This window comes from Pseudomonas sp. NPDC089395 (genome assembly GCF_044749525.1).
Lineage (GTDB): Bacteria > Pseudomonadota > Gammaproteobacteria > Pseudomonadales > Pseudomonadaceae > Aquipseudomonas.
The window spans coordinates 111,144-168,814 of record NZ_JBIVID010000001.1 but is presented as its reverse complement, the minus strand read 5'-3'; the positions used below and the strand labels follow the sequence as shown (position 1 = coordinate 168,814).

The window sequence follows — 57,671 nt, the reverse complement described above, 5'->3', positions numbered from 1 at the left end:
GAGCCCCCCTGCGCCAACAAAGCCCAGCACACTGGCCATGCGAATGTTGTTTTCCCAGCGGTACAAGCTGTAGGCCAGCAACTGCGGCCACAAATTGGGCAAGGTGCCGAAGCAGAACGCCGCGACCTGCCCGCCCCCCTGCAAGCGTATCGCCGCTGCAGGCTCCACCGGCGCATTCTCCAGCGCTTCGGCGAACAACCGCCCCAACACCCCTGCCGTGTGCAGGGCCAGGGCCAGCGTACCGGCATTGGGACCCAACCCGGCTGCCAGCACCGTCAGTGCCGCCCACACCAGCTCAGGGATGGCGCGCAAGGCATTGAGCAGCAACCGCGCCACCGATTGCAGCGGCCAGCCGAAACGCCCCGCCGCCGGCAAGGCCAGGAGCATGCCCAGCACCATCGCCAGCAGCGTACCCAGCCCCGACATCGCCAGGGTTTCCAGGGCGCCATGACCCACCGCGCGCAGATGCTCTGTGGATAAGTCCGGATGCAGGAAGCGACCCGCATATTCGCCCATCTGCCCCAACCCGCCATCGCCAACCAGCGCGTGCAGGTCCAGTTGCAGATAGCCAAACGACGCCACCACCGCCGCGACAATGGCGCTGATGACCAGCAGGTTGACCAGCCGGTTCATCCCAGCCTCCCGCGCAGGAAGCGGCTCAGCAGGTCAGCCAGAAGCACCAGGCCGAAAAAGGCCAGCAACATGCTCGCCACCTCACCGCCGGCGAACATGCGCATGGACAGGTCGATCTGCTGCCCCAACCCGCCAGCGCCGACAAAGCCCATCACCACCGACGCACGCACTGCGCACTCCCAGCGATAGACGGTGTAGGACACCAGCTCCGCCACGGCACTCGGCAAGATGCCATAGCCGAATGCCGCCAGCCGGCCACTGCCGCCCTGCATCAAGGCATGCGCGGGACGCTGGTCGACCGACTCGAAGATTTCCGCATAGACCTTGCCGAGCATGCCGCTGTAAGTGATGGCAATGGCCAGCACACCGGCAGTTGGCCCCAGGCCCACGGCGCGAACGAACAGCAGTGCCCAGACGATTTCCGGCACGCTGCGCAGAAAAATCAGCAAACCCCGCACCGGCATGCGCACCAGGCGCGACCACCCGCCCGCTCGGCCGCCCCGGGACGCCGCGCGCAGCGACAGGGCGCGACTGGCCAGAAGACTGGTGGGGATCGCCAGCAGCAGCGCCAAGGCCATCCCGGCGGTGGCAACGGCCAGGGTCTGCAAGGTCGAGGTGTACAGCAGTTCGAGGAACTCGGCATCGTGCGCCGGGGGCCAGAAGGCGCGGGTGAAGCTGGCGATCTGCTGACGGTTTTCCGCCTGCAGCAACACCCCAGGGTTCAGCTCGCTCAACTGCAACGCTGGCCACAACACGGCCAGGGCAAGCAACGTGAACAACAACCGCGGCAATAGCGCCGGGTCGCGGGCGTCAACCTTCAGCATCGGGGAATCTGCACAGTCAGGGTCGGCCCCTGAACAACCGGCGAGGCCAGCTGTTCGTTGGCGTAAAGGGTATCGAGCAGCTGCTCGCTCACGGCGTGCGCCGCACAGTCGAATACCACCCGCCCCTCACGAATGCCGATCACCCGTGGGAAATGCGCCAGCGCAAGTTCGACCGCATGCAGGCTGGCCACCAGCGTGACGCCGTTAGCCTGGGCATGGCGGTTGAGCAGTGCCAGGCTATGCTCGGCCAGCACCGGGTCCATTGCCGACACCGGTTCATCGGTCAGCAGCACTTCAGGGCGCTGATACAGGGCCCGGGCGATACCGACTCGCTGCAACTGGCCACCGGACAATTGCCCGCACTGGACGAACAGCTTGTCGGCCAGGCCCAGTTCCGCCAGGACCTGTCGCGCGCCCGGCACATCGGTGGGGTATATCAGGTTGAGCAGGCCGCGCAGGGTTCCCCACTGCCCCAGCCGGCCAGCCAGCACAGCGGTAACCACCCGCTGGCGCGGCGGCAGGGGCGGCGCCTGATGCACCAGGCCGATTCTGGCTCGCAAGCGCTGACGGGCGCCGGCTGACAGCGCCCAAGGCTGTTCGCCGAACAACTCCAGGTGACCACTGCTGGGCTGCAGGGCCGTGGCCATCAGGTGCAGCAGGCTGGACTTGCCAGCCCCCGAAGGGCCGATGATCGCCACCCGTTCACCCTTGTCGATATGCAGGCTCACCGCCTCGAGCGCGCGGACCTGGCCGTGGCTCAGGACGGCGCCGTTTACATGAATAGTCACTTGAGCAGGCCGGCCTCGCGTGCGGCTTGCTCGGTGCCCTGGTAGTTCTCGGGCTTGGTCTCGATGAAGCGGCTGGCCGCCTGCAGGTCGAGGATTTTCTTGTGCTCCGGGTTGGCCGGATCGAGGTCGAGGAAGGCCTTCTTGATCTTCTCTTTCAGCGCCGGCTCCATGTTGCCGCGCACCGTCCAGTTGTAGTCGTAATAGGCGGGCGTGGTGGCGAATACCTTGACCTTGCTGGTATCGACCTTGCCGGCATCGACCAGTTTCTGCCAGACGCTGGCGTTGAGCACGCCGCCATCGACCTTGCCGGCCTGCACCCAGGCTACGGTTGCGTCGTGGGCGCCGGAATAGGCCACGCGGCTGAAGTAGCTCTCGGGCTTGATGTTGTCTTCCTTGAGCATGAAGAAGCGCGGCATCAGGCTGCCCGAGGTGGACGAGATCGAACCGAAGGCGAACGACTTGCCCTTGAGGTCGGCCAGGCTCTTCACGCTGGGGTTGGCGGTGATGAACTTGGAGGTGAACTGGGCGTCCTGCTCACGCTGCACCAGCGGCGTGGCGGTCGGGTCTTTGAGGTGCACCTGAACGAACGTGAAACCGCCCAGCCAGGCCAGGTCCAGGCGGTCGCTGGCCAGCGATTCGACTACCGCCGGGTAGTCGGCCACTGGTACGAACTTCACGTCCATGCCCAGTTGCGCGGACAGGTACTTGCCCAGTGGCTCGAACTTGCGCAGCAGTTCGGTCGGCGCCTCGTCAGGAATGGCACTGACTCGCAAGGTGTCAGCAGCCTGGGCGACAACGGCACAGCAGGACAGCACGAGGCCGGCGGCGAGCGCCAGTGGGCGTTTGAGCATGGGAGTTCTCCGGTTCAATAGCGGGGAAAATGCGGCAACCTGCCGACCGTGGGAAGTATAAGAGCCACAGGCGCAAAGACCAGCTTTGCTACAATCGCGCAACAATTTGATCTTGAGGTGCGTATGAGCGAGCCGATTCGCCTGACCCAGTACAGCCACGGTGCCGGCTGTGGATGCAAGATTTCCCCCAAGGTGCTGGATGTAATCCTGGCCGAAAGCGGCGCCCAGGCCCTGGACCCGAAACTCTGGGTCGGCAATGCCTCGCGTGATGACGCCGCCGTCTACGCCCTGGATGACGAGCGTGGCGTGGTCTCCACCACCGATTTCTTCATGCCCATCGTCGACGACCCGTATGACTTCGGTCGTATCGCCGCGACCAACGCCATCAGCGACATCTACGCCATGGGGGGTGACCCGCTGATGGCCATCGCCATCCTTGGCTGGCCGGTCAACGTACTGCCACCGGAAGTTGCCCGCGAGGTGATCCGCGGCGGCCGCGCGGTCTGCGCCGAGGCCGGCATTCCCTTGGCCGGCGGCCACTCCATCGACGCGCCCGAGCCGATCTTCGGCCTGGCGGTGACCGGCGTGGTCAGCAAACGCCACCTCAAGCGCAACGACACCGCCACCGTCGGCTGCCGTCTGTACCTGACCAAGCCACTGGGCATCGGCATCCTTACCACCGCCGAGAAAAAGGCCAAGCTGCGTGAACAGGACCAAGGCCTGGCACGTGACTGGATGTGCACCCTCAATACCCCGGGCAGCCGTTTCGGCAAGCTCGACGGCGTCAAGGCGATGACCGACGTGACCGGTTTCGGCCTGCTCGGCCACCTGGTCGAACTGGCCGAGGGCAGCGGCCTGACCGCGCACCTGGACTACGCCGCCGTGCCACGCCTGCCCAGCGTCGAGCATTACCTGGCCGAAGGCTGCATCCCGGGTGGCACCCTGCGCAACTTCGACAGCTACGGGCACAAGCTCGGCCCGCTGAGCGACGAGCAGAAGCACTTGCTGTGCGACCCGCAGACCAGCGGGGGTCTACTGGTAGCCGTCAGCCCTGAAGGCGAAGCCGAATTCCTTGCGCTGGCAGCCGAAATGGGCCTGCAACTGTCGCCCATCGGCAAGCTGGTCGAGCGACAGAGCCACGCAGTCGAGGTGAACTGATGCGCCCCGACTGCACCGACTTCCGCCAGCTGTTCCTCAATGACACGCCCATGATGGACATGCGCGCGCCCATCGAATTCGCCAAGGGCGCCTTCCCAGGCGCCGTCAACCTGCCGCTGATGACCGACCAGGAGCGGCAGAAGGTCGGCACCTGCTACAAGCAGCAAGGCCAGGCCGCCGCCATCACCCTCGGCCATCAACTGGTCAGCGGCGCTATCAAGCGAGAGCGTCTGCATGCCTGGGCCAGCTTCGCCAAGGCGCACCCCGATGGTTACTTGTACTGCTTCCGTGGCGGCCTGCGTTCGCTGATCGTCCAGCAATGGCTGCGCGATGAGGCCGGCATCGCCTACCCCCGGATCAAGGGTGGCTACAAGGCCCTGCGTACCTTCCTGCTGGAGACCACCCAGCACGCTGTCGAGCAGTGCGATTTCGTGCTGGTTGGCGGCCTTACCGGCACCGGCAAGACCGATGTGCTGCACCAGCTGAACAATGTGCTCGACCTCGAAGGCCACGCCAACCACCGTGGCTCCAGCTTCGGCAAGCGCGCTACCGCGCAGCCGGCGCAGATCGACTTCGAGAACAAGCTGGCGATTGATGTGCTGAAAAAGCGCGCCCGCGGCATCGATCAGTTCGTGCTGGAGGACGAGGGCCGTATCGTCGGCAGTTGCACGGTGCCACTGGCGCTGTACCAGGGCATGCAGCAGTACCCGATGGTGTGGCTGGAAGACAGCTTCGAAAACCGTGTGGAACGTATTCTGCGCGATTATGTGATCAACCTCTGCGCCGAGTTCGTCGCGCTGCATGGCGAGGAAGATGGTCGCCGGCTGTTCGCCGAGCGCTTGCTGCAGAGCATGGCCAATATCCACAAGCGTTTGGGCGGAGAGCGCTTCCAGCGCTTGCACGAGATCCTGGGCCAGGCACTGGAAGAGCAAGCGCGTAGCGGTGCGGTGGACTTGCACCGGGGCTGGATCGAGGGGTTGCTGAAGGAATATTACGACCCGATGTATGCCTACCAGCGCGAGGCCAAGGCTGATCGTATCGAGTTTGCGGGGGATGCCGTGGAAGTGCGCGAGTATCTCAAGGCCCGTAAACGCTGAGGGCCGCTGCGCGCCCCAATCGCCGGCAAGCCGGCTCCCACAGGTACATGTGGGAGCCGGCTTGCCGGCGATTGGGGCGCGCAGAACACATCACTGCCCCGGGCTGAGCACCCGCTCCAGCTCCGCCGCCCGCTCCCGGGTCATGTCCAGCACACACATCCCACCTTCAAGCTGAGCCAGGGTGCCGCCACTGGCCTGCACATGAAATCTGCAGTTGGCGTCACGATAGCCAATCCATTGCCGCTGCACTTCGCGCAAGCGCTTCTGCTGCCCGGCATCCAATCTGCCCATCAACTGCTTGTAGACGCGGTTCAGGCGCTCATCCTGCAGCTTGGTCTCGACCTGGATGCAACTGCTCATGGCTACCGTGCTGGACGCCTTGTCCATGCACTGGGTGTACACCGGCGAGTTGTCGCCAGCCATCGCCAGCGGCATGCAACCGGCCAGGGCCATCCCCATCAGATACTGCTTGTTCATCGCAATCCCTCAAAATGCCTGCAACTGTTCCGGCGGCATCAGCACCTTGCCCGGCTCGAAGCGCAGCGACGGCATCTGCGTGGCGGCATACAGGGTGAGCGCCAGCGCTGCAATCAACGTCACATCAAGCCAATGCCAGCCCGGCATGTCGGCACTGCTGTGCGCCTTCCAGCAATGCCAGGCCTGCCCTGCACAGAACACGGCAATAGACGCCAACCACAGGTAGAAACCTGCACCGAAGCCGGTACGCTCCTGGAACGCATAGCTGATGTTATCCGGCAGCCGTTCGATGCCGAAGCTGCTGGCCGCCAGGTACAACGCACCCAATCCGGCCACCAATGCCAATCGGCGATAACGCCGATGGGCAAGGATGGCCACGGCCAGCAGCGGGTTGGCAAACCATTGAAACAGCCCGAACGGCACACCCCATGGCCCATACAGCAACATCTGCAAGGCTGGCATGTGCCTGCCAGCGCTCATCAGCGCGCCGTCGAAGCACAGGGCAAGCAGGTAAAGGGCAAGGCTGCAGGTCAGGTAGAAAGCCGTCATGCCACAGGCGGCTCGAGCAGCAAGCCGTAGATGCCGGAATCGGACAGCTCGCCCGCCACGCACCAGCGCGCGCGCAAGGTGCCTTCGAGGACAAAGCCCTGGCGTTCGAGGGTACGCGCCGAACCCTGGTTACGCGGGTCGATCTCGCCTTCCAGGCGGCGCATGTGCAGGGTGTGGGCGAGGTAGTCGATGAAACAGGTCAGCGCTTCGTCCATATAGCCCCTGCCCTGCACCGCACTGGCCAAGCAATAGCCAATCTCGCCACGGCGCGAGACATCGTCGATGTTGAACAGCTGAACCATACCGATCAGTTCGCCATTGTCGCGGCGGTACATGCCCAGCTTGAGCTGGTCACCATTGGCATAGGCCTCACGGTCGGCAGCGAGGGCGCTTTCGGCCTCGGCCAGGTTCTGCCAGGGCGCATGATGCCAATAGCGCATGACCTCGGGGTCGGCCATGATCGCCAGCCATTGCGCGGCATCGGCATGGCGCATGGGCCGTAGCTGAAGGCGCGGGCTGTCGAGACACAGGTCGCTGGGGAAACTGCGGGGTGGGGTCACGCCGGATCTCCTGTCCATTGCTGGGGAACGGACAGTCTAACGTCTTGTGCCCGGTTCGAGCATCCCGGGGCTGCTTTGCAGCCTTATCGCCATCGCCGGCAAGCCGGCGATAGGGCCCGAACAGACTATCGATGCACGATCAGGCCACCTCGGCCCCATCATCCGGCCAATGCGGCTCGTTGGCCCCCGGCGGTGTCAGCGGCGGCAGCCCATAGGCCGCCCGCGCATCGTCACAGCTGGAGTTATGCACCCCACCCTCCCACGACGCGTCGAACTCGCGGCATGGGCTGGAACGGTTGGCGTAGATGGTGCAAGCCACCTCTTTGCCGATCTCGCCCTGAAGGCTCACGCAGCGGCAAGGTTTGGCATCGGTGCCGATCATCGCGACCCGGGTCGGGTTGATCTGCACCACCAGGTCGTCAGGCACGAGGCCGCCGGCAGACTGGCATTCGCCCCAGAAGAAGGACACACGGAAGTACCCGCAGCAGGCGCCGCAGTCAAGGCAAGGGTTATATTCGGACATGATGGCACGGAGGGAAGGTTGTTGTTATGGGGGCGAGGCCCGCGGCGCCATTTGTAATCGAAGCCGGTGCTGCTGAGAAGGGGCTGATGCAAAAAAACATGGCCACTGATCCGACGGCTGCAGCAGCGCATTGTGCCACCGCTGAAAAAGCGACCACCTCAGCGATGGCCGCCTGTGAGAGTCAGCGCAGGGCCTTGAAACTGTCGGCATCCCGACACAGCTGGCTGAGGCCGTCGCTCGGCACGAAATGATCGCCACGCACCCCGCTGAAATGGGTCTGGGTTTGGCCATGGTGAACAAAGCGATCGTCCTTGTTGCCCTCAGTGATCACGGTGTAGGACTGGCTGCGCATCGCCTGATACGTGTTGTCATCAGCACCGATGGCGGTGAGATGATCGTTCAGTTGGCTATCACTAAGCCCCAGACATTTGTCCAGTTCCACACCCCAGCGCGTCAGGCAGACTTCTGCAAAATGCCGCACGATGAGCCCCGGTTCGACTAGTACCTTGCCACCGCCGGCGCCATCGAGCGAAGCATTGCCCACCAGCGTGGCATGGCGCCCTGGCATCGGGTATATGCACATGCGTGTGCTGCTTTGAGCGGAGGGGATGACGCAGGCGAAGCCTTTGGGCCGTTCATCACGCGAGAAGAACCCGACGTACTCTTTGACATTGCCAGCCAATTTGATTCGATGCGATTGCAAATTGCCGACCCCGGGTACCGGGTCGATGGCGAAAATGTTGACGGGAACATGCTTGAGTTGAGGATCTGCCGCCATCGCATTGGCAAGCATATGGCAACTGATACCACCACGGCTCCAGCCTACCAGGTTGACCTGGGTTGGAATGACCGGCTTGCGGAATTGGGCAATGATCTGCTCCTGAAGCGCCTGCGGGGTTGGTTGGCGCTGGCCATAGCTGTAGGTACGCCAGAACCAGGAGCTTGTGGAAGTGGCTTCGGGAATGGGCACACCGGCTGCCTTCAACTTCTCGTATTCGTCTTCGGAGAGTTCGGTGCGCTGCCAGTCGCTCTTGCCCTTGATGACTTGCAGCGCATGGGAGACGTTCTCTTCCCAACCTCGCCCGAACAACGTGCCTGACCAGTTGAAATAGCTGCCGGGTTCGACGAACAGATTGTCATCCTGCTGGTTGCCACTGCCGGGGCCGTCGACCGCAATCCAGTGCGCGAACTCGCGGCTTTGGTCATTGCTGGCCAACGTCGATACCAACTCGCCGTTCCAGAAATTGGGGTTCGAATCATCGAACCGATGGGACCCGGTACCGCAGAAATAAGCCGTGAAAACACTCATTTGCACACCTCGTCTATCGAATGAAGTGCGCAAAGCTATTGATTGTTCTCACTCGCGAGCAGCCGGAAAACTTGCCGGTCACCAGAAAAAAGCCGCGAGAGGCTGAACCTGCTCGCGGCTTTTTGGCCAAGCGCCTGATGCCTACTTGCGGATCAGGCCATCGGCTCGGAACATCTGCCGTATGCCACGAATGGCCTGGCGAATGCGGTCCTGGTTCTCGATCAGCGCAAAGCGCACATGGTCGTCGCCGTAGTCACCGAAACCGATCCCCGGTGAAACGCAAACCTTGGCCTCGGCCAGCAGCTTCTTGGAAAACTCCAGCGACCCGAGATGGGCATATTGCTCCGGGATCTTGGCCCAGACGTACATCGAAGCCTTGGGGTTCTCGACCATCCAGCCCAGCTCGTGCAGGCCCTTGACCAGCAGGTTGCGGCGCTGGCGGTATTGCTCGGCGATGTCACGCACGCATTGCTGGTCCCCTTCAAGCGCAGCAATTGCCGCAACCTGCAGCGGGGTGAACGTGCCGTAGTCGTGGTAGCTCTTGATCCGCGCCAGGGCACTCACCAGCTCGGGATTGCCGACCATGAAGCCGATCCGCCAGCCTGCCATGTTGTAGCTCTTGGACAGGGTGAAGAACTCCACCGCAATGTCCTTGGCGCCCGGCACCTGCATGATCGACGGTGCCTTCCAGCCGTCGTAGACGATATCGGCATAGGCCAGGTCATGCACCACCAGCACATCGTATTGCTTTGCCAGAGCCACCACACGCTCGAAGAAGTCCAGCTCGACGCACTGGGCGGTGGGGTTGGACGGGAAGCCAAGGATCATCATCTTCGGCTTGGGGATCGACTCGCGGATCGCGCGCTCAAGCTCGTTGAAGAAGTCCACGCCCGGCACCAGCGGCACCGAACGCACCTGAGCACCGGCGATGACCGCGCCGTAGATGTGGATCGGGTAGCTCGGGTTGGGCACCAGCACGGTGTCGCCATGGTCGAGGGTGCCAAGCATCAGGTGCGCCAGGCCCTCTTTGGAGCCGATGGTGACGATGGCTTCGCTTTCCGGGTCGATGGCGACGTCGTAGCGCTCCTTGTACCAGTTGGAGATGGCACGGCGCAGGCGTGGGATACCGCGAGACGTAGAGTAACCGTGGGTGTCATCCCGCTGGGCGACTTGCACCAGCTTCTCGACGATGTGCGGTGGCGTGGCGCCATCGGGGTTGCCCATGCTCAAGTCGATGATGTCCTCGCCACGGCGACGAGCTGCCATCTTGAGTTCGGCGGTGATGTTGAAGACGTAGGGCGGGAGACGATCAATGCGCGCAAAGCGGCGCGGCGAACCTGGGTTGGCCATGGCTTCCTCTGGAGACGTAAGCGCCCGGAACCGTCCGAGCGACGTTGGCCGCTGCGGCGGCCGAATCAGAAGATAATGCCGCTAGATGCCAAATGTAAAGGACAATCACCTGTTTTGTTAGATCTTTTCAAACTGATGTTTTGAATATTTCAGATTTTCAGTAGCTACACTGGCCTCATCGCCGGCAAGCCGGCGATAGGGCCGCAGCAGGCATAAAAAAACCCCGGCACCAAGGCCGGGGTTTTCGTGTAACAGGCGACTGTATCAGCGCGCGTACGTCATCAGCACGTCCGCGGCAGTCTGGCTGTCCACCGACATCATCACGCTAAGCGCAGTGACAGTGAGGATGGAGAAGCCAAATACCTTGCGCGCCCACTTGCTGTCGTCCTCGGCCTTGTAGCCACCCCAAGCCATGTACAGCCAGTACAGGCCCATGGCTGCTGCCACGGCCAGGTAGCCGAGGCCGGCGTAACCGCCGAGGGTGAGCATCAGGGTCGCGAGCACGAAGGCCAGCACGTACAGCACGATCTGCTTCTTCGCCGCGAGGATGCCGCGCGCCACCGGCAGGACCGGAATGTTGGCAGCGCTGTAATCCTTGAAGCGGAAGATCGCGATGGCAAAGCTGTGCGGCATCTGCCACAGGCTGAACATCACCAGCAGGGTTACCGCAGCCAGGTCGAAGCTGTTGCTCACGGCGCAGTAGCCGATCACCGGAGGCATGGCACCGGACAGGCTGCCGACCAAGGTGCCGTGCACCGATTTGCGCTTCAGCCAGAGGCTGTAGAAACCGACGTAGACGATGAAGCCTACAGCTGCGCAGAACGCCGACAGTGGGTTGGCCTGGACATACAGCAGGCTGAAACCCGCCACCCCGAGCAGGGTGGCGTAGATCAGCGCGAGGGGCAGCGACATGCCACCCTGCACCATGACGCGGTTCTTGGTGCGCTCCATCTTGTGGTCGATGTCACGGTCGATGCAGTTGTTGAACACGCATCCGGACGCGACCACCAGCGAAGTACCGATCACCACCGCCAGGAACAAGGCGAAGTCCACATGGCCCTTCGAGGCAAGGAAGAAACCGCCTGCCACGGAAAGCACGTTACCGAAAATGATCCCCGGTTTGGTGATTTGGATAAAGTGCTTAACGGACATGCAGTCTTACCTCACTTGGCCAACATTTCGAAGTGGATGCTGAACATGATCCACAGCGACAGGCCGACCAGCAGTGCAATTACCATGGCGGTGAACAGGAACGTCGACACGTTGGAACGCTGCTCTTTCGAGCGGTCCATGTGCAGGAAGTACACGAGGTGCACTACCACCTGGATGACGGCCATGGCCACCACGACCAGGACGGTCAGGTTCTTCGGCAGGCTTGGGAACATCACCAGGCCGAACGGGATCGCAGTCAGGATGATCGACAGTACGAAGCCGACCATGTAGGACTTGACGCTACCGTGATTACCTTCGTGATGAGTGTCGTGTGCGTTAGCCATTACAGAACCCCCAGCAGGTAAACGACGGTGAATACGCAGATCCAGACCACGTCCAGGAAGTGCCAGAACAGGCTCAGGCAGCTCATGCGGGTCTTGGCGGTCGGCGTGATGCCGTGCTTGTTGATCTGGTACATCATGATTGCCATCCAGATCAGGCCGGCGGTCACGTGCAGACCGTGGGTGCCTACCAGGGCGAAGAAGCCCGACAGGAAGCCACTGCGCTGAGGACCGAAGCCCTCGGCGATCAGGTGATGGAACTCATAGATTTCCATCGCGATGAAGCCTGCACCGAACAGGAAGGTCACTGCCAACCAGCCCAGCACGCCTGCTTTCTTGCCGTCGAACATCTTCAGCATGGCGAAGCCGAAGGTGATCGAGGACAGCAGCAGGAACGCGGTTTCAACCAGCACGAAGTCGAGCTGGAAGATGTCGTGACCCGACGGGCCGCCGGCAAAACTGCCGGACAGCACCGCGTAGGTGGCGAAGAGCGACGCAAACAGGATGCAGTCGGTCATCAGGTACAGCCAGAAACCGAGTACGGTCATCTGGCCCGAGTCGTGGTGGTGGTCGTCATGCCCATGGTCGTGACCATGAGCAGCGCCGTGCATTACTTGACTGGACATTGATTACACCCGCTCAAACGATTCGACACGTGCGCCGGCAGGCAGAGCACCTGCTTTGGCCAGCGCTTTCATGCGCTCGCCTTCGATGCGCGCCACTTCTTCGGCCGGAACCATGTAGCCCTGGTCGTCACGCGCAGCGTGGCGAACGAAGACAGCGATGGTTGCAACCAGGCTTGCGCCAACCAGCCACCAGATGTGCCAGATGAAGGCAAAGCCGAAGACGGTCAGGAACAGGCCCATGAACAAACCGGTGGAGGTGTTGCTCGGCATGTGGATCGCGTCGAACTTCTTCGCTGGCTTGTAGGCGTTGCCGGTTTGCTTGGTTTCGTGCCAGGCATCCAGGCCAACCTGCTCAGGCATGTGGGCGAAGTTGTAGAACGGAGGTGGCGACGAAGTCGACCATTCCAGAGTACGACCGCCCCATGGGTCGCCGGTCACGTCCAGGTTCTGGTTGCGGTCGCGGACCGAAACGTAGAGCTGGATCAGCTGGCAAGCGATACCGAACAGGATCAGCACGGCGCCGACGACGGCAACGTACAGGTAGGGTTCCCACAGTGGGTTGTCGGAGTGGTTCAGACGACGGGTCATGCCCATGAAGCCCAGGGCGTACAGCGGCATGAACGCAACGTAGAAGCCCGAGATCCAGAACCAGAAGGCAGCTTTGCCCCACTTCTCGTTCAGGGTGAAACCGAAGGCTTTCGGGAACCAGAAGGCGAAGCCGGCGATGTAGCCGAACACCGCACCACCGATGATCACGTTGTGGAAGTGAGCGATAACGAACAGGCTGTTGTGCAGCACGAAGTCAGCACCTGGAACAGCCAGCAGAACGCCGGTCATGCCACCGATGGAGAAGGTGATCATGAAGCCCAGGGTCCACAGCATCGGTGCGGTGAAGCGCACACGGCCCTGGTACATGGTGAACAGCCAGTTGAACAGCTTCACACCAGTCGGAATGGAGATCAGCATCGTCGCCAGGCCGAAGAAGGTGTTGACGCTGGCGCCGGCACCCATGGTGAAGAAGTGGTGCAGCCATACAGCGAAGCCCAGGATGGCGATTGCGCCCGATGCGTAGATCATCGAGTGGTGGCCAAACAGACGCTTGCCGGAGAAGGTCGAAGTCACTTCCGAGAACACGCCGAAGGCCGGCAGGATCAGGATGTAAACCTCAGGGTGACCCCACGCCCAGAACAGGTTGACGTACATCATCGGGTTCCCACCAAGCTCGTTGGTGAAAATGTGGAAGTCCAGATAACGGTCAACAGTCAGCAGAGCAAGTGCGGCGGTCAGGATCGGGAACGAAGCGACGATCAGAACGTTGGCCCAGGTGCAGGTCCAGGTGAAGATCGGCATGTCCATCAGTTTCATGCCAGGTGCGCGCATCTTCATCACGGTGACGAGGAAGTTCACACCGGTAAGCGTCGTACCCAAGCCTGAGAGCTGTAGCGCCCAGATGTAGTAGTCGACACCCACCCCAGGGCTGTACTGAATGCCCGCGAGCGGCGGATAGGCAACCCAGCCGGTCTTGGCGAATTCACCAACGCCCAGCGAGATGTTGACCAGCAGCACGCCTGCCAGCAGCAGGTAGAAGCTCAGGGAGTTCAGGAACGGGAAGGCAACGTCACGTGCACCGATCTGCAGAGGAACCGCCAGGTTCATCAGGCCGGTGAAGAACGGCATCGCCATGAAGATGATCATGATCACACCGTGGGCGGTGAAGATCTGGTCATAGTGTTCAGGCGGCAGGTAGCCTTCGGAGCCGCCGGTAGCAGCAGCCAGCTGTGTACGCATCATGATGGCGTCGGCGAAGCCGCGCAGCAGCATGATCATCGCGACGATGATGTACATCACCCCGATTTTCTTGTGGTCGACCGTGGTCAGCCACTCGGTCCACAAGTAGGTCCACTTGCGGAAATAGGTGATTAGACCGACGACAGCGATACCGCCGAGCGCGATCATGGCAAGCGTCACCATGACTATCGGCTCGTGATAGGGTATCGCCTCCAGGCTTAATTTACCGAACATCTCTTACTCCTCTGCCCCGGCAGCTGGTTGCATACTCGATTCCACACCCTTGGTAGTGGCCAGATCTTTGCTGCCTGCTTCTTCGTGGACCGGCTTGCCGCGGTTCATGCCTTCGTACTTGTCAACGATCGACTGGAACAGCTCTGCTGGTGCCTCGCTGTACAGCGCGACTGGGTTGTATTCGCTAGGTTTGGCCAGAGCTTCGTACTCTGCCTCGCCCAGTTTCAACGGCGACTGCTTGACCTCGGCGACCCACTTGTCGAAGTCTTCCTGGGAAGTTGCAGTAGCCTTGAATTTCATGCCGGTGAAGCCAGCGCCGCTGTAGTTGGCGCTGATACCGTCGAACTCGCCGTTTTCGTTGGCGATCAGGTGCAGCTTGGTGGTCATGCCGGCCATGGCGTAGATCTGGCCACCCAGGCCCGGGATGAAGAACGAGTTCATCACGGCGTCGGAAGTGACGCGGAAATTGACCGGGGTGTTAGCCGGGAAGTTGATCTTGTTGACCGTCGCGATGCCCTGCTCCGGGTAGATGAACAGCCACTTCCAGTCCAGTGCGACCACGTCGATCTGAATCGGCTTCACGTCCGAATCCAGTGGACGGTATGGGTCCAGCTTGTGGGTGGAGTGGTAGGTGACATAACCCAGGGCGATGATGATGATGATCGGGATGATCCACACCGCAGCCTCGATCTTGGTCGAGTGCGACCAGTCGGGGGTGTAGGTGGCCGCCTTGTTGGAAGCACGGTACTTCCAGGCGAACGCCACGGTCATGATGATGACCGGGATCACCACCAGCAGCATCAGGCCGGTAGCGATGAGGATGAGGTTCTTTTGCTCAATGCCGACCTGACCTTTCGGGTCGAGCAGGGTCCAGTTGCACCCACTGAGTAAAAGCATGCCTAAAAAGGGCAATATGCCAAACAGTCTGGGGTAACGCTTTTTACTCATCTCACGACCTCTAGATCAGCTTGCTTCAATGCAATTTGTGTTTTGGTAGCCAGCACTTCGTCCTGCCAAGTGAGGCAATTCACGCCCGTACTCGCTCCTGCCTGGGGTCCGACTGCAGGACCTTGGCTCAAGCGGGTTAGCGGTGCTTATGGTTTCGTAGGCAAAAGGCCTGTACTTCAGACCAAATCCATTTGGTGCGGGAAAACGCGGAGGGGTGTCCGCTCGGTATCGCCGCTGGGCGAAACTTGACGAAGTCAGCAAAAGAAAGCGCTGGGCTTCCTTCAATCCTGCGACTCGCAAGCAGTGCCGAACGGAAATTGGGGGCGATTGTAGTGAGGTCGCCAACCCTTGACTATGACTTATTGAGCAACAGTCTTTTACAGAATCCGTAACAATAGGCACCCGAAATTCAACTTCGCGACAGTTTGTCGCACCCCGCTTGATAGACCTCAAAGCCGCATGCGGCAAGGGTTTGTGATTGATCTGGATCAAGCGGGAGAGGAATTTTCCCTCTTCTCTGTGGGTGCAAAAGACCTCACTGAATTCGGGACTAATGTCTAACGATGGCGCCGATTGCGGTAGATGCCGAGCGGAACCAGGATGGCCGTGAGCACGAATGCCACCAGTGCCCATTGCGCCAGCGACAGGCCGAGGATCGGCGGGTATGGCGTGCTGCAGAAGCCGTCTACCTGAAACGCCAATGGCCAGAGCTTGGCCAGGGGCAAGCCGTCGACGATCGGCTGGAGGGTGTCGATACCGCAGCTGACCATGGGGTTGGCGAGTATATACACATGGTTGCCGGCCGCAACGATTCCGCCAATCGCGCTGAGTACGACAAGGCACTCGAAGAAGGTCAGGCTGCGCCGTCCAGGCATCGCCGCGGCAATGAACGCGAAGATCGCGATGAACAGCAGTGCATAGCGCTGCAGGATGCACAGTGGGCAAGGCGCTTCGCCCAGCACGACCTGCATGTACAACGCGCCGCCGATCAGGGACAGACAGATCAGCCCCAGCAGCACCAGAAAGCGCCGTTCCCGATTCAGGCGCAGTGTCAGTTCGTTCATTGCCGGTTCCTTCGATGGATAGAGGGCAGCGTCATGTGCCTGCCTGGCGCAAGTCTACACGCAGGCAGGGCCTTGTAGCGTGTCGAGGAAGCGCGAGACAGCACTGCGCAGGACTATCCGGAGATGGCTTCAGACCGGCTGCGGCAACGTCGGTTCAACGTCGGCCGGTGAAAAGCGGCAGATCAGGTGCCGCGCAGGGGCAAGCCCCTCGACACCCGGGAGTGAAGGATACAGTGATTAAAGGAGGATTAAAGGTGAACGATGGCCGTTGCGGCTGATGCTTCCTTATATATAGAGAAGAAGAGGATGGGGCTGCTGCGCAGCCCTTTCGCGACACAAGGCCGCTCCTACAGGGATCGCGCAGTCCTGTAGGAGCGGCCTTGTGTCGCGAAAGGGCCGCAAAGCGGCCCCTGCCAACATCACTCCAAGGCAGCCGCCGGCCCGAAGAACTCGTAACGGCTCTGCCCTTCCGGCACGCCCAGCCCCTTCAGGTGACGCTTGATCACCGCCATGAAGCCCTTGGGCCCAAGGAAATAGGCATCCACATCACGCTCGCGCGGCAACCACTCGGCCAGCAGTTCCTGGCTCAGCAGGCCAACGGCATTGGCATCACGCGAACCATCGTCCTCGGCATAGCAATAGAAACGCTTGAGTTGCGGATGGCGCTCGGCCAACCCGTCGATCACGTCACGGAAGGCATGCACCGCGCCATTGCGCGCGCAGTGAATGAAATGCACCGCACGCTGGGTCTTGAGCGCAGACTCGAGCATGGCAAGGGTGGGCGTGATACCCACGCCGCCGCTGATCAGCACCAGCGGCTTGTCGCTGGCAGCCAGGGTGAAGTCGCCGGACGGCGGGAACAGTTGCAGGGTTTCGCCGACCACCAGCTGGTCATGCAGGTAGTTGGAAACCTTGCCACCCGCTTCGCGCTTGACGCTGATGCGGTACTGCTGGCCATCGCACAGGGCCGACAACGAATAGTTGCGACGCTGCTCGGCACCGTCGATGAACAGCTGCAAGCCGATGTACTGGCCTGGCTCGGCCTTGAGCACCGGCTTGCCGTCGACCGGAGCGAAATAGAAGGAGACGATTTCGCTGCTTTCCTGTTCACGGCGTACCAGTTGGAACTCGCGGGTGCCGCGCCAGCCACCCGCGGCCTCTTCCTTCTGTTTATACAAGCCTTCTTCGGCGCCGATCAGAATGTCGGCCAGCTGGCCGTAGGCAGCGCCCCAGGCAGCGATCACCTCAGGGGTGGCGATTTCCTTGCCCAGCACTTCCTCGATGGCGCGCAGCAGGCAGCTACCGACGATCGGGTAATGCTCCGGCAGAATCTGCAAGGCCACATGCTTGTTGATGATCTGGCCAACCAGGCCGCCCAGCTGCTCCAGTTGGTCGATGTGGCGCGCGTACATCAGTACACCATTGGCCAAGGCACGCGGCTGATCGCCGCTGGCCTGGTGGGCCTGGTTGAACAGAGGGCGCACTTCGGGGTACTCGCTGAGCATCATCTTGTAGAAGTGGGTGGTCAGCGCTTCGCCGCCGGTTTCCAGCAGGGGCACGGTAGCTTTGATGATTGCACGTTGTTCGGCATTGAGCATTTGCAACGACTCCTGAGCACGGGGCTTGAATAGGTTGCTTTGACCATTACAGCAATCGTGCCAACTTTTGGCGCCAGCAAAATCAGGGGATTGACGCCGATCATGTCAAAACGACCTACCCCGGCGTATAGTCATAACGACCAATAGGAGTCTTTATGACCGCAAAGCCCTTGCTCACCGCCCTGCTCCCTCTGGTCAGCGACCTTTCCCGCGACCTGCCGGACCAGGAACGCTACCGGCGCCTGCTCCAGGCCATGCGTGGCCTGCTGCCATGCGACGCCGCCGCGCTGTTGCGCCTGGACGGCGAATGGCTGGTGCCCTTGGCCGTCGATGGCCTTAGCGCCGACACCCTGGGGCGGCGCTTCAAGGTCAGCGAACATCCTCGCTTTCAGATCCTCCTCAGCCGCGCCGAACCCACCCGCTTTGCCAGCGACTCCGAGCTGCCCGACCCCTACGATGGCCTGGTCAACGCCCACGACGCCGCCCTGGAAGTGCACGACTGCATGGGTTGCCCGCTGATGGTCGATGAACGGCCCTGGGGCCTGGTGACCCTCGACGCCCTCACCCCCGGGCAGTTCCAGAGCCTGGAGCTGGACGCCCTGCAGGCCTTCGCCAGCCTCGCGGCCGCCACCGTGACCGTGGCCGAACGCATCGAACACCTGGCCCTGCGCGCCGAAGACGAACACCACCGCGCAGAGATCTACCGCCAGGCCAGCGGCCAGGACCGGGAGCTGATCGGCCAGAGCAAGGCCCATAAACAACTGGTGGAAGAAATCCGCCTGGTCGGCGGCAGCGACCTGACCGTGCTGATCACGGGCGAAACTGGCGTGGGCAAGGAACTGGTGGCGCAAGCCCTGCACCAGGCCAGCAGCCGCGCCGACAAGCCGCTGGTCAGTCTCAACTGCGCCGCCCTGCCCGATACCCTGGTGGAGAGCGAGTTGTTCGGCCATGTGCGTGGCGCCTTCACCGGAGCCCATGGCGAGCGCCGGGGCAAGTTCGAGCTGGCCAATGGCGGCACGCTGTTTCTCGACGAAGTCGGCGAGCTGTCGCTGGCCGTGCAGGCCAAGCTGCTGCGGGTGCTGCAGAGCGGGCAACTGCAGCGCCTGGGTTCGGACCGCGATCACCGGGTCGATGTGCGCCTGATCGCCGCCACCAACCGCGACCTGGCGGCGGAGGTACGCAACGGCAATTACCGCGCCGACTTCTATCACCGCTTGAGCGTCTACCCGCTGCAGGTGCCACCTCTACGCGAGCGTGGCCGCGACGTGTTGCTATTGGCCGGTTACTTCCTCGAACAGAACCGATCGCGCCTGGGCCTCAACAGCCTGCGCCTGAGCAGCGAAGCCCAAGCCGCGCTGCTGGCTTATGATTGGCCCGGCAATGTGCGTGAGCTGGAACATCTGATCGGCCGCTCGTCGCTCAAGGCTATGGGCCAACATCCAGAGCGCCCTCGCATTCTCACCCTTGACGCCAGCGACCTCGACCTGCGCGCCGCCCCCGGCACGGCGGCGGCGCCCTCTCCTGCCCTGCTGCCTGCGCCTTCGCTGCCCGAGGGTGGCCTGCGCGACGCCATCGACGCCTACCAGCGCCAGGTGATCGACGCCTGCCTGCAGCGCCATCAGGACAACTGGGCCGCCGCCGCCCGCGAGCTGGGCCTGGACCGTGCCAATCTGAGCCGCCTGGCCAAGCGCTTAGGCCTGCGCTAGACGCATTCTTACCAAAGGATTAACCCAGAAAGCCTCTGGTTGCTTCCTGCTGGACTGCTATATCTCCCTAACCACCGGTCACAGGGCCGTTATACGGCCCCGTTGCGCGCAACAGGTCCGCTCGCGGGGGGAGGTTGCGCGAGGCAAGGGTCGCAGAAGCCGACCCGTACCGCACACCAGCAGGGAGCAACCATGGACAACATCGTCGTCGCCGACAAGCAATCTGCCGTCGCCACCCAGAGTGCCTGGGGCAATATCACGCTCAACAGCCCGGGTGTCGTGCAGATGCCGGTGGCCCCCGACCAGGTGGCGACCGTCACCCGCCGTGGCCAGGACCTGATCGTCACTCTCAAATCGGGGGAAAAGGTCACCGTCGGCAACTTCTTCGCCGTGGACCAGGCCGGCGTCGGCAGTGACATGGTGTTCGTCGGCGAAGACGGTACCCTGTGGCACGCCAACTATGACGCCGCCGCCTTTACCGGTTTCACCTTCGACCAAGTGGCCTCGCTCGATGAGCTGGTGGCCGGCATCGGGGTAGCCGGCAGTGCCACGCCGACCTGGGCGATTGCCGGCCTCAGCCTGCTGGGTGTCGGCGGCGCAGCCGCCGCCGCAGACCACCACAGCAGTGGTGGCAGCAGTGGCGGTTCCTCACCTGGCGACACCACGCCACCCGCCAGTGCCATCGATCTGCTGGTATCGCCCGATGGCCTGCACCTGACCGGCCGTGGCGAAGCGGGCACCACGATCACCGTGCGCGATGCCGCCGGCAATGTGATCGGCAGCGGCACAGTGGGCGCCGACGGCACCTTCGACGTCTCGCTGAGTTCGCCTCAGCTCGACGGTGGCAACCTGGATGTCACCCTGACCGATGGCGCGGGCAACAGCTCGCAGGCAGGCACCGTCGGCACACCGGACATGACTGCGCCGCCGGTCCCTGGCGAACTGGCGATCAACGGGCAAGGCACGACCCTGAGCGGGCGCACCGAGCCCGGCGCCACTGTGCAAGTGCGCGGTGCCGACGGCACGCTGCTGGGCACCGCGGTGGCAGGCGCCGACGGCGCGTTCAGCATTACCTTGCAACCTCCCCAGACCGATGGCCAGGCATTGCAAGTCACGGCCCAGGACGCCGCTGGCAACACCTCCGCCGCCGGCACCATCAGCGCCCCGGACGATGGCCTGGGCAACCCGCCGGACAGCACGCCACCCGATGCGCCCAGCGGCCTGCTGATCGATCCGACCGGCCGGCAACTCAGTGGCCGTGGCGAGGCCGGCAGCACGGTGCAGGTGCGTGATGCCCAGGGGAACCTGATCGGCAGCGGCCTGGTCGGGGCCGATGGCAATTTCAGCATCACCCTCACCCCGCCGCAGGTCGATGGCGAACAGTTGCAGGTAACGGCCACCGATGCCGCCGGCAACACCTCCACGGCTGCCGTGGTCACTGCGCCGGACATCGACCCCGGTGGCGCAGACACGACCCCTCCAGCACCGGCCAACGGTCTGCAGATCAGCGCCGACGGGCGCACCGTCTCAGGCCATGGTGAGGTGGGTGCCACGGTCAAGGTCCTGAACGACCAGGGCCAGGAGGTAGGCACGGCCATCGTCCAGGCCGATGGCAGCTTCAGCGTCACCCTTGACCCCGTTCAAGCCAATGGCGAACAGCTGACCATCACGCTAATCGATGCTGCGGGCAACAGCTCACTGCCGACCCCAGTCACGGCACCGGACATCACCCCGCCCAACCAAGCCAGCGACCTGCAACTCAGTGCCGATGGCATCACGCTCACCGGACGCGGCGAACCGGGTGCCAGCGTGCAGGTCAGCGATGCCCAGGGCACGGTGCTAGGGACGGCCGTGGTCGACGCCAATGGCCAGTTCACCCTCACCCTGGCACCGGCCCAGACCGATGGCCAGGTGCTGGACGTGGTGTTGCGTGACGCAACGGGCAACAGCTCGACTGCGCCCCTCGTCGCCCCTGACCTGGATGGCCCGCAGCAACCCTCGGCGCTGGCCATCGACAGCGCCGGCCTGCACCTCACCGGCCTTGGCCAGGCGGGCTCGATCATCACCGTGCGCGGCACCGATGGCAGCGTGCTGGGCACGGCGCAGGTGGGCGCCGACGGGCGCTTCGACGTGACCCTCAGCCAACCCCAACGCAACGGTGAAAGCCTGAGCGTGGACGCCACCGACAGCCTCGGCAACAGCGCCGGCCCGGTCAGCTTCACGGCGCCAGACAGCACACCGCCGCAAGCTGTCGTCAACCCGAGCATCGATGCCAGCGGTAGCACCGTCACCGGCACCGGCGAACCGAACGCCACGGTCACCGTGCGCGGCCCGGATGGCAGCGTGCTGGGCACAGCAGTAGTGGCGGGCGACGGTCGCTTCGAGATCACCCTCACGCCGGCGCAGACCAATGGCCAGGCATTGACCGTTGAACAACAAGACCCGACCGGCAACGTCTCTGCAGCGGCCGACCTGACCGCGCCGGACAGTGTGGCACCCGGTACGCCCGGAGGGCTGAGCTTGTCCGCCGACGGCACGGTTGTCTCGGGCACAGGTGAACCCGGCGCCACGGTGCAGGTCACCGGAACCGGCGGCGCGGTACTGGGCACCGCCGTGGTGGCAGCCGACGGCAGCTTCCACGTGACCCTCGACCCAGCGCAGCTGAACGGCCAAACCTTGTCGGTCACTCAGGCGGACGCGGCAGGCAATACCTCCGGCGCCGAGACCCTGACCGCCAGCGATCTTGAAGCACCGGGCATCGCCCAAGGCCTGACATTGAGCGCTGGCGGGACACTGCTCGGTGGTCAGGGCGAAGCCGGTGCTACGGTGACCGTGCGCGACGCGGCCGGGCAAGTGCTGGGCAGTGGCACAGTCGCCCAGGATGGCTCCTTCAGCATCACGCTGAGCCCGGCCCAGGCCAACGGCCAGGTGCTGTCGGTGGTGCTGGAAGACACGGCTGGCAACCTCTCGCCATCAGCGTCCATCACCGCCGCCGACACGACCGCTCCAGCCACACCGACCGGTCTGCAGGTGAGCGCCGACGGTACCCTGTTGCACGGCACCGGCGAAGTCGGTTCGACCGTGCAAGTGCGCAATGCCAACGGTGACTTGCTGGGCACCGTGGTGGTCCCCGCAGGTGGCAACTTCACGGTGGCGCTGTCCCCTGCACAGCTGGATGGCCAGCAACTGCAGATCACCCTGACCGATGCGGCCAACAATGTCTCCAGCGCAGGCCAGGCCACTGCACCCGATCACACACCGCCCACACTGGTCGATGTCACCTTCAGCGCGGACGGTACCGCCATCACTGGCCATGCTCCAGGTGCAAGCAACGTCACCATCACCGGCCCCGGCGGCACGGTGACCAGCGCGACAGTGAACCCTGACGGCAGCTTCACCGTGACCCTCACCCCACCACTGGCCAATGGCGAAACCGTGAGCGTGGTCGTCACCGACGGGGTCAACGCCTCCGCACCGTCGAACATCACCGCCCCGGATATCACCCCACCCGCGGCGGCCACCGACCTGACCGTGAGCGCCGATGGCACCACTGTCGGCGGTAACGCCGAGCCTGGCAGCACCATCACCGTGCGGGATGGCACCACAATTCTGGGCACCGCCACTGCCGGGCCTGACGGCGCCTTCGTGATCACGGTGAACCCGCCGCTGGCCAGCGGCGATGTCGTGCAAGTGGTGGTGGACGATGGGGCCGGTCATGAAACCCCCACCAATCTCAACGGCCCTGATGGCATTGAAGTAGCCACCCCTAGCGACTTGCAGATCAGCAGCGACGGCTTCCTGCTCATCGGCGAAGGCACCGTGGGCTCGCTAATTACCGTGACCTCCGGCGGCATCACCCTGGGCACCGCCACGGTTGGCAGTGACGGCATGTTCCGGGTGTTCTTCAGCGATGCCCAGCTCAATGCGCAAACGCTGCAGGTCAGCGCCTCGCTGGACGGCAAGCTTTCGGTGCCGGCGACCATCGTGGCCGCGGACAGCACCGCGCCGGAGGCGCCGAGCCAGTTCAACCTCGACCGCAGCGGCACCACCCTCACCGGCCACGGTGAAGTGGGCGCGACCGTGCGCGTGGTGGATGCGCAAGGGACCGTGCTGGGTACCGCGACCGTGGGCAGCAATGGGCTGTTCAGCGTCAGTCTGGTGCCGCCCCAGGCCAACGGCCAGACCCTCACCATTACCCAGGCCGACGCTGCCGGCAACACCTCGCTCGCCGCCACCCTGCAGGCGTTTGACCTGCAGGCGCCGAACGCGGCCACCGGCCTGAGCCTGAACAGCGCCGCCACCGTGGTCAGTGGCCAGGGCGAAGCGGGCGCAACGGTCACCGTGCGCGATGCCAGTGGCGTGATCCTGGCCACCGGCACGGTCAACCAGAGCGGCCAGTTCCAGATCAGCCTGCCCAGTGCGCAAACCACCGGCAGTCCCTTGCAAGTCACCCTCAGCGATGCCGCCGGCAACGTGTCCGGGCCCGCCAGCCTGGCGACCCCCGACCGCACGCCTCCGGCAGTGGTCAGCGACGTAGCACTCAGCGCCGATGGCAAGCAGTTGTCCGGCAGCGGCGAAGTCGGCGCCACCGTGCAGGTGCGCGATGCCGCCGGCAACGTGGTCGGCAGCGCCAGCGTAGGGGCCGATGGCCGCTTCACGGTGACCTTCGATACGCCACAGGCCAGCGGCAAGGCGATCGGCGTGAGCCAGGTGGATGCCGCAGGCAACGCCTCGCCTGCAGTTTCCCTGAGCACCCCGGACCTGACGCCACCGGCCGCATTGAGCAACGTGGTGCTCAACAACAATGGCCTGACCCTGACCGGCCTTGGCGAAGCCGGTGCCACCGTGACCGTGCGCGGCCCCGACGGCACCGTCATCGGCAGCGGCCTGGTGGCCGCCAACGGCAGCTTCACCCTCACCCTCGATAGCGCCCAGCTCAATGCCCAGCATTTGAGCGTGACCCAGACCGACGCCGGCAACAACACCTCGGTCGCCGTCACCGTCACCGCGCCGGACTTCACCCCACCGCCAGCGCCCAGCGCCTTGGCCCTGGCCGGCAGCGGCCTGCAACTGAGCGGCAACGCCGAAGCGGGCAGCACGGTCAGCGTGCGCGATGCCGCGGGCAATCTGCTCGGCACTGCCGTGGCCAACGCCAACGGCACCTTCCAGGTCACCCTGAACAGTCCCCAGACCAACGGCCAGACCTTGCAGGCCAGCGCCACCGATGCCGCAGGCAACGTCTCGGCCAGCACGCCGTACACCGCTGCCGACACCACCCCACCCGCCGCCGTCGCCAACCTGGCCGTCTCGGCGGATGGCGCCACCCTGACCGGCACGGGTGAAGCGGGTGCCACGGTCACCGTGCGCGCCCCAGACGGCAGCGCCCTCGGTACGACCACGGTCGGCAGCGATGGCCGCTTCAGCGTCAGCCTCGCCCCGGCGGCGTCTGCCGGTGAAAGCCTCAGCGTCACCCAGACCGATGCCGCACAGAACGTATCGCCGCCACAGACGGTCAACGCGTCGGGCAACCTGGCACCCGATACCCCCGACAACCTGGTGCTGTCTGCCGATGGCCTGGTGCTCACCGGTAGCACCACCCCGGGCAGCACGGTCAATGTCTACGGTCCCGGCGGCACGCTGCTGGGCACGGCCCTGGTCGGCAACGACGGCACCTTCAGCGTCAACCTCGGCAGCGCCCAGGCCAATGGCGAAGTGCTGCAGGTCAGCGCCGTGGGCACGGATGGCAGCGCCTCGCTGCCGGCCACTTTGCAGGCACCGGACAGCACCGCCCCGCAACCGCTGACCAACCTGGTACTGGCCAACGACGGCCTGACCCTCAGCGGCCGCGGGGAGCCGGGCGCCACCGTCACCGTGATCGGTGAAGGCGGGATCGACCTGGGCCGTGGCGTGGTCGATGCCAACGGCAATTTCAGCATTGGTTTGAGCAGCGCACAGATCAACGGCGAACACCTCAGCGCCAGCCAGACCGACGCCGCCGGCAACGAGTCGAACAGTGTCAGCCTGACCGCGCCCGACCGCGTGGCCCCCGATGCCGCCGCCAACCTTGCCTTCAGCGCAGGTGGCAGCTTGCTCAACGGTACCGGTGAGGCCGGCACCACGGTGAAAGTGCTGGCCGCCGATGGCAGCGTGCTGGGCACCGCGGTGGTCCGTGGCGACGGCACCTTCCAGGTCAGCCTCAGTGCGCCCCAAGCCAATGGCCAGCCCGTGCAAGTGGTGTTGACCGACGCCGCCGGCAACCAGTCGACTCCAAGCCCGATCACCGCACCAGACACCACCCCACCCGCCGCGCCGACCGAGCTGGCGATCTCCAGCGATGGCATTACCCTGACCGGCCGTGGCGAGGCGGGGGCGCTGGTCAGCGTGCGCAACCCGGCCGGTGTCGAGATTGGCACGGCGCAGGTCGATGCCAGCGGCCATTTCACCCTCACCCTCACTCCGGCGCTGGGCAATGCCGAGCTGCTGAGCGTCATCCAGACCGACGCCGCCGGCAACGTGTCAGCCATCGCCACCTTGCAAACCCCTGACTTCACGCCGCCTGCCGCCCTCACCGATGTGCTGATCAACGCCGACGGCAGCGTCGTCACCGGTCGCGGCGAAGTGGGGGCGACCGTGACCGTGACCAACGCCGCCGGCGTGGTCCTGGGCACCACCCTGGTGCTCGCCGATGGCAGCTTCAGCGTCCAGCTGACGCCACCACAGATCAACCAGCAGGTGCTGTCGGTGCAGCAGGCCGATCCACCCGGCAACATCAGTGCGCCGGTCACGGTCGATGCACCGGACCTGACGCCGCCCGCAGCGGCAGTGGAGCTGCACCTGAACGCCAGCGGCGACCAGCTCAGCGGCACCGGCGAAGCCGGCACCACCGTGCGCGTGTTCGTCGGCGCCCTGGAGATCGGCACCGCCACGGTCGCCGCCAACGGCACGTTCGTGGTCAACCTCAATACACCGCAACTCAATGGCGAACAGCTGCAAGTGAGCCTGGTGGACGCCAGCGGCAACGTCTCGCCGATCGGCACGATCACGGCGGTCGATATCACGCCACCGGCGGGCGTGATTGCCGCGCTCAATGCCAGTGGCACGCAGCTCATCGGCACAGGCGAGGCGGGCACTCGCGTCACCGTGATGAACAACCAAGGCGACCTGGTCGGCCAAGGTGTGGTCGATGCCGACGGCACCTTCGTGCTCAACCTCACCGCGGCACAGATCAATGGCCAGGTACTGACCGTCATTGCCCAGGATGCCACCGGCAACCCGTCCCCACCGCTGCAACTGACCGCGCCCGACCTGACCCCGCCGGTACCGCCCGGCAACCTCACCCTGACCGGCAATGGCACATTGCTCAGCGGTTCGGGTGAAGCGGGCACCACCATCACCGTACGCGATCCCTCCGGTACGGTGGTCGGTACCGTCACGGTGCCGGCAGGCGGCGAGTTCACCGTCACCCTGAGCCCGACACAGAACAACGGCCACCTGCTGACGGTGATTTCCACCGACCCAGCTGGCAACACCTCGCTGCCGGCCGAGTACCAGACCGTCGACACCGCCCCGCCCGGCACCGTGACCAACCTCGCCGTCAACAACACCTATGACATCCTCACCGGGCGTGGCGAAGTGGGTGCGACCGTGACGGTCAGCTTCGGCGGCGTGGTAATCGGCACCGGTCAGGTCGACAGCGGCGGCAATTTTTCGATCAACCTGCAACCGGCACCCGGTTCAGGCGCGTCCTTGGCCGTTACCCAGACCGATGCTGCCAACAACACCTCGGCGGTAGCGACTTATTCCACACCACTGGTACCACCACCAGAACCACCCACCAATGTAGCGCTGGCCGCCGACGGCCTGACCCTGTCGGGTACCGCCGCCACCGGCGCGTCGATCCGCGTCTACGACGCCGCCGGCAACCTGATCGGCAGCGGTGTGGCGAACATCCTTGACGGTGGCTTCACCCTGACCCTGAACACCGCCCAGCTCAACGGGCAACACTTGACCGTGACCGCGGTGTCGCTGCTCGGTGGCGAGTCGCAGCCGGTGTTCGTCACGGCGGCCGACAGCACGCCTCCGGCCAACCCGCTGGTCACCGCACTGTCGGCCAACGGTCTGGTGCTAAGCGGTACCGGTGAAACCGGCGCGACTGTCACCGTGCGGGACGCGGCCGGCAACGTGCTCGGCACTGGCCTGGTCAACGGTGCGGGGGTATTCAGCATCAACCTCGGCAGCCCCCAGCTCAACGGCCAGGTACTGAGCCTGAGCCAGGCCGATGCCGCGCAGAACGTGTCCGGCAGCACCAGCTTCACCGCGCCGGACACCCAGGCGCCGCTGGCGCCGAGCAACCTGTCGATCAATGCCGGTGGTACCGTGCTCACCGGTAACGGCGAGCCGGGTGCCACCGTGACCGTGCAAGGCCCCGGTGGCCAGCTGGGCACGGCCATCGTGCAAAGCGACGGCACCTTCAGCGTCACCCTGACCACCCCCCAAAACGACGGCCAGGCCTTGGTGGTTCGCCAGTCGGACGCCGCCGGCAACGCGTCCACCAGCACGGCCATCACCGCACCAGACACGACTCCGCCAGCCGCGCCGGTGGCCAACATCAACGCAAGCGGCACCACGGTGACCGGTTCTGGCCAGATCGGCAGCACGGTCATCGTGCGCAACAGTTCCGGCACCGTGCTCGGCACCGCCATTGTGGGCAGCAACGGTCTGTTCGTGGTCAGCCTGGCCGCGGCGCAGATCGACAACCAGGCCCTGAGCGTTACCCTCAGCGATGCGGCGGGCAATGTCTCGACCGGTACCGCGCTGACCGCACCGGACCTCACCCCGCCTGCAGTCGCCAGCAACCTGGTGATCAGTGCCGATGGCAGCACCCTCACCGGCAGCGGCGAACCCGGGGCCACCGTCACCGTGCGCAGTGCCAGCGGCACCGTGCTGCAGACCGCGACCGTACAACCCGACGGCACCTTCACCGTCACCCTGAGCCCTGCCCAGGACAACGGCCAGGTGCTGTCCATAACCCTCACCGACCCACGCAACAACACCTCCGGCAACGTCAGCATCACCGCCCCAGACATCGATGCCAATGCGCCGGTGATCGCCAGCGACAACCTGGCCACGGCCACCGTCAACCTGGCGCCGGTGGTCAGCCACCAGACCTACAACGACAGCTTCACCACCTTGCTGTCCGGCTTCAGCAAGACCTTCACCTGGACGGTCGGCGCCGGCGCCACGGTGGACCCGACCCTGACCCTGACCACCAACAGCGCCCTGGCCCTGCTCAACAACGCCACCTTCACCCTGCAGGTGAAGGACGCCTCCGGCGCCTGGGTGACCTTGGCCACCGGCACCAGCCAAGGCCTGCTGGACCTGATCCTGCTGCCGCTGGGCCAAGGCATCCGCGTCGACATCGGCGTGCTGCAGGCCGGCGAATACCGCCTGACCGTCGGCAGTGGCGGCATTGGCCTGATCACCAATGTCACCACCACCCTGGACATCGATACCACCAACCTGACCCAGTTCACCGGCACCGGCACACCGGTGTCCGGCAACGTCATCAGCGACCCCGGTGTCGATGGCAGCACCGATGCCCGGGGCCCGGACAGCGCCGCCGTGCTGCAGGTGCTGAAAAACGGCAGCTACGTCAGCGCCGGCAGCGCCACCGAAGTGCAAGGCTTGTACGGCACCCTGGTGATCCGCGCCGACGGCACCTACACCTATACACCGAACGGCACGCCGTCCAGCGTCGGCAAGGTGGATGTGTTCAGCTACCAGCTGGTGCACAGCAACGGCCTGACCGATGTCGCCAACCTCTATGTGCGCATCGACAGCCCGCAAGCCTCGGAGATCTGGAACGACAGCAACCTCAGCGCACCGGCCACGGTGGTGGATGCGGTCAACGATGTCGACAGCACCCACATCACCCTGGCCAACCGGGTCGACAGCAGCAGCGCCACCCTGGGTACGCTGAGCCTGCCGGTGATCGGCTCACGCCAGGCCATCTACACCACCACGGTCGCCGCCGACACCAGCGCCGACCTGCAAGTAGTGATCAACTCGACCAACCTGCTGACCCTGCTCGGCAACACCACCATCGCCTTGTACAAGCTCAATACCAGCACCGGCCAATACGTCCTGGTGCAGTCGGTACCGGGCAGCTCGCTGCTGACCCTGCTGGGCGGTGGCGCCGCCTATACCTTCACCGGCCAGGGTGCCGGCAGCTACCAGGTCCGCGTCGGCTCCAGCGGTATCGGCCTGCTCAGTTCGATCACCACCAGCCTCAACACCACTACCACGCATCTCACCGAGTTCGTGGTCGGCAGCTACACCGCCGTGAACGGCAACCTGATCACCGACCCCACCGGGGCCGACAACCTGGGTTCCTCACTCACCGTGCTGAGCGTGCTGGTCGCGGGCAATACCTACGCCGTCCCTGGCTACAACGGCATCACCGTGGCCGGCACCTATGGTTCGCTGTTGGTGCATGCGGACGGCAGCTACACCTACACCCTCAACAATGGGCTCACGTCGGCGGTGATCGGCCAGCATGACACCTTCACCTACGAGCTGACCCACCCCAACGGCACCAGCGACACCGCCACCCTCACCATCAACCTGGACGGTGCCAGCGGCTTCACTGCCACCTCCTCGATGCTGGCCGACAGCGGCGACGACGGCACGGCACTGGTCGCGGCGGCAGCCTCCAGCGAAGTCCTCGTCGGCACCGACGGCAACGATCACCTCGACGGCAGCCAGGGTGGCCACATCACCCTGCAAGGCGGCGCGGGGGACGACACCCTGGTGGTGGTCGACCAGCAGTTCGCCAGCATCGACGGCGGCACCGGCACCGACACCCTGTTGTGGGGCGGTGGCGATGCCAGCATCGACCTGGGCAACCTGGTCGGGCGCGTCCACGACATCGAAGTCATCGACCTCAACGACACCAGTTCGGTAGCGCTGACCCTCAACCTGGCGGACGTGGTGGCAATCACCGAAACCGGCAAGGACACCCTGATCATCAAAGGGGATGAAAAAGACTCAGTTCACCTCACCGACAGTTGGACCCTGACCGGCAACCAGAGCGCAGACGGCGTCGACTACAACCAGTACACGGCCCAGGAGGACCCGAGCCACCACCTGTGGGTACAGAACGGCATTCATGTCGTCTGAAGGCGCAGCAACCCGCCGGGCATCACGCCCGGCGGCATGGACGAACAGCAGTAAGGGCATTTCGTGAAGCGACGCAGTCCGCTATCAGCGCTGTTGCTGGGAGCCCTCGGGCTCCTGCTGGTCACTACCCACCCGGTTGTCCTGGCAGCCGATGACATAGATCCCACGCTGCGCACCATCGGGCCATCGCTGCTGCGCGATGCCCCCGACGCCATCCCCGCCCGTCCCCCCTCCGGCCAGGCCGCCTACCGGGGCGACCGGCTGGGGCTGGCCGAGGCCGTGCTGGCCGCCGCGCAGTGGCACCCGAGCATCGCCGAGGCCATCGGCAACCTGTACAAGCAAGGCGAAGGCATCAACGTTGCCCGCGCCGGGTACTACCCGCAGATTTCCGGGGGTATCCGCACCGGTTACGACAGCGGCTACGGCGGCGACCGCAACAGCCAGGCCCTGAACCTGTCGCTCAAGCAGATGCTCTACGATTTCGGCAAGGTCGACAGCGCCGTCGATGCAGCCCACGCCGCCGCCACCCGCGCCCAGGCCAATATCCTGCTGGTGCTCGATGACCTGGCCCGTGACACCGCCTACGCCTGGATCGAAACCCGCCGCTACGAGCAGCTGATGATCATCGCCCGCGAGCAGATCCGCGGGGTCGATGACATCGCCGGCATGGCACGCCAGCGCAGCGACATGGGCGCCAGCACCCGCTCCGATGTGGTCCAGGCCGAGTCGCGGGTAGAAGGCGCACGCGCCACCCTCGAGGAATACCAGGCGCAGTACCAGCGCTGGCGCTCGACCCTGGCCGCCCTGCTTGGTCGTGTGTCGCCACCGGCACTGGCCGAAGAATCGCCCCCGGAACTGAACCAGGCCTGCAAGCGCCCGGCCCAGGGCGACGACCGCCTGCCCGCCGTGCTCATGGCCCTGGCCCTGCGCGCGCAGTCCAAGGCGGAGCTGGCCCAGGCCAAGGCCGAAGCCTACCCGACCCTGTCGCTGCAACCGCAGGTCAACCATTACCTGGACAACGACTACAACCGCGACAACCACAGCCTCGACCGGACCCAGGCCGGCATCTACCTGAACCTCGAGGTGCCGATCTACCAGGGCGGCGCCATCAGCGCCCGCACCCGCGCCGCCGGCCATGCCCTGAGCGCCGCCGATTCCGCCGAGGATGCCGCGCGCCTGCAGGCCCGTCGTGGCCTCGCCGAAGCCATGGCGCAGACCGCCGGGCTGGGCCGCCGGCTCAGTTCGCTGGAAGCCCGCCAGGTCAGCATCCAGGAGGCGCGCATGCTCTATGGCCGGCAGTATCTGGACCTGGGCACACGGCCGCTGCTCGACCTGCTCAACGCCGAGCAGGAAATCTATCAGTCACGTTTCGACCTCGCCGGCACGCGCTCCGACCTGCTGCGCCTGGATGTCGACTGCCTGTACAACACCGGCGCCCTGCGCAGCGCGCTGGGTCTGGAAGGCCGCAACCTGCAAGGGGTGGAGATCGAGCCATGAACCCAACCGTCAATCCGAGCCAGGCCAATCCACAGCACAACGCCGAACAGGCAGTGACCGAACGCCCCGACCTCGGGCCTTGGCTTGAGGTGATGCTTCAGGTCGCCCACCACTACCGCCTGGACGTCTCGCCCCAGCGCATCCGCCTGGCGGCGGTGGAGGATGCCCGGCCGCTGGACGAGATCCTCCGCCACATGGCGCGCCAGGCGGGCCTTGCGCTGCGCTTCGTGCGTTTCGACGCCAAGGCCCTCAAGCAGTGGCGCACACCGTTGGTGCTGGAGCTCGATGATGGCCAGCTGGCGGTGGTCGAAGCGGTGACCGAGGACAACGAGCTGGCAGTGGTGTTCGCCGGCGACCAGCGGCTGACCTCGCGCCTGCCGCGCGCCGCGCTCGAAGGGCGCATCAACCGGGTCGCGCTGATGCGCCCGGCGCGGCCCCTGCGCGATGTGCGCACCGACGACTACACCGCGCCCTACGACCGCCACTGGTTCGCCCGCATCGTGCTGCGCGACCTGCGCCCCTACGGGCAAGTGATGGTCGCGTCCCTGGTGGCCAACGTGCTGGCCCTGGCCGGCGTACTGTTTTCCATGCAGGTGTACGACCGGGTGATCCCCGCCGAATCGTTGCCGACCCTGTACGTGTTGTTCGGCGGCGTGGTGCTGGCGCTGGTGTTCGATTTCAGCATGCGCCTGCTGCGTCTGAAGGTGACCGACCTGCTCGGCAAGCGCGCCGACCTGCGCGTGTCGGACCTCGTTTATGGCCATGCCCTGCGCCTGCGCAACTCGGCACGGCCCAAGTCCACCGGCTCGTTCATCTCGCAATTGCGCGAGCTGGAGTCGATCCGCGACCTGATTACGTCGAGCACTGCCACGGCGCTGGCCGACCTGCCGTTCTTTTTGCTGTTCCTGTTCGTGTTCTGGCTGATTGGCGGGGTGCTGGTGCTCATTCCGCTGGTGGCGCTGCTGGCCATGGTGCTGCCGGGCCTGCTCGCGCAGCGGCGGCTGGCGCGCCTGGCCAACGCCTCGATGCGCGAGTCGTCGCTGCGCAATGCCATGCTGGTGGAAAGCATCCAGGGCCTGGACGAGATCAAGGCCCTGCAGGCCGAGGCGCGGTTCGAGCGGCAATGGAACCAGTACAACGCCGCCTGCGCCCACACCAACCTGCGCCTGCGTACCCTGACCAACGGCCTGGTGACCTGGACGCAGAACGTGCAGGGCGCGGTGTTTGCGGTGGTCATCGTCATCGGTGCGCCCATGGTGATTGCCGGCGACCTCACCACCGGGAGCCTGGTGGCCGCATCGATGCTGTCGTCGCGAATGATGGCGCCACTGGCCCAGCTCACTCATGTGCTGACCCGCTGGCAGCAGGCCAAGGTGGCCCTGCAAGGCCTGGACAAGCTGATGCAGTCGCCGGTCGACCACCCCGAGGGCGAAGCCCGGGTGCACCTGCCCGCCATCCGCGGCGAGTACACGCTGCGCCAGGCCAACTTCCGCTATGAGGCCGAAGCGCCCCCGGTGCTGAACATCGGCCAGCTGGACATCCAGCCGGGCGAACGCATCGCCGTGCTGGGGCGCAATGGCGCGGGCAAGTCGACCTTGCTGCAGGCCCTGGGCGGGGCCATGGACCTGGCCCAGGGCGAGGTCAGCCTGGACGGCATCGCCCTGGCCCACCTCGACCCGGCCGACCTGCGCCGCGACGTCGGCCTGCTGCCCCAGTACGCCAAGCTGTTCCACGGCACCCTGCGGGAAAACCTCACCCTCGGCGCCGGCCAGGCCAGCGATCAGGAGCTGGTCGCCGCGCTGGCCGCCACCGGCGCCCTGGACTTCGTCCGGCGCCTGCCCAAGGGCATGGACCACTTGATTCTCGAAGGCGGGCTGGGCCTGTCGGGTGGCCAGCGCCAGGCCTTGGTGCTGTCTCGCCTGCTGGTGCGCCAGCCGCAGGTGCTGCTGCTGGACGAGCCCACCGCCTCGCTGGACGACATGACCGAGCGCAAGCTGCTCGATAACCTCGACCGCTTCTGCCAGGGCCGCACGCTGGTGATCGCCACCCACCGCTTGAGCGTGCTGCAGCGGGTCGAGCGGATCATCGTGCTCGATGGCGGGCGCATCGTCATCGACGACAGCCGCGAGGCGGCCCTGGCGAAACTGCAAGGAGGCCAGGCATGAGCAACCATGAACTCCCCGCGTCCTACCTGGATGGCCAGGACGACCAGGCCGTGCTGCGCGCCGGGCGCGTCATCATCCTGTGTGCGCTGATGCTCGCCGCGTTCCTCGGCTGGGCCGCCTGGTTCGAGGTGACCGAAGTGTCGACCGGCACCGGCAAGGTGATCCCCAGCTCGCGGGAACAGGTGATCCAGTCGTTCGAAGGCGGCATCGTCGCCGAGATGAACGTGGCCGAGGGCGACCTGGTCGAGCGCGGTCAGGTGCTGGCCCAGCTCGACCCGACCAAGACCGCTTCCAGCGTCGGCGAAAGCGAGGCCAAGTACCGGGCGGCCAAGGCCAGTGTGGCGCGCCTGCGCGCCGAGGTGACCGGCAAGCCGTTGAGCTTCCCCGACAGCCTGCGTGATTCGCCCGAGCTGATCGAGGCCGAAACCGCCCTGTACGAAACCCGCCGTCGCGGCCTGGAGCAGACCCTGGCGGGCATCGAGGACTCGCTGCGGCTGGTGCGCAGCGAGCTGAAGATCACCGAAAACCTGGCCAAGATGGGCGCCTCCAGCCGGGTCGAGGTGATCCGCCTGAACCGCCAGCGTTCGGAGCTGGAGCTCAAGGCCAACGAAGCGCGTTCCGACTACCTGGTGCGCGCCCGGGAAGAGCTGGCCAAGGCCAGCGCCGAGGCCGACAGCCTGTCGGAAGTGATCCGCGGGCGCAGCGATTCGCTGTCGCGCCTGACCCTGCGCTCGCCGGTGCGCGGCATCGTCAAGGACATCGAGGTCAACACCTTGGGCGGTGTGGTGCAGCCGGGCGGGCAGGTGATGAAGATCGTGCCGATGGACGAGCGGCTGCTGATCGAAACCCGCATCGCGCCACGGGACATCGCCTTCATCCATCCCGACCAGGCGGCGAAGGTGAAGATCAGTGCCTATGACTACTCGGTGTATGGCGGGCTGGATGGCAAGGTGGTGGGGATTTCACCGGATACCCTGCAAGATGAGGTGAAGCCGGAAATCTACTATTACCGGGTGTTCATCCGTACCGAGCAGGACAGCCTGCAGAACAAGGCCGGCAAGCGCTTTGCCATCGTGCCGGGGATGATTGCCACGGTGGATATCCGTACCGGTGAAAAGACCATTCTCGATTACCTGATCAAGCCGCTGAACCGGGCCAAGGAGGCCTTGCGCGAGCGGTAGTGCCTGGCGTGGGTAGTGTGGCGTGGTTGAGATCGAGCGCCGCCCGCGCGGCGCTCGATCTCGACCACTCCAATAACCTCAACCCTTGCGCCCAAAATACCCACACAACCTAAAGCCCCACGCAATCAGGCCGATAACCCGTTACCCCTGTCTCCCACCACGAAGGTCCCCATGGCCACGCAAAACGCCCGCGCGGACTCGCTATCCCTGCTGCTGTTCACCCTGCGCAGCGGCAAGCTGATGGCAATCAACCTGCTCAAGGTCAGCGAGATCATTCCCTGCCCATCGCTGACCAAGCTGCCCGAATCGCACCCGCATGTGAAAGGCGTAGCGACCCTGCGCGGCAACTCGCTGTCGGTCATCGACCTGTCCCGGGCCATCGGCGAACGTCCGCTGGCTGACCCCGACGGCGGCTGCCTGATCGTCACCGAGGTCAGCCGCTCGCGCCAGGGCCTGCATGTGCAGGCCGTGAGCCGCATCGTTCATTGCCTGAGCACCGACATCAAGCCGCCGCCCTATGGCTCGGGCAACCGTTCGTACATCACCGGCGTCACCCGGGTCGACGACCACCTGGTGCAGGTGCTGGACATCGAAAAGGTCATCCACGCCATCACCCCGCCCGAACCCGTGGCGCACCCGGGTGCACTCAGCGAAGAAGACGCCAGCCTGCTGGCCGCCGCCAACATCCTGGTGGTGGACGACAGTCAGGTAGCGCTGCAGCAGTCGGTTCACACCTTGCGCAACCTCGGCATCGACTGCCACACCGCACGCAGCGCCAAGGATGCGATCAACGTGCTGCTGGAACTGCAGGGCACCGCGCAGGAGATCAACATCATCGTGTCCGACATCGAAATGTCGGAAATGGACGGCTACGCGTTCACCCGCACCCTGCGCGAGACACCGGACTTCCAGCACCTCTACGTGCTGCTGCACACCTCGCTGGACAGCGTGATGAGCGCCGAAAAAGCCAGGCTGGCAGGGGCCAATGCCATCCTCACCAAGTTCTCTTCGCCCGAGCTGACCGACTGCCTGGTGGTGGCCGCTCGTAGCGTGGTGTTTGCCGAGCGCTGAAGGTCCGTGCTGTCATATTCGGCGACAAACTCCCCGGCCCGCTGCCGGGGATGACTGGGCATAATTCGCGCCCCTCGGATCATTCGTCGGAACCGCGCCATGAAGTTTTTCAGCTCTCTCATGATCGCTTGCGCCCTCTTCAGCGTTAACGCCCAGGCCTCCAGCAGCCAGGCCTGGAACGGGCAGCGCCAGCAGATGCTCAAGGCTTGCCTGGCGGCCAGCCAGTTCAAGGATGCCCACGCCCGCGGCAAACCTGCGGAGTTCGATGACCAGGTGGGGTTCAGTGCCCTGCTGATCGAAGGGGTTTATCCACAGAAGCACATGCAGGGGCGTACGGGCACGGAGTTGTGCCTGTATGACCGCAAGCAGCAGCATGCCTTTGTCAGTGAGTGGGATCCTGAGGCCAAGTGAGCAGGTCAGGCCTCATCGCCGGCAAGCCGGCTCCCACAGGAATCGCAGGCGCTGCTTGACCCTGTGGGAGCCGGCTTGCCGGCGATGAGGCACTGGGAAAACGCCGAAACTGTCAGCGCTGTCAGCCAGCGGTCACGCTGCCGACCCGGTCAGGGGGCTATAAGATTGAGTACAGACAATCCTTCCCCCTACCCTTGGCCAAGGTGCCCGCACCGATGCGACGTCCTTCCCGCTCTCTCCTCCTGGCCGCCGCCGCACTGCTCGCCCTGGCGTTCCTGGGTATCTGGTACGCCCAGCAGCAGCAGGCGCCGGTAGCCCGCGCACAGCCGGCCATCCCGGTGCGCGTGGTCAGCGTCACCCAGCAGGACGTGCCCCGCTACGCCAGCGCCATCGGCTCGGTGCTGTCGCTGCACAGCGTCGAAGTGCGGCCCCAGGTCGAGGGCGTGCTGACCCAGGTGCTGGTCAAGGAAGGCCAATGGGTCAAGGAAGGCGACCTGCTCGCCACCCTCGACGACCGCAGCATCCGCGCCTCGCTCGACCAGGCCCGCGCCCAGCTCGGCCAGAGCCAGGCCCAGATCCAGGTGGCCGGTGTCGACCTCAAGCGCTATCGGCTGCTCAGCACCGATGATGGGGTGTCCAAGCAGACCCTCGACCAGCAACAGGCGCTGGTCAACCAGCTGCAGGCCACGGTCAAGGGCAACCAGGCGGCAATCGCCAATGCCGAAGTGCAGCTGTCGTACACACAGATCCGCTCGCCGGTCACCGGACGGGTCGGCATCCGCAATATCGACCCCGGCAACCTGGTGCGCACCAGCGAAACCCAGAGCCTGTTCAGCGTGACCCAGATCGACCCGATCGCCGTGGAATTTTCCCTGCCGCAGCAGATGCTGCCGACGCTGCAGAACCTGCTCAAGGCGCCCACACCGGCGCTGGTGCAGGCCTACATGGATGCCGATGGCGAGCGCAGCCTGCTCGGCGAAGGCCACCTGGCACTGATCGACAACCAGATCTCCGCCAACACCGGTACCGTGCGGGTGAAAGCCGAGTTCGACAACAAGGACGGCCGCCTGTGGCCAGGCCAGCTAGTGACCGTGCACCTGCGCACAGCGATAGACGAAGAAGCCCTGGTGGTGCCGCCGCCAGTGGTGCAACGCAGCATCGATGGCCATTTCGTCTACCGTGTGGACGGTGACAAAGTCACCAGTGTGCCGGTCAAGGTGCTGTACCAGGACAGCACGCTGAACATCGTCGCCGGGGTCAAGGCCGGTGACCGCCTGGTGCTCGACGGCCAGTCGCGCCTCAAGCCCGGCGCCCGAGTCGAGATCACCCCGGACGCGCCGGCACCGGCCGAGATGGCCGAACGCAGGAGCCAGCCATGAACACCCGCAATGGCGTTTCTGCCTGGTGCATCGACCACCCCATCGCCACCCTGCTGCTGACCTTCGCCCTGGTGCTGCTCGGTGCCATCGCCTTCCCCCGCCTGCCCGTGGCGCCCTTGCCTGAGGCCGACTTCCCGACCATCCAGGTCACCGCCCAGTTGCCCGGCGCCAGCCCCGAAACCATGGCCTCGTCGGTCGCCACGCCCCTGGAGGTGCAGTTCAGCGCCATCCCCGGCATGACCCAGATGACCAGCAGCAGCGCCCTGGGCTCGACCACACTGATCCTGCAGTTCACCCTCGACAAGAACATCGACACCGCCGCCCAGGAGGTCCAGGCGGCGATCAATACCGCCACCGCGCGCCTGCCCCAGGACCTGCCCAGCCCGCCGACCTGGCGCAAGGTCAACCCGGCCGACAGCCCGGTGGTGATCCTCACCGTCAGCTCCGCGCAGATGCCGGGCAACGAACTCAGCGACTACGCCGAGACCCTGCTTGCCCGTCAGCTCAGCCAGATCGAAGGCGTCGGCCTGATCAACATCACCGGGCAGCTGCGCCCGGCGATCCGGGTGCAGGCGCAGCCCGAGAAGCTGGCCGCCATCGGCCTGACCCTGGCCGACATGCGCCAGGCCATCCAGCAGACCAGCCTCAACCTGGCCAAGGGTGCGCTGTATGGCGAGCACAGCGTGTCGACCATCGCCGCCAACGATCAGCTGTTCCACCCCGAGGACTACGCCAAGCTGATCGTCAGTTACCGCAACGGCGCGCCGGTGCACCTGGCCGACGTGGCCAAGGTGATCAACGGTGCCGAGAACGCCTACGTCAAGGCCTGGTCGGGCGACCAGCCAGGGCTGAACCTGGTGATCTTCCGCCAGCCTGGGGCCAATATCGTCGATACCGTCGACCGGGTGCTCGACGCCCTGCCCCGCCTGCAGGAAATGCTGCCGGCATCGGTGCACGTGTCGATATTGCAGGACCGCACCCAGACCATCCGCGCCTCGCTGCACGAAGTGGAGCTGACGCTGATGATCGCCGTGGCGCTGGTGATCGGGGTGATGGCGCTGTTCCTGCGCCAGTGGTCGGCCACCTTCATCGTTTCCAGTGTGCTGGGGGTGTCGCTGATCGCCACTTGCGCGCTGATGTACGTGTTCGGTTTCAGCCTCAACAACCTGACGCTGGTGGCCATCGTCATCGCCGTGGGCTTCGTGGTGGACGATGCCATCGTGGTGGTGGAGAACATCCATCGCCACCTGGAAGCCGGCGACGACGGCCGCACCGCCGCGCTCAAGGGCGCCGGCGAAATCGGCTTCACCGTGGTCTCGATCAGTTTCTCGCTGATCGCCGCCTTCATTCCGTTGCTGTTCATGGGCGGCGTGGTCGGGCGGTTGTTCAAGGAATTCGCCCTGACCGCCACGGCGACCATCCTGATCTCGGTGGTGGTGTCGCTGACCCTGGCCCCGACCCTCGCGGCCCTGTTCATGCGCCGCCCACCCGCCGAGCATGCCGGCGGTTTCGGCCCGCGCCTGCTGCACTGGTACGAAAAAGGCCTGGACCGTGCCCTGGCCCATCGGCGCCTGACCCTGGGGGTGTTCGGCATTACCCTGGCGCTGGCAGTGGCCGGTTACGTGGGCATCCCCAAGGGCTTCTTCCCACTGCAGGACACCGGCTTCATCCTCGGCACCACCGAAGCAGCAGCGGACGTTTCCTACCCCTCGATGATCGAAAAGCACCTGGCGGTGGCGAAGATCATCGGCGATGACCCGGCGGTGCGCGCCTACTCGCACTCGGTCGGGGTCACCGGCAGCAACCAGACCATCGCCAACGGCCGCTTCTGGATCGCCCTCAAGCCGCGCGGCGATCGCGATGTGTCGGCCAGCGAATGGATCGACCGGATGCGCCCGAAGCTGGCCCAGGTGCCCGGCATCGTCCTGTACCTGCGTGCCGGCCAGGACATCAACCTCAGTTCCGGCCCTTCGCGCACCCAGTACCAGTACGTGCTCAAGAGCAATGACGGCGTCGCCCTCAACCTGTGGACGCAGCGCCTGACCGAGCGCCTGCGTGAAAACCCGGCGTTCCGCGATCTGTCCAACGACCTGCAACTGGGCGCCAGCGTCACGCGCATCGACATCGACCGCCAGGCCGCGGCGCGCTTCGGCCTGACCACCACCGACGTCGACCAGGCGCTGTACGACGCCTTCGGTCAGCGGCAGATCAGCGAATTCCAGACCGAGACCAACCAGTACAAAGTGATCCTCGAACTGGACGCCCGCCAGCGCGGCAAGGCCGAAAGCCTCAACTTCTTCTACCTGCGCTCGCCGCTGACCAACGAAATGGTGCCGTTGTCGGCCCTGGCGCATGTGGCCGCGCCTAGCACCGGGCCACTGTCGATCAGCCATGACGGCCTGTTCCCGGCCGCCAACCTGTCGTTCAACCTGGCGCCCGGCGTGGCGTTGGGCGATGCGGTGCAGATCCTCGAACGCACCCAGCGCGAGCTGGGCATGCCCGATTCCATCGCCGGCAATTTCCAGGGCGCCGCCCAGGCGTTCCAGAGCTCCCTGTCGAGCCAGCCCTACCTGATCCTCGCCGCCCTGGTGGCGGTGTACATCATCCTCGGTGTGCTCTACGAGAGCCTGGTCCACCCGCTGACCATCATCTCCACGCTGCCCTCGGCAGGCCTGGGTGCGATCATCCTGCTGTGGGGCAGCGGCCAGGACTTCAGCATCATGGGGCTGATCGGCGTGGTGTTGCTGATCGGCATCGTCAAGAAAAACGGCATCCTGCTCATCGACTTCGCCCTGGAAGCCCAGCGCCACCAGGGCATGACACCCGAGCAGGCGATCCGCCAGGCGTGCCTGGTGCGCTTCCGGCCGATCATCATGACCACCCTGGCCGCACTGCTGGGCGCGGTGCCACTGATGTTCGGCTTCGGCACCGGCGCCGAGCTGCGCCAGCCGCTGGGTATCGCCGTGGTCGGCGGCCTGTTGGTGAGCCAGGCGCTGACGCTGTTCACCACCCCGGTCATATACTTGGCCCTGGAACGCCTGTTCCACCGCCGTCAGGCGGCCCGCGCGGCCGCGCCAAGTACCAGCTGAGACAAGACCATGCGTGTGCTGATCATCGAAGACGAAGAGAAAACCGCCGATTACCTGCATCGCGGCCTTAGCGAGCAAGGCTTCAACGTCGACCTTGCGCGTGACGGCATCGACGGCCTGCACCTGGCCCTTGAAGGCGACTACGCCGTGATCGTGCTCGATGTGATGCTGCCGGGCCTGGATGGCTACGGGGTGTTGCGTGCCCTGCGCGCGCGCAAGCAGACGCCGGTGATCATGCTCACCGCCCGCGAGCGCGTCGAAGACCGCATCCATGGCCTGCGCGAAGGCGCCGACGACTACCTCGGCAAGCCGTTTTCCTTCCTCGAACTGGTCGCCCGCCTTCAGGCCCTGACCCGCCGCAGCAGCAGCCATGAGCCGCTGCAGATCCAGGTCGGCGACCTGTGGATCGACCTGATGGCGCGCAAGGCCAGCCGCGCCGGCACCCGCCTGGAGCTGACCGCCAAGGAATTCTCGCTGCTCAGCGTGCTGGCCCGGCGCCAGGGCGAAATCCTCTCCAAGACCGCCATCGCCGAGCTGGTCTGGGACATCAACTTCGACAGCGATGCGAATGTCGTCGAGGTGGCGATCAAACGCCTGCGCGCCAAGCTGGATGGGCCGTTCGACAACAAGCTGCTGCATACCATCCGAGGCATGGGCTATGTCCTGGAAAACCGTGCCGGTTAACTCCATCGCGCTGCGCCTGTCGGCGCTGTTCATCCTGGTGGCGCTGGGGGTGTTCGTGCTGATCGGCTCGGCGCTGTACCGTCAGGTCGACCGCAGCCTCGACCTGTTGCCCCAGGCCGAGCTGGACGCCCGCTACAGCGTGCTCGAATCCACCCTCAACCGCTTCGGCACACCCGAGCACTGGGCCAAGATCAACAACAAGCTCAACCTCCTCAGTGAAGAAGACAAGCGTATCCGCTTCTGGGTAGTGAGCAGCAACCCGGCCTTCGAGTACGGCCACCCCAGCGAGCTGGTGCGGGCCTTCGCCGAGGGCCCGCCAGGCATGCGCGACCTGCGCCTGCCCGACCGCCCCTATCCGTACAAGGTGCTGGTCAGCGAACTGCCGGCCCTGGGCGACCGACCGCCGCTGCGCTTTCTGATCGGCATCGACACCGAAACCTTCTGGCAGGCGCAGCACAGCCTGCTGGTGGCCATCGTCGGCCTCGCGGTGCTGGGTGTGCTGCTGGCCTCGGTGCTGGGTTACTGGGTGGCGCGTATCGGCCTGCGCCCACTGCTGGCACTGTCCAACGAAGCCCAGGCGTTGGCGCCGCCGCGCCTGGATGGCCGCCTGCAAACCAGCGACCTGGCACCGGAACTGGCGCAGTTCGCCGACGCCTTCAATGCCGCCCTCGACCGGGTCAGCCAGGCCTATTCCCGGCTGGAAGCCTTCAACGCCGACGTCGCCCACGAACTGCGCTCACCGCTGACCAACCTGATCGGCCAGACCCAGGTCGCCCTCACCCGTGGCCGCAGTGCCGAGCATTACTTCGAAGTGCTGCAATCGAACCTGGAGGAGCTCGAGCGCCTGCGCAGCATCATCAACGACATGCTGTTCCTCGCCAGCGCCGACCAGGGCAGCAAGGCCACGGCACTGACCCAGGCGTCGCTGGCCGAAGAGGTAGCCACCACCCTCGATTACCTGGACTACATCCTCGAAGACGCCCAGGTCAGCGTCAGTGTCGACGGCGATGCCCAGGCCCCGATCGAAAAGGCCCAACTGCGCCGGGCACTGATCAACCTGCTGAACAACGCGGTGCAACACACCGCGCCGAACCAGATCATCCGCGTGCATATCGATGCCGGGCCGCAACAGGTCAGCATTGCCGTGAGCAACCCGGGGCCGGCGATCGACGCTGCCCACCTGCCACTGCTGTTCGAGCGGTTCTATCGCGTGGATGCGGCCCGCAGCAACAGTGGCGGGGGCAACCATGGGTTGGGGCTGGCGATCGTCAAGGCGATTGCGGTGATGCATGGCGGGGAAGTTTTTGTGCACAGCAAGGCAGGCGCGAACACCTTCGGCATTCGCCTGCCAAGCGCTCAAACTCGCGGGTTTGGGGCGAAAGTCTAATGGCTTTCCAGCAAGATCGTTACCTTTTGCGCAATAGTGCTTATCACCGGGGACGCTGTTTCCAGGGCCTTTAAAGGACTAACTTTAGCCCTGTCCTCATTAGCACTTGCAGCGCAAGAAGGTAGTTTCAAAATGTCCAACAGTATGGGTATTGCCAGCGTTTTCGTTCTGTCTTCCCTGTTGTTGTCGCCCCTGGCCATGGCTGAAGAATCCCAGGCCTTCGTCGCCCGTAACGCAGAACTCGCCGCTGTTCATCAGGAAGCTCGCGAAGCCGTCGCCAATCAGAACGATGCCGTGAAAGCCCCGGAACAGACAGTTTCAAAAGTATCCATCGATACCAACGCCGACAGCTGAGTTCAACTCGCTGCCGCGTAAGTTTTCCCTCGGCTACGTCATGGGCAGCACCGCTGTCGATATGTTAGCCTCTTAAAGCCGCTGCCGATCAGCGGCTTTTTTTATGTGCTTTGACGATCAGCCCGGTTGTTACGTCTCCAACAAGAAAGTTGCACATTCAAAAATAAAAACTGCCTCAACGTCCTACCAAAGGAGCTTGTACCGGTGTCTTCCGCGTTTCGCTTTACCCCGCTGTTCATTGCATTGACTGCAACGATGCCCTTCGCCGCCCAGGCAGATGAAGACAAGGCTGATGGCTTCATCGAAGGCTCGTCGTTCAACCTGCATTTGCGTAATGCCTACTTCAACCGCAACAACCTCAACTCGGGCGTGCGTGACAAGCGCGAGTGGGGCCAGGGCGCGGTCGCGCGATTCGAGTCCGGCTACACCCCTGGGGTGATTGGTTTCGGCCTCGACGCCCATGCCATGCTGGGCCTGAAGCTCGACGGCGGTGGCGGCCATGCCGGTACCAGCATCCTGCCTTCGCACGTGAAGGACGACGGCGAGCTGGGCGCTGCCCCGCACTCGTTCTCCACCGCTGGCGCGGCGGTAAAGCTCAAGGCATTCGACACCGAGCTCAAGGCCGGTGACCTGTTCCTCACCAACCCGGTGATCGCTGGCGGTGAAAGCCGCATGCTGCCGCAGACATTCCGTGGTGTGAGCCTGACCAACACCAGCATCGACGGCCTGCTGCTCGAAGGTGGCCAGGCCAGCTTCACCAAACCGTACAACCAGAGCGGCCACCGCCGCATCGACACCTACTACGGTGCGCTGGCCGACGGCGACAAGAGTGAGCATCTGAACTGGGCTGGCGCCTCCTGGACCGGCACCGAAAACTTCAGCGCCAACCTGTATGCCGCCGAGCTGAAGGACATCTGGAACCAGTACTACGCCGACTTCGACTACACCTACGTGGTCAACGACCTGGTCAGCCTCAACCCGGGTGTGCACTTCTACCACACCCAGGACACCGGCCAGGCGCTGCTGGGCAAGATCGACAACAACACCTACAGCCTGCACTTCACGGTCAATGCCGGTTACCACAGCGTCACCGCCGCCTACCAGCGGGTCAACGGCAACACGCCGTTCGACTACATCAACCTGGGTGACAGCGTGTACCTGGACAACTCGCGCATGTACTCGGACTTCAACGCGCCCAACGAGCGTTCGTGGAAGCTGCAGTACGGCTACAACTTCGCCGGTGTCGGCGTGCCTGGGCTGAGCACTACCGTGTCGTACTCGCGCGGTGAGGCAGACCTGACCAAGGCTACCCAGGACACCAGCCACTACGACTACTACCGCGCCGATGGCAAGAACGCCATGCACTGGGAGCGTGACCTGGACGTGAAGTACGTGTTCCAGGAAGGCAACCTCAAGGACTTGTCGGTGCTGGTGCGTTATGCCACCCACCGTGGCAGCCAGGGGTATGCGTCGATCGACAGCAACAGCGACAACGACGAACTGCGGGTGATCATCGATTATCCGTTGAATATCTTCTGATCCTTGTGGGAGCGGGCTTGTCCCGCGAACACCGGCAGAGCCGGTGCCATGCAGCGCGCTGCCTGCTTCGCGGGACAAGCCCGCGCCCACAAGTACAGTCAACGCCCGCGCGATTCCGTCGGACAAATCTTGTCCGACAACCCCCGCTTCCCTAGAATGTCGCCGCCGCAAATGGCCCTGCCTCAGCAGTAGCGCGCATGCCCACTCCATCACCGCGTCTCGCACTCTACAGGTCGCACCCCGAGCTGATCCTCAACCTGGGCAGTTGCCTTGCCGTGCTCGCTATCGTGGCCATCGTCAGCTACCTGCTGGCCCGTGAGCGCGACAGTGTCGAGCTGTCGGCCATCCGCGCTTCGAACAACATCGTGCAACTGATCGAAAGCGATATCCTGCGCAACGCCGAACTCTACGATCAGTCCCTGCAGGGCCTGATCTGGGCGGTCAACCGCAAGGAACTGCCCGAGATTCCCGGGCCACTGCGCCAGCGCCTGCTGTTCAATGAAGCCTTCGTCGACAAGAAACGCGGCGATGTACTGTGGCTCGACAAACAAGGCGATGTGGTGGGCGATTCCACCAGCAGCGTGCCGCGCAAGGCCAACTTCGCCGACACCGGGGTATTCCAGGCCCATCTGAATGACCCCAACCTCGGTTTGCTGGTGGGCCCGCCGTTCAAGGCCAGGCTGGGCGACCTGGACTGGTGCATCAGTTTCAGCCGGCGAATCTCCGGCCCCACGGGCGAGTTCGCCGGGTTGGCCGCGGGTGCCTTGCGCCTCTCCTATTTCAGCGAGCTGTTCCAACGCCTGGATATCGGCGACGACAGCAGCATCAACCTGTTCAACACCAGCGGCCAGTTGCTCGCCCGGCAACCCTCGCGCCCGCAAGACCCACTGATCGGCAACGACTACAGCGAGCGACCGAACTTCAAGCGCGTGCTCGGCGAGCGCAGTGGCAGCTTCACGGCACGCTCGGCCCGTACCGGTGCCCAGCGCATGTACACCTTCGCCCGGGTCGCGGATTTGCCCTTGATCGTGCTGGTGGTGCATTCGGCCGACGAGGTGTTCGAGTCATGGCGGCGCACGGCGATTCTGGTCAGTGTCGCCACGGGCGTGCTGTGCATCGGCATCCTCTGGCTGACCTTGCTGCTGGGCCGCGAACTGCAGCGCCGCCACGAAGCCGAGCAAGGCCTGGCCACCCTGGCCGCTACCGACAGCCTCACGGGCCTTGCCAACCGTCGTCGGCTGGACCAGGTGCTGCGTCTGGAATGGGCCCGCGCCCAGCGTAACCGCAAGTCATTGGCGGTGCTGATGGTCGATGTGGACCATTTCAAGGCGTTCAACCAACGCCATGGCCATGCCGGTGGCGACCATGCATTGCGTGAAGTGGCCAAAGCCATCGAACAGTGCTTGCGCCGTCCCGCCGACCTGGCGGCACGCTACGGTGGGGAGGAGTTTCAGGTGATCTTGCCAGAGACTGAACTGTCGGGCGCCCTGCTCCTGGCAGAGCGCATTCGGGCGAGCGTCGAAGCCCTGACGGCGTTTGCCGACGATGCCCGTTCGGTCACGGTCAGCGTCGGCATCGGCGTGTACATCCCAGGTACCCAGCACGACCTGGCCCGGGTACTGGGGGCGGCGGACGAAGCCCTCTACCGAGCCAAGGCCAATGGCCGCAACCGAGTCGAGGGCCCTGCCAACTAGGAGCGAGCGCGGGCTGCGTTGCGCAGCGCTTTCACCTGGTCATGGTTGCGCTGCACGCCTTGCAGCTGTTTCTCGACCAGCGCGTAGCTCTGGTCGCTGGCAGCGCGGCCCAGCTTGACCAGCTTCTCGCGTGCTTCCTTGTAGGCCTTCAGGGCGTGGTCCTCGCCGCGCTCTACTTCATTGAGCACAGCTTCTTCGTCCTTGCCGGTAACCATCGACTTGAGGTTGACCCAGCCACGGTGCATGTCACCGCTGATGCTGGTGGACGTTTCAGGATCCCCACCCAACCGGCGCACTTCGCTCTGCAACTCGCTTGCAGCAGCGGAACACTCACCCGCACGCTGAACGAAGAATGCTTTGAGTTCAGGGTTTCTCACATCATCGGCCGAGGTCTTGAAGCCCTTCTCACCGTCCTTGCTGTACTCGATCAGGTCGTTGAGTACGTCGATCACGTCTTTGTTGGGGTTGCTCATGGCAAAACTCCTTGGCAGGTGAAGGTCAGGTATACCGGAGCAGCCTTCGTGCCAAGCCGTTAATAAAAATTAATCCCTTTTGAATCAATTAGTTAGTGATTGACTAAAAAATGGGGGAAACGGCGTTATGCATGATTGCCGCTTGGGCGCTCGTGCAGATTGCAGTATGGTCAGCGCATTTCTCCTGCAGGCATTGCCATGAATCCGGAAAAACTCGAACTGCTGGTCACGCGCACCATGCCCTTTGGTAAATACCAAGGGCGGATCATTGCCGATCTGCCAGGTGACTACCTGGCGTGGTTCGCGCGCAAGGGGTTTCCGGCGGGGGAACTTGGGGGGTTACTGGCGTTGATGCACGAAGTCGACCACAACGGGCTGGGGGATTTGCTGGTGCCGTTGCGGCAGAAGCATCGGCGTTGAGTCAGTTGTGGCCCTTTCGCGGGCTTGTCCCGCGAAAGGGCCAAGGCGGTCTTGATCTTCAGCCCTTCACCGGCGCCACCGCCAACTCCACCCGCTCACTTTTCTTGATCAAGGCATACACCACCGCTGTCAGCAGGCTGCCCGCCACGATCGCCAGCAGATACAGCAGCGCATGGTTGATCGCATTGGGGATCAGCAGCACGAACAGCCCCCCATGCGGCGCCATCAGCTTGCAGCCGAAATACATCGACAGCGCCCCGGTCAACGCGCCACCGGCCACGCTCGCCGGGATCACCCGCAGCGGGTCTTTGGCAGCAAAGGGGATCGCCCCCTCCGAGATGAAGCACAAGCCCAACGCCAACGCCGCCTTGCCCGCCTCGCGCTCGCTCTGGGCAAACTTGCGCCGGGCCAGGAACGTGGCGATGCCCAAGCCAATCGGCGGCACCATGCCGGCGGCCATGGTCGCGGCCATCGGCGCGTAGCTCGACGAGGCCAGCAGTCCGACCGAGAAGGCGTAGGCGGCCTTGTTGATCGGCCCGCCCAGGTCGACACACATCATGCCGCCCAGCAGCAGGCCAAGGAGGATCGCATTGGTGGTACCCATGCTGTCGAGAAAGTGCGTCAGCCCTTCGAGCATGGCCGCCACGGGCTGGCCGACCACGTAGATCATCACAAGGCCGGTGAACAGGCTGGCCAACAGCGGAATGATCAGGATCGGCTTGAGTGCATCGAGGCTGCTCGGCAGGCGCGCCCAACGGGCGATGGCCTTGGCGCTGTAACCGGCCAGAAAGCCGGCGATGATGCCGCCGATGAAACCGGCGCCCAAGGTGCCGGCCAGCAAGCCGCCGATCATCCCCGGGGCAAGGCCCGGACGGTCGGCGATCGACCAGGCGATGTAGCCCGCCAGCAGCGGCACCATCAGTTTGAACGCAGCCTCGCCACCGATCTGCATCAAGGCGGCCGGCAGGGTGCCGGGCACCTTGTAGGCCTCGATACCGAAGACGAACGACAAAGCGATCAGCAAGCCGCCGGCCACCACCATCGGCAGCATGAACGACACGCCGGTGAGCAGATGCTTGTAGACCCCGGCCTTCTCGGCCTTGCCGGCAGCGGCGCTGACAGCCGTGTCGCCTGCGCTTTCCACCTTGGCCTCGGTCAGGGCCTTGTCCAGCGTCGCCCGCGCCTGCTTGAGCGCGATGCCCGTGCCGCAGCGGTAGATGCGCTTGCCGGCGAAACGGGCCGTGGGCACCTCGATATCGGCAGCCAACAGCACCACATCGGCCTCGGCGATGGCCTGAGCCGAAAGCGGGTTGCGTGCGCCGACCGAGCCTTGGGTTTCCACGGTGAGCGAATAGCCCAGCTGCTGGGCGGCCTGCTGCAGGGACTCGGCAGCCATGAAGGTGTGCGCCACGCCGGTCGGGCAAGCGGTGACCGCGACAATGCGCGCAGCCGCTGGCGGCTGCACGAGGGCAGGCACATCGACTTGAACCTGGGCGTTGGCGGCAGCCTGGTCGAGAAACCCTTCGCGGTCGGCCAGGGCCTGGGCCGGCGTGCTCTGGTACACACGCTTGCCGGAAAACCGGGCCAGGTCCAGCGCACTGGTGCTGACCACCAACACCCAGTCGGCATCGGCAATCTGCTCGGGGGTGAGCTGGCGCTCGGGATGCGTGGCGTCCACGACTTCGACGCAGGTTTTCCAGCCGCGGCGCTGGGCGGCAGCCGCCAGCAAGCGCGCACTCAGCACGCTGGACACCTGACCGTTGGGGCAGGCGGTGACAATGGCAATGTTCATCGGCAACCCTCTTGTTGTTCTGTCAGTTGCACGGCGGCTTCCAGGCGCGCCAGGTGTTCGCGGTCGCAGATACCGAAGCCCACCTGAGTCACCGCCTGGGCGGCGATGGCGGTGGCGCGGCGCAGGGTCTGCGCCGGGGCTTCGGCCAGCAGCAGGCCGTGGATCATGCCCGCCACCAGTGAATCACCAGCACCCACGGTGCTGGCCACACGGACGTGCGGCGGCTGGGCATGCAGCGCCTGGCCAGCCGCGAACCAGCTGACGCCCTGCTCGCCCGCCGACACCACCACATGCGCGACACCACTGGCCAGCAACTGCTCGGCGGCGGCGCGCTGTTCGGCAGGACCGTCCACGACCAGGCCGAGCACTTCACCGAGTTCTTCGGTATTGGGCTTGACCAGCCAAGGTGCGCTCTGCAGACCGGCGCGCAGAGCGTCGCCGCTGCTGTCGAGGGCGACTTTCAGGCCCTGCGCCTTCAGTTGTTCGAGCAATTGGCGAAACCACTCCGGGCTGATGCCACGCGGCAGGCTGCCGGCCACCACCACGGCGTCATGCCCCGGTGCTATCGCCTGCAGCCGGCGCAACAGGGCCGCACGGGCGGCGTCATCGACCTGCGGCCCTTGCCCATTGATGTCAGTGACCCGGCCATCGGCCTCGACCAGCTTGAGGTTGCTGCGCGTTTCGCCGGGGACGCGGACAAAGCAGTCGGCAAACCCGCGCCGCTCGATCAGCGCCTCGAACGGCTGCAGGTTGTCTTGGCCAAGGAAGCCACCGACGGTCACGCTGTGCCCCAGGTCGGCCAGTACCTGGGCCACGTTCAGGCCTTTGCCGGCGGCGTGGCTGAGCTGGTCGTGGGCACGGTTGACGTGCCCCGGGCGCAGGGTGTCGAGGCTGACGGTGATGTCCAGCGCCGGGTTCAGGGTCAGGGTGAGGATCTTGGCCATTCAGTAACGCTCCACCAGCGCGCGAACCGCCGCGGCGCTGTCCTGTTGCAGGGCCTCGCGCGCCAGGGCGCGGGCCGTCGGGTGATCGGCCTGGCGAACCAGGGCTTTGACTTCGGCAACGCTGCGTGCGGCCACGCTCAGCTCATCGACATCCAGGCCCAGCAGCACGGCCACGGCCTGCGGGTCGGCGGCCAGTTCGCCGCACACGCCCACCCACTTGCCGTGGGCATGGGCGGCGCGCACGGTCATGTCGATCAGGCTCAGCACCGCCGGGTGCAGGCCATCCGCCTGCGCCGAGAGACTCGGGTGGCCACGGTCGATGGCCAGGGTGTACTGGGTCAGGTCGTTGGTGCCGATGCTGAAGAAGTCCACCTCGCGCGCCAGCTGTGGCGCCAGCAACGCCGCGGATGGCACCTCGACCATGATCCCCAGTTGCAAGTCGGCGACCGGAATTTCTGCGCGCAAGCGTTCGACCATCGCCCGCGCTTCACGCCATTCGTGCACCTGGCCGACCATCGGGAACATGATCCGCAGCGGGCGCTGGTCGGCGGCGCGCAGCAGCGCGCGCAGCTGGTCTTCCATGATCTGCGGCCGCTGCAGGGTCAGGCGCACCCCGCGCACGCCGAGGAACGGGTTGTCTTCGGTGGGAATCGGCCAGTAGGGCAAGGGTTTGTCGCCGCCCACATCGAGGGTCCGGACCACCAACGGACGTCCGCCCAGACCGTCGAGCACACGGCGGTACTCGTCTTCCTGGGTGGCGACGTCCGGTGCCTGAGGGTGGGCCATGAACAGCAGTTCGGTGCGCAGCAGGCCGATGCCTTCGGCGCCCTGCTCGACCACCTTGTCGATGCCGCTGCTTTCGCCGATGTTGGCGAACACCTCGACGGCATGGCCGTCGCGGGTCACTGCCGGTGCGTGGCGATCGGCCCAGGCCGCTTGCAGACGCTGCTCGCGCTGGTCGCGTTCGGCCAGCGCGCGCTGCAATTCATCAGCTGGCGGCGCAACGCTGAGGGTGCCGCGCTGGCCATCGAGCAGCAACGGGGTGCCGGCCTGCAGCTGCAGCACCGCCGCCCCCGCGCCGACCACTGCCGGAATGCCCAGGGCCCTGGCGACAATCGCGCTATGGGCAGTGGCACCGCCATGGGCGGTGACGATGCCGGCGACCCGTGCCGGGTCCAGGCGAGCGACATCGGAAGGGCCGACTTCGGCCATCACCAGCACGTAGGCTTCCTCGGGCTCGGCCTGGGCCTGCACGCCACACAACTGCGCCAGCACCCGACGCCCGACATCGCGCAGGTCGGCAGCGCGCTCGGCCAGCAGCGCATCGTGCAGCGCCTCCTGCTGGCGTGCCGCCGCTTCGATGACGGCCATCCACGCGGCTGCGGCACTCTCGCCCTGGGCCAGGCGCAGCTCGACATCGTCGCTCAGCGCGGGGTCGGCGAGCATTTCCTGGTGGGTGACGAAGATCTCGCCAATGGCTTTGTCGCTGCGCTGTACCAGCGCCTGCAGCGCGTTGTTCACCGCTGCCATGGCCTGCTGCAGCTTCAGCCGTTCTTGCGCAGGCGACTCGCCACGCAATGGGTAGTCGATCTCGCGTTCGACGCAGACATGCGCCGGCCCACTGGCAATCCCCGGTGCCGCGCCCACGGCCTGGATCCGGCTGCCCGCAGCCGGTGCCTGAAGTACGTCAACGGGTGCTGGCGTAACCTGCATGGCAGCTTCTGGCAGTGGCTCCACCTCCTCGCCCAGGCCTTCCTTGATCGCCGCCAGCAGCACTGGCAAGGCGTCGTTGGCGATGGAAGGCTCGGCGGTCAATTCGAGTACTTGCCCTCGACGGGCACCCAGGCTGAGCAACTTGCTGAGGCTTTTGACCGACACTGCCGGTTGCGCGCTGTCCAGCACGCGCAAGCGAATCTCGCCGTCGAAGCCCTTGGCCAGTTGCGCGAGAATCTTCGCCGGGCGGGCATGCAGGCCATGAGGGTTGGCCAAGGCGATGCGCGCACTGGGCCAGTCTGCCGGCGTCTCGCCACCCAGCACTTCGAGCACCGCGCGGCTGCTGGTCGCCTGGTACAGCGTCTGACCCCGACCTTCGATCAGCACTTCGCAAAGACGCTCCAGTAGCGCCTGGTGCGCAGCCCCGAGGCTGGCCAGGCAGAACACGCCATTCAAAGGTTGATCGCGATGACGCAGGGGTTGCTGCGGGGTGACGAACGCCAGCCCCGGCTGGCGCACCTGGCGCTCGCTGTGCAGCCACCACAGGCCCTCGCCCAGGGGCAGCGGCTCGGCCTGTTGCAGCACGGCGGCAAAGCCGCTGTCGACGCAACCGGCCCGTTGCAGCAAGCGCGCACCGCGCCAGGCCAGCTCGTCGAAGTCTTCGGCGGGCAGGTTCAGGCCGACCAGCTGCGCGTCCAGGGCCAGCTCTTGTGGCGCACTTTGCAATAGCTTGAGCAGCGCCTCGGCGGAGTTGGCCCGGCGCAAGGCCTCGGCCAGATCGGTCTCGCCCAGGGCACGGGTCAGCAATTGCAACAGGCGCAGGTGTTCATCGGAGCGGGCTGCAATGCCAATGGCCAGGTAGACGATCTGGCCGTCACCCCAGTCGACGCCTTCGGGAAACTGCAGCAAGCGCACCCCGGTGGCATGCACCAGGTCACGGGTCTGCGGGGTGCCGTGGGGGATGGCGATGCCCTGGCCAAGGAAGGTCGAGCCTTGCGCCTCCCGCGCCTGCAGGCCTTGCAGGTAGCCTTCGGCGACCAGGCCATCGGCCACCAGCCTCTGCGCCAGCAAGCGCAATGCCTCGGCCTTGTCGGCGGCCGTCTGGCCCATGGCTATCTGCTCTTTGGCGAGCTCGAGCATGACCTTCTCCTTTTGCAGCCCCTTGAAGTAAATGCCGGGTACTGAGGTATTGTTGTGAAATTCACGTCTTCAGCCAGTTCAGCGGCCTTGCACGCGCGGCAGCCGAGGCAGAAAAATATTCAGCTGAAACGTTTAATCTGACCAAGTGGCCACGTTACTCGATAATCTTCCAGGGAAAAAGCCCCATCCTGTCGGACAATTGCGACAATGGTCGTCTGCGCGTGGCAGCCTGCTCGGGTCAAACTACTCGGTCCTGTCCCACGACCAGTCCCGGTAATAACAAGGAAAACTCGGTGAAACTCAGCGATATCGCCCGTCTGGCCGGTGTGTCCGTGACCACTGCCAGTTACGTCATCAATGGCAAGGCCGAACAGCAGCGCATCAGCAACAGCACTGTCGAGCGTGTGCGCGCGGTGGTCGAGGCCCATGGCTTCACGCCCAACCCACAGGCCGCAGGCCTGCGCAGCCGGCACACCCGTACCTTGGGCTTCATTCTCCCGGATCTGGAGAACCCCAGCTACGCCCGCATCGCCAAACAACTGGAACAAGGCGCCCGCGCCCGTGGCTACCAGTTGCTGATTGCCAGCAGCGACGACCAACCAGACAGCGAGCGCCAACTGCAGCAGCTGTTCCGTGCTCGGCGCTGCGATGCCCTGTTCGTCGCCAGCTGCCTGCCGCCAGAAGACGACAGCTACCGCGAATTGCAGGATAAAGGCCTGCCGGTGATCGCCATCGACCGACGCCTGGACCCGACGCACTTCTGCTCGGTCATCAGTGACGACCGCGATGCCAGCCGCCAGTTGGCCGGCAGCCTGTTGGCCACCGCGCCGCGCAGCATCGCGTTGATCGGCGCGCGTCCGGAGCTGTCGGTCAGCCAGGCCCGCGCCGGCGGTTTCAACGAAGCTTTGCAAGGGTTTGCCGGCGACGTGCGTCGTTACGAGGGCGAGGCCTTCAGCCGTGCGTGCGGCCAACGCCTGATGGCGCAACTGATCGATGAGTTGGGCGGGTTGCCAGAAGCCCTGGTGACCACGTCCTATGTGCTGCTGCAAGGCGTGTTCGACACGCTGCAAGCGCGCCCGGCCGATTCGCGCCACCTGCAACTGGGCACCTTCGGCGACAACCAGCTGCTCGACTTCCTGCCGCTGCCGGTCAATGCCATGGCCCAGCAGCATGGCCTGATCGCCGCCACAGCGCTGGAACTGGCCTTGGCCGCGATCGAAGAAAAACGCTACGAACCCGGCGTGCATGCCATTGGTCGAACCTTCAAGCAACGCATTGCAGCAGGCTGAACATGCGCCTGATCGACACCCACACGCACCTGGACTTCCCTGACTTCGACGCCGACCGCTCGCGCCTGCTGGCCAATGCGGCGGCGCGCGGCGTGCAGCGGATGGTGGTGCTTGGGGTGTACCAGGCCAATTTCCAGCGGGTCTGGGACCTGGCGTGCAGCGAAGCGCGCGTGCAGGCGGCACTTGGGTTGCATCCGGTCTACCTGGACCAGCATCGCCCCGAACACCTGGTTCAGTTGCGCGAATGGCTGGAACGCCTGCACGGTGACCCGCGGCTGTGCGCCGTGGGCGAGTTCGGCCTGGACTATTACCTTGAAGATCTGGACAAGGCGCGCCAGCAGTCATTGTTCGAAGCACAGTTGCAAATGGGCTGTGACTTCGCCCTGCCCGTCCTGCTGCATGTACGCCGCAGCCATGCCCAGGTGATTGCCACGCTCAAGCGCTACAAGCCTGCGCGGGCGGGGGTCATTCATGCCTTCGCCGGCAGTTATGAAGAGGCGCGCGAGTACATCAAGCTGGGTTTCAGGCTTGGGCTGGGCGGTGCGGCGACCTGGCCGCAGGCTTTGCGGTTGCGCAAGACCATTGCGCGGTTGCCGCTGGAGAGCATCGTGCTGGAGACCGACTCGCCGGACATGGCGCCAGCGATGTTCGCCGGGCAGCGCAACAGCCCCGAGCACTTGCCTGAGATTGCCGGGGCGCTGGCCGAGCTGATGGGCATCGAAGCAGAAGTCTTGGCGGACGCCAGCAGCAAGAATGCCTGTGAGTTGTTTGGCTGGTAGCACTTGCCCCGCGAAAGGGCCGGCATTGACCAAACCTAGACCTTGAATGCCCCAATCACCCGCTTCAACTCCACCACCTGCTGCGACAACGCCCGGCTGGCATCCTCGGTCTGGCAAGCACCCAGCGTGGTGTCCTGCGCCGCCCGGTTGATCGCGACAATATTGCGATCGATGTCGTGGGCCACCGCCGTCTGCTGCTCGACCGCCGCCGCGATCTGCTGGTTCTGCTCGACGATCCCCCCCACCGCCCCCAGGATATTGCCCAGCGCCTGCTGCACCTGGCGCGCTTCCTCGACCGTCGCCGTCGCCATCTGATGGCTGCTGCCCATGGCCCGCACGGCCGCACCGACACCGTCCTGCAGGCGCTGGATCATCTGCGCGATCTGCGCCGTGGAGTCCTGGGTACGCCTTGCCAACGTGCGCACCTCGTCGGCGACCACGGCAAAGCCCCTGCCCTGCTCACCGGCCCGGGCCGCCTCGATGGCGGCATTGAGCGCCAGCAAGTTGGTCTGTTCGGCAATGCTGCGGATCACCTCCAGCACCTGGCCAATCGCCTGGCTGTCGTCTGCAAGCTGGTTGATCGCCAGTACCGTCTGGTCGATTTCGGCAGCCAGCCGGCCGATGCTGCCCTGCTGGCTTTGCACCAGGCTACGGCCATTGGCGCTTTCGTGATTGACCTGCTGCGCACCATCGGCGGCCAGCGCCGCGCTGCGCGCCACTTCCTGGGCGGTGGCCGTCATCTGGTTCATCGCCGTGGCGACCTGCTCGATCTGCTCACGTTGGCCGCTGACCGCCTGGTTGCTCCGCGCCGATACCGCCAGCACTTGACCGGCCTGCTCCTCGACGGCCACCACGGTGCGGCCGACCTGGTCGATCAGGCCGCGGATACGCTGCACCGTTTCGCTGAAGTCCCGCCCCAGCTCGCCCAGCTCATCACGGCTGTGGGCCTGGAAACTGACCGTCATGTCACCCGCCGCCACCTTGTCCATGGCGCCGCCCAAATTGCGCAGGGTCGCCCGGGTCGATACGTAGAAACCGCCGTACAGATAGACGATCAGGGCAAAAACGCCTGCCAGCACGGTGCCCAGGCCGACCATGCGCCAGCGCTGCTCGACAAGACGCTCCTGCAGTTGCCCCTGAACAAGGGCCATGACGGCGTCGTTCAGGCGATAGGTGTGGGCCATCAGATCGGTGACCTGCTGGTAAAAGGCCGGCCAGGGCGCCTCCAGGGTTTCGGCCACCACCACCTGTTCCTCGAACAAGGCAGCCGCTTGCCTGACGGTTGCCTGGCTGGCCTTGGCGGCTGCCGCCAGGCCTGACGTGGCAGCAGGGTCACTGGCCAGGGCATCGTCCAGGCGCATGGCATAGTCTGCGGCCAGGCGCTCCAGGCGTTGCAACAGATCTTCGAAGCGAGCGCTGCCGGACGAATCGATGAACCCTCGGCCAAGCGCAACGGAACCCATCACTCGCCCTTCGCCCAAGGCTTGGTTGGCCTGGGCCGTGGCGACGCCGAGCAAATCGATCAGCTGCCGCACCGAAGCCTGGCTGTCCAGGCTCAGCCCCGACTGGCTGGCCACCTGCCTGCTCAGCACCTGGGCTTGCACCAGCGACTTGTCGAAAAGCGCAGCCTTGCTCAGCAACGACGACTCGCCCCGCGCACTGGCCAGTGTGCTGGCCAGTTCTTCGCGCTTGTCCTGTGGGACCGACTCCTCGCCTGCCAGCGCCTGCAGCTGCGCCTGGACCTTGTCCTGCAAGACTGCGATGCGCGACTCCAGGTCGCCGGCCTTGCCGGACTGGCCCAGCGCCGTATTGATCTGCACCAGGTTGCCGAGAGTCTCCAAGTCTGCGCGCAGTGCCAGGCTGCCGCTCAACGGGCCTATGCCTTGCAACTCGGCGCGGGTGAAATGGAACTGCCG

The 57,671-nt window shown here is 64.9% G+C and carries 40 protein-coding genes and 2 pseudogenes (1 of these 42 only partly in view); 19 read left to right on the top strand and 23 right to left on the bottom strand.

Annotated elements, in window-relative coordinates; genetic code table 11:
* The 4 genes in view from phnE to ACIPZG_RS00745 are tightly spaced (each overlapping or abutting the next) and all read right to left on the bottom strand, a layout consistent with a single transcriptional unit that may run on beyond the window.
* A protein-coding gene (phnE, locus tag ACIPZG_RS00760) for a phosphonate ABC transporter, permease protein PhnE (protein ID WP_400709238.1) crosses the window boundary here: on the bottom strand, nt 1–633 show its 5' portion. 135 nt of this gene lie to the left of the window's left edge; the window shows 633 of its 768 coding nt (coding positions 1–633); it begins with the start codon at nt 631–633; its stop codon lies off the left edge, out of view.
* Complete coding sequence (locus ACIPZG_RS00755; protein WP_400709235.1) at nt 630–1,457, bottom strand: PhnE/PtxC family ABC transporter permease; 828 nt, start codon at nt 1,455–1,457, stop codon at nt 630–632. The genes phnE and ACIPZG_RS00755 overlap by 4 nt, the downstream gene beginning before the upstream one ends.
* Complete coding sequence (locus ACIPZG_RS00750; protein ID WP_400709232.1) at nt 1,451–2,245, bottom strand: phosphonate ABC transporter ATP-binding protein; 795 nt, start codon at nt 2,243–2,245, stop codon at nt 1,451–1,453. Before ACIPZG_RS00750 ends, ACIPZG_RS00755 begins: the two co-directional genes overlap by 7 nt.
* A complete protein-coding gene (locus tag ACIPZG_RS00745) occupies nt 2,242–3,096 on the bottom strand; it encodes a putative selenate ABC transporter substrate-binding protein (RefSeq protein ID WP_400709229.1) in 855 nt (284 codons plus the stop codon). Before ACIPZG_RS00745 ends, ACIPZG_RS00750 begins: the two co-directional genes overlap by 4 nt.
* A 123-nt stretch (nt 3,097–3,219) precedes the next feature.
* Here ACIPZG_RS00745 and selD point away from each other — a divergent pair, with 123 nt between their 5' ends.
* Complete coding sequence (gene selD, locus ACIPZG_RS00740; RefSeq protein WP_400709226.1) at nt 3,220–4,254, top strand: selenide, water dikinase SelD; 1,035 nt, start codon at nt 3,220–3,222, stop codon at nt 4,252–4,254.
* Nucleotides 4,254–5,351, top strand: coding sequence for a tRNA 2-selenouridine(34) synthase MnmH (mnmH, locus tag ACIPZG_RS00735; protein WP_400709223.1), 1,098 nt, complete (start codon nt 4,254–4,256; stop codon nt 5,349–5,351). The genes selD and mnmH overlap by 1 nt, the downstream gene beginning before the upstream one ends.
* Nucleotides 5,352–5,441: 90 nt before the next feature.
* Here the strand turns inward: mnmH and ACIPZG_RS00730 are convergent, their stop codons facing one another.
* The 13 genes from ACIPZG_RS00730 to hmpA form a co-directional block, all read right to left on the bottom strand.
* Nucleotides 5,442–5,828 (bottom strand): lysozyme inhibitor LprI family protein, encoded by a 387-nt coding sequence (locus ACIPZG_RS00730; protein WP_400709220.1) that lies wholly within the window; start codon nt 5,826–5,828, stop codon nt 5,442–5,444.
* A gap of 9 nt (nt 5,829–5,837) precedes the next feature.
* Nucleotides 5,838–6,377 (bottom strand): hypothetical protein, encoded by a 540-nt coding sequence (locus ACIPZG_RS00725; RefSeq protein ID WP_400709217.1) that lies wholly within the window; start codon nt 6,375–6,377, stop codon nt 5,838–5,840.
* Entirely contained in the window at nt 6,374–6,937 is a 564-nt protein-coding gene (locus ACIPZG_RS00720) for a GNAT family N-acetyltransferase (RefSeq protein ID WP_008093840.1), read from the bottom strand. Before ACIPZG_RS00720 ends, ACIPZG_RS00725 begins: the two co-directional genes overlap by 4 nt.
* A gap of 139 nt (nt 6,938–7,076) precedes the next feature.
* Nucleotides 7,077–7,460, bottom strand: coding sequence for a YkgJ family cysteine cluster protein (locus tag ACIPZG_RS00715; protein ID WP_400709214.1), 384 nt, complete (start codon nt 7,458–7,460; stop codon nt 7,077–7,079).
* A gap of 181 nt (nt 7,461–7,641) precedes the next feature.
* Nucleotides 7,642–8,769 carry a hypothetical protein gene (locus tag ACIPZG_RS00710; protein ID WP_400709211.1) on the bottom strand — a complete coding sequence of 376 codons (1,128 nt, stop codon included), beginning with the start codon at nt 8,767–8,769 and terminating at the stop codon, nt 7,642–7,644.
* Between the two features lie 141 nt (nt 8,770–8,910).
* Nucleotides 8,911–10,119, bottom strand: coding sequence for an alanine transaminase (alaC, locus tag ACIPZG_RS00705; protein ID WP_008093832.1), 1,209 nt, complete (start codon nt 10,117–10,119; stop codon nt 8,911–8,913).
* Between the two features lie 264 nt (nt 10,120–10,383).
* The gene (cyoE, locus tag ACIPZG_RS00700) at nt 10,384–11,271 is read right to left on the bottom strand and encodes a heme o synthase (RefSeq protein ID WP_008093829.1); all 888 of its coding nucleotides are present in this window, start codon (nt 11,269–11,271) and stop codon (nt 10,384–10,386) included.
* Between the two features lie 11 nt (nt 11,272–11,282).
* Nucleotides 11,283–11,615, bottom strand: coding sequence for a cytochrome o ubiquinol oxidase subunit IV (cyoD, locus tag ACIPZG_RS00695; RefSeq protein ID WP_008093827.1), 333 nt, complete (start codon nt 11,613–11,615; stop codon nt 11,283–11,285).
* Nucleotides 11,615–12,238 (bottom strand): cytochrome o ubiquinol oxidase subunit III, encoded by a 624-nt coding sequence (gene cyoC, locus ACIPZG_RS00690; protein WP_008093824.1) that lies wholly within the window; start codon nt 12,236–12,238, stop codon nt 11,615–11,617. The genes cyoD and cyoC overlap by 1 nt, the downstream gene beginning before the upstream one ends.
* 3 nt (nt 12,239–12,241) lie before the next feature.
* Nucleotides 12,242–14,260 (bottom strand): cytochrome o ubiquinol oxidase subunit I, encoded by a 2,019-nt coding sequence (gene cyoB / locus ACIPZG_RS00685; protein WP_008093822.1) that lies wholly within the window; start codon nt 14,258–14,260, stop codon nt 12,242–12,244.
* Between the two features lie 3 nt (nt 14,261–14,263).
* Complete coding sequence (gene cyoA, locus ACIPZG_RS00680; RefSeq protein WP_008093820.1) at nt 14,264–15,208, bottom strand: ubiquinol oxidase subunit II; 945 nt, start codon at nt 15,206–15,208, stop codon at nt 14,264–14,266.
* Nucleotides 15,209–15,765: 557 nt separating this feature from the next.
* A complete protein-coding gene (locus ACIPZG_RS00675; protein ID WP_400709205.1) occupies nt 15,766–16,272 on the bottom strand; it encodes a disulfide bond formation protein B in 507 nt (168 codons plus the stop codon).
* A 419-nt stretch (nt 16,273–16,691) separates the two neighbouring features.
* The gene (gene hmpA / locus ACIPZG_RS00670; protein ID WP_400709202.1) at nt 16,692–17,870 is read right to left on the bottom strand and encodes an NO-inducible flavohemoprotein; all 1,179 of its coding nucleotides are present in this window, start codon (nt 17,868–17,870) and stop codon (nt 16,692–16,694) included.
* A gap of 155 nt (nt 17,871–18,025) precedes the next feature.
* Between hmpA and norR the strand changes: the two genes are divergently transcribed.
* From norR to ACIPZG_RS00600, 14 genes and pseudogenes are all read left to right on the top strand, one after another.
* Nucleotides 18,026–19,576, top strand: a complete 1,551-nt coding sequence (norR, locus tag ACIPZG_RS00665; protein ID WP_400709199.1) for a nitric oxide reductase transcriptional regulator NorR — start codon at nt 18,026–18,028, stop codon at nt 19,574–19,576.
* Between the two features lie 192 nt (nt 19,577–19,768).
* A pseudogene (locus ACIPZG_RS00660) lies at nt 19,769–30,754 on the top strand (BapA/Bap/LapF family large adhesin); the annotation flags it as partial.
* A gap of 63 nt (nt 30,755–30,817) precedes the next feature.
* Nucleotides 30,818–32,251, top strand: coding sequence for a TolC family outer membrane protein (locus ACIPZG_RS00655; RefSeq protein ID WP_400709196.1), 1,434 nt, complete (start codon nt 30,818–30,820; stop codon nt 32,249–32,251).
* Complete coding sequence (locus ACIPZG_RS00650; protein ID WP_400709193.1) at nt 32,248–34,416, top strand: type I secretion system permease/ATPase; 2,169 nt, start codon at nt 32,248–32,250, stop codon at nt 34,414–34,416. The genes ACIPZG_RS00655 and ACIPZG_RS00650 overlap by 4 nt, the downstream gene beginning before the upstream one ends.
* On the top strand, nt 34,413–35,597 hold the full coding sequence (locus ACIPZG_RS00645) for an HlyD family type I secretion periplasmic adaptor subunit (RefSeq protein ID WP_008099032.1): 1,185 nt from the start codon (nt 34,413–34,415) through the stop codon (nt 35,595–35,597). The genes ACIPZG_RS00650 and ACIPZG_RS00645 overlap by 4 nt, the downstream gene beginning before the upstream one ends.
* Nucleotides 35,598–35,768: 171 nt before the next feature.
* Nucleotides 35,769–36,668 (top strand): chemotaxis protein, encoded by a 900-nt coding sequence (locus tag ACIPZG_RS00640; protein WP_400709190.1) that lies wholly within the window; start codon nt 35,769–35,771, stop codon nt 36,666–36,668.
* 99 nt (nt 36,669–36,767) lie between these two features.
* Nucleotides 36,768–37,079, top strand: a complete 312-nt coding sequence (locus tag ACIPZG_RS00635) for a hypothetical protein (RefSeq protein WP_400709187.1) — start codon at nt 36,768–36,770, stop codon at nt 37,077–37,079.
* Between the two features lie 215 nt (nt 37,080–37,294).
* Entirely contained in the window at nt 37,295–38,458 is a 1,164-nt protein-coding gene (locus tag ACIPZG_RS00630; RefSeq protein WP_400709184.1) for an efflux RND transporter periplasmic adaptor subunit, read from the top strand.
* Nucleotides 38,455–41,547 carry a multidrug efflux RND transporter permease subunit gene (locus ACIPZG_RS00625; RefSeq protein WP_400709181.1) on the top strand — a complete coding sequence of 1,031 codons (3,093 nt, stop codon included), beginning with the start codon at nt 38,455–38,457 and terminating at the stop codon, nt 41,545–41,547. Before ACIPZG_RS00630 ends, ACIPZG_RS00625 begins: the two co-directional genes overlap by 4 nt.
* 9 nt (nt 41,548–41,556) lie before the next feature.
* The gene (locus ACIPZG_RS00620; protein WP_008097103.1) at nt 41,557–42,231 is read left to right on the top strand and encodes a heavy metal response regulator transcription factor; all 675 of its coding nucleotides are present in this window, start codon (nt 41,557–41,559) and stop codon (nt 42,229–42,231) included.
* The gene (locus ACIPZG_RS00615; RefSeq protein ID WP_400709178.1) at nt 42,206–43,618 is read left to right on the top strand and encodes a heavy metal sensor histidine kinase; all 1,413 of its coding nucleotides are present in this window, start codon (nt 42,206–42,208) and stop codon (nt 43,616–43,618) included. The genes ACIPZG_RS00620 and ACIPZG_RS00615 overlap by 26 nt, the downstream gene beginning before the upstream one ends.
* Nucleotides 43,619–43,750: 132 nt before the next feature.
* Complete coding sequence (locus ACIPZG_RS00610) at nt 43,751–43,972, top strand: hypothetical protein (protein ID WP_400709175.1); 222 nt, start codon at nt 43,751–43,753, stop codon at nt 43,970–43,972.
* A 204-nt stretch (nt 43,973–44,176) separates the two neighbouring features.
* The gene (locus ACIPZG_RS00605) at nt 44,177–45,511 is read left to right on the top strand and encodes an OprD family porin (RefSeq protein WP_400709172.1); all 1,335 of its coding nucleotides are present in this window, start codon (nt 44,177–44,179) and stop codon (nt 45,509–45,511) included.
* A gap of 197 nt (nt 45,512–45,708) precedes the next feature.
* Entirely contained in the window at nt 45,709–47,205 is a 1,497-nt protein-coding gene (locus ACIPZG_RS00600; protein WP_400709169.1) for a sensor domain-containing diguanylate cyclase, read from the top strand.
* Here ACIPZG_RS00600 and ACIPZG_RS00595 read toward each other — a convergent pair.
* On the bottom strand, nt 47,202–47,678 hold the full coding sequence (locus ACIPZG_RS00595; protein ID WP_400709166.1) for a PA2169 family four-helix-bundle protein: 477 nt from the start codon (nt 47,676–47,678) through the stop codon (nt 47,202–47,204). The genes ACIPZG_RS00600 and ACIPZG_RS00595 overlap by 4 nt on opposite strands.
* 198 nt (nt 47,679–47,876) lie before the next feature.
* On the opposite strand from ACIPZG_RS00595, the gene ACIPZG_RS00590 reads away from it, so the two are divergent.
* A complete protein-coding gene (locus tag ACIPZG_RS00590) occupies nt 47,877–48,098 on the top strand; it encodes a DUF3820 family protein (RefSeq protein ID WP_400709163.1) in 222 nt (73 codons plus the stop codon).
* 58 nt (nt 48,099–48,156) lie between these two features.
* On the opposite strand, the gene ACIPZG_RS00585 is transcribed toward ACIPZG_RS00590, so the two are convergent.
* From ACIPZG_RS00585 to ptsP, 3 genes are read right to left on the bottom strand one after another with little or no spacing between them, the layout of a single operon-like run.
* Nucleotides 48,157–49,890, bottom strand: a complete 1,734-nt coding sequence (locus ACIPZG_RS00585) for a PTS fructose-like transporter subunit IIB (RefSeq protein ID WP_400709160.1) — start codon at nt 49,888–49,890, stop codon at nt 48,157–48,159.
* The gene (gene pfkB / locus ACIPZG_RS00580) at nt 49,887–50,834 is read right to left on the bottom strand and encodes a 1-phosphofructokinase (RefSeq protein ID WP_400709157.1); all 948 of its coding nucleotides are present in this window, start codon (nt 50,832–50,834) and stop codon (nt 49,887–49,889) included. The genes ACIPZG_RS00585 and pfkB overlap by 4 nt, the downstream gene beginning before the upstream one ends.
* Nucleotides 50,835–53,687 carry a phosphoenolpyruvate--protein phosphotransferase gene (gene ptsP, locus ACIPZG_RS00575; protein WP_400709154.1) on the bottom strand — a complete coding sequence of 951 codons (2,853 nt, stop codon included), beginning with the start codon at nt 53,685–53,687 and terminating at the stop codon, nt 50,835–50,837. It abuts the gene before it with no gap.
* 293 nt (nt 53,688–53,980) lie between these two features.
* Between ptsP and cra the strand changes: the two genes are divergently transcribed.
* Nucleotides 53,981–54,976 (top strand): catabolite repressor/activator, encoded by a 996-nt coding sequence (gene cra, locus ACIPZG_RS00570; protein WP_400709151.1) that lies wholly within the window; start codon nt 53,981–53,983, stop codon nt 54,974–54,976.
* A 2-nt stretch (nt 54,977–54,978) separates the two neighbouring features.
* Nucleotides 54,979–55,755, top strand: coding sequence for a TatD family hydrolase (locus ACIPZG_RS00565; RefSeq protein WP_400709148.1), 777 nt, complete (start codon nt 54,979–54,981; stop codon nt 55,753–55,755).
* Nucleotides 55,756–55,790: 35 nt separating this feature from the next.
* On the opposite strand, the gene ACIPZG_RS00560 is transcribed toward ACIPZG_RS00565, so the two are convergent.
* Both ACIPZG_RS00560 and ACIPZG_RS00555 read right to left on the bottom strand, forming a co-directional pair.
* Nucleotides 55,791–56,495 carry a methyl-accepting chemotaxis protein gene (locus ACIPZG_RS00560; protein WP_400710834.1) on the bottom strand — a complete coding sequence of 235 codons (705 nt, stop codon included), beginning with the start codon at nt 56,493–56,495 and terminating at the stop codon, nt 55,791–55,793.
* Nucleotides 56,496–56,648: 153 nt separating this feature from the next.
* A pseudogene (locus ACIPZG_RS00555) lies at nt 56,649–56,852 on the bottom strand (HAMP domain-containing protein); the annotation flags it as partial.
* Between the last annotated feature and the right edge of the window lie 819 nt (nt 56,853–57,671).

Coding starts and splice junctions, on each gene's coding strand:
- ACIPZG_RS00585 (WP_400709160.1), bottom strand. CDS start 49,890: ATGAACATTGCCATTGTCACCGCCTGCCCCAACGGTCAGGTGTCCAGC.
- cyoD (WP_008093827.1), bottom strand. CDS start 11,615: ATGGCTAACGCACACGACACTCATCACGAAGGTAATCACGGTAGCGTC.
- ACIPZG_RS00610 (WP_400709175.1), top strand. CDS start 43,751: ATGTCCAACAGTATGGGTATTGCCAGCGTTTTCGTTCTGTCTTCCCTG.
- cyoE (WP_008093829.1), bottom strand. CDS start 11,271: ATGTCCGTTAAGCACTTTATCCAAATCACCAAACCGGGGATCATTTTC.
- ptsP (WP_400709154.1), bottom strand. CDS start 53,687: ATGCTCGAGCTCGCCAAAGAGCAGATAGCCATGGGCCAGACGGCCGCC.
- ACIPZG_RS00645 (WP_008099032.1), top strand. CDS start 34,413: ATGAGCAACCATGAACTCCCCGCGTCCTACCTGGATGGCCAGGACGAC.
- ACIPZG_RS00560 (WP_400710834.1), bottom strand. CDS start 56,495: ATGACGGCCACCGCCCAGGAAGTGGCGCGCAGCGCGGCGCTGGCCGCC.
- pfkB (WP_400709157.1), bottom strand. CDS start 50,834: ATGGCCAAGATCCTCACCCTGACCCTGAACCCGGCGCTGGACATCACC.
- ACIPZG_RS00590 (WP_400709163.1), top strand. CDS start 47,877: ATGAATCCGGAAAAACTCGAACTGCTGGTCACGCGCACCATGCCCTTT.
- ACIPZG_RS00650 (WP_400709193.1), top strand. CDS start 32,248: ATGAACCCAACCGTCAATCCGAGCCAGGCCAATCCACAGCACAACGCC.
- ACIPZG_RS00675 (WP_400709205.1), bottom strand. CDS start 16,272: ATGAACGAACTGACACTGCGCCTGAATCGGGAACGGCGCTTTCTGGTG.
- ACIPZG_RS00725 (WP_400709217.1), bottom strand. CDS start 6,377: ATGACGGCTTTCTACCTGACCTGCAGCCTTGCCCTTTACCTGCTTGCC.
- ACIPZG_RS00565 (WP_400709148.1), top strand. CDS start 54,979: ATGCGCCTGATCGACACCCACACGCACCTGGACTTCCCTGACTTCGAC.
- ACIPZG_RS00635 (WP_400709187.1), top strand. CDS start 36,768: ATGAAGTTTTTCAGCTCTCTCATGATCGCTTGCGCCCTCTTCAGCGTT.
- selD (WP_400709226.1), top strand. CDS start 3,220: ATGAGCGAGCCGATTCGCCTGACCCAGTACAGCCACGGTGCCGGCTGT.
- ACIPZG_RS00730 (WP_400709220.1), bottom strand. CDS start 5,828: ATGAACAAGCAGTATCTGATGGGGATGGCCCTGGCCGGTTGCATGCCG.
- ACIPZG_RS00745 (WP_400709229.1), bottom strand. CDS start 3,096: ATGCTCAAACGCCCACTGGCGCTCGCCGCCGGCCTCGTGCTGTCCTGC.
- hmpA (WP_400709202.1), bottom strand. CDS start 17,870: ATGCTCAATGCCGAACAACGTGCAATCATCAAAGCTACCGTGCCCCTG.
- ACIPZG_RS00715 (WP_400709214.1), bottom strand. CDS start 7,460: ATGTCCGAATATAACCCTTGCCTTGACTGCGGCGCCTGCTGCGGGTAC.
- ACIPZG_RS00710 (WP_400709211.1), bottom strand. CDS start 8,769: ATGAGTGTTTTCACGGCTTATTTCTGCGGTACCGGGTCCCATCGGTTC.
- alaC (WP_008093832.1), bottom strand. CDS start 10,119: ATGGCCAACCCAGGTTCGCCGCGCCGCTTTGCGCGCATTGATCGTCTC.
- cyoC (WP_008093824.1), bottom strand. CDS start 12,238: ATGTCCAGTCAAGTAATGCACGGCGCTGCTCATGGTCACGACCATGGG.
- ACIPZG_RS00620 (WP_008097103.1), top strand. CDS start 41,557: ATGCGTGTGCTGATCATCGAAGACGAAGAGAAAACCGCCGATTACCTG.
- ACIPZG_RS00755 (WP_400709235.1), bottom strand. CDS start 1,457: ATGCTGAAGGTTGACGCCCGCGACCCGGCGCTATTGCCGCGGTTGTTG.
- ACIPZG_RS00630 (WP_400709184.1), top strand. CDS start 37,295: ATGCGACGTCCTTCCCGCTCTCTCCTCCTGGCCGCCGCCGCACTGCTC.
- mnmH (WP_400709223.1), top strand. CDS start 4,254: ATGCGCCCCGACTGCACCGACTTCCGCCAGCTGTTCCTCAATGACACG.
- cyoA (WP_008093820.1), bottom strand. CDS start 15,208: ATGAGTAAAAAGCGTTACCCCAGACTGTTTGGCATATTGCCCTTTTTA.
- norR (WP_400709199.1), top strand. CDS start 18,026: ATGACCGCAAAGCCCTTGCTCACCGCCCTGCTCCCTCTGGTCAGCGAC.
- ACIPZG_RS00595 (WP_400709166.1), bottom strand. CDS start 47,678: ATGAGCAACCCCAACAAAGACGTGATCGACGTACTCAACGACCTGATC.
- ACIPZG_RS00640 (WP_400709190.1), top strand. CDS start 35,769: ATGGCCACGCAAAACGCCCGCGCGGACTCGCTATCCCTGCTGCTGTTC.
- ACIPZG_RS00625 (WP_400709181.1), top strand. CDS start 38,455: ATGAACACCCGCAATGGCGTTTCTGCCTGGTGCATCGACCACCCCATC.
- ACIPZG_RS00615 (WP_400709178.1), top strand. CDS start 42,206: ATGTCCTGGAAAACCGTGCCGGTTAACTCCATCGCGCTGCGCCTGTCG.
- ACIPZG_RS00600 (WP_400709169.1), top strand. CDS start 45,709: ATGCCCACTCCATCACCGCGTCTCGCACTCTACAGGTCGCACCCCGAG.
- cyoB (WP_008093822.1), bottom strand. CDS start 14,260: ATGTTCGGTAAATTAAGCCTGGAGGCGATACCCTATCACGAGCCGATA.